Here is a 57,671-nt window from a genome sequence, read left to right as displayed (position 1 = left end):
ATCAATTTTAAGAAGGGACCTATGTTGTTGCTTCATGCCTTCAAAGCAATTCATGACGAGGATTCCCGTTACCAGCTTCATATCGCGGGTGTGCATCAGGAGATTCGTTTCCAGCTTTATTTCAATCAGATGATTGAAGTCCTGGAATTACAGGACAGTATACATTTTGACGGATGGCAGGGAGATCTGGATCACTATTTGGAGGATAAACAGTATGTACTGGTTACAAGCCCTCTGGAGAGTCAGCATATTTCAGTTATGGAGGCTATGGCTAAGGGGATTAAACCGCTGATTCACAATTTTTACGGCGCGGAAGAAGTATTTGATAAGGATTTTATCTGGAACTCTATAGGTGATCTTGTGCAGCTTGTAACGGAGGACCGCTATGACTCGGCCCGTTACCGCTCCTTCATTGAGGAGCGGTATGCCTTCCGGCAGCAGACCGGACAGATTCAGGAGCTGCTTGAAGAACTGCTGGCGGAATCGAGAGCATTGGTTCCGGAAAGCCTGGCGGCTGTACCGAAAATTACAGTAGGCATCATCAACTATAATTACAGCCAATATCTGGATGAATGTCTGCAGTCTGTTATCGGCCAGACCCATCCGAATATAGAAATACTCATTGTAGACGACGGTTCAACGGATAACTCCTTGACAGTGATTGAACGATATGTGGAGTGCTACGATAATATTAAGCTGATTAGCGACGGCGGGCACACAGGCCTTCCTGACAGAGCATTTCAGCAAATATACGCTGCTGCAGAAGGAGAATTTACTCTTCTTCTAAGTTCAGATGATTATCTCCCACATGACAGGGTTCTGGACTGTTACCTGCAAGCTTTTCAAGAGACGAATGGGCCGGATATTGATTATGTCTATGGTGATATTCAACTGGTGGGAACTTCCGGGGAGCCTGCAGGTCAATGGAATTACCGCGAATATAGCGATAATAATATTGTAAGGCTTGTTTTTGAAAGATGGGGTTCGGGTGTTGTTCCAATGATCGGAATGTTCAGAACATCCTTTTACCAAAAGAACGACTGGTATATTGATCCCTTGAAGAAGATTGCTGGTGATACACTGAACTGCATAATCAATTGCAAACGTGGCTGGGTCCGCAAGCATGTGAAGGCCCCCTTGCTCTGTTACCGCAGACATTCAAGCAGCATAAGCACTCATATAGACAAAAGGATTCAATCCCTGATTTATATCCTGGATTACATTATCCATCATTTTGATGAGAAATTGTATTTCCCTGCTTTTAATTGGGATCAGTACGGGGAGCAAGCCAGGCAAGCCGTCAAAAATTATGCTATAGGTAATCATTATGCCAAGATGGCACTGAATTATATGAGTAATTCATTTACCAGAAAGTATAATGCGGAGCAAAAGAAAGCCTATATCCAGCCCATTCTAGTCAAAATGGATGAATACTTCGAGCTTAGCCTGCAAGCTGGAGACGACTACAGTGAGGAAATTGCGAGCCGGAGCGATTCCTTCCGTGGGTGGCCTCGGTCATCCTCATAAATCCGGCATCCGGCTCCAATCTTGCTATGGGCACCGACCGTCACTCTGGCCAGTATGTTATTCCTATTACAGCGGTCTTAACCACCGAGATAATGAGCGAGTGTACGGTGAATGGCCTCTTCCCAGGGAGTGGATATCAGCTTGTCGTTCTGCTCCAGCAGCTTATCAATAGAGCCTGTCATCACCCTATCCTTCGCATGAGAATACTCTAAGATTGGCGTTTGCTTCAATGTCCGGCCCATCTGCTGTATAAGGTCCAGCATGGTAAGAGTATGACGGCCTGCAATATTGTACACTCCATGCAGATTATTGCGAATCAGCCAAACAGAGGCCTCTGCTGCATCTTCGATTTGGACTGGATTTATGGTTAGTCCATAGCGTTCACCATCGATACGAATTGTCTGATTGGCCATCAATTTATAGATGAGCTCGGGGAACAGCCGCGGCCTCTTTTGCTCGGCGCCGAATGGGAAATAGTAGCGTAAAATGAGGTGGTTGTGTGGCCAAAGACAGGCAATATTCTCTTCAATAGCCAGCTTATAGCGGGAATAGCTTACTTCCGGCTGGGGCGGGTCGTGCTCCTTCCTGTTGCCTGCATACCCATATACCCCTCCTGTAGAGGCATACACAACATCTGTAATCCGCATAATCCGGTAACGTTCAAGGAAATCTGCTTCTTTATCATACACGTCCTGATAATCAACAGCATCAGGACCTGGAAGCTGAGCGGCAAAATGAATCAGCAGATTGCGGCCGTTGTAGCCAACGCCGGCAGGCTGAGGAACATTCAGATCCCAATACTGCCATGAGGACGGCGTATGGAATTGGGGCTTGCGCCCAAGCAGGGTTATATGATTGGCAATCCCTGCATTCAGAAGGTATTTGAGTACATGGCTTCCGACAAAGCTGGAATAACCGGTCATAATAATCCGGTCAAATCGCGCATTGCTCAATCTTGAGGCCCCCTTTTACCCAGTTCCTGATTAATATGGGCTGCTGTAAGCCGTATTCCTTCTTCGAGGTCAACTTTAGCCTGGAAGCCAAGAATTTGCCGGGCCTTGTTCAATTCAGGAATTCGAAGCTCAACATCGACGTTGTTTTTCTCCTGGAAATGAATGGGGGAGAGAGAGCCTAATACGCGAACTATCGTGTTGGCAAGGCCATAGATCGTAATAATGGTAGATTCGTTGCCGAGATTAAAGGATTCTCCAATGGCTCCATCAATGGTCAGACAGCGCATAATGCCTTCTACCATATCATCAACATAACACCAGGCCCGAATCTGAGTACCGCTGCCGTGCACCTGAATCGTTCGGTTCTGCAGCGCAAGCTCAATCATTGTCTTGATGGCTCCTTCGCCGATTTGCCCGGGACCATAGATATTGAAGGGCCTGATAATGACGGTAGGCAGGCCGAATTCCTTATAGTGCGCATAGGTCAGATGTTCTTCGGCAAGCTTGCTGACCGCATACGTCCATCTTGCTTCACCAACGGCTCCCAGCACTGTAGCGTTAGATTCGTTGGCTCGAAAGGCGACCTGGCCGAAGACCTCGCTGGTGCTGAAGCAGAGGACGCGCTCACAGTGGTCCAGAGTAGCTGCTGCTTCAAGCAGGTTGGAGGAGCCGATCATGTTAACCTTCATGGTCAGCACCGGGTTACGGATCACGGTATCTATCCCTGCGATACCGGCAGCATGCACGACATGGGTAGCACCTTGGATAGCGGTCTTGAGTGCTGGAAGGTCCAGAATATCTCCATGAATGATGTTCAGATTAGGGTGGTTGCGGTAAGGCTTGAACTTCAGTGCATCTCTGGAGAAATTATCATACACGGTCACCTTGTTACGCTCGATAAGTGTGCCGATCAGTGAGGAGCCGATAAATCCGGCGCCTCCGGTAATAAAAACATGCTTCCCGTTGAAATCCGGGAAATCCACAAGGTTCATAATTCTCAGCCTCCTAGATCCGTATTTCTGCATGAATAACATATGCTTCTCCAGAAGAGGGAAGAACCTTGAATAACTAAGGAGCGTGAATTGAATGGTATCACTGATACAGATAGACAGACAATTCCAGTCCATGAAATCCGAAATTCTTAGCGCGGTTGAAGCTGTTCTGGACCGGGGACAATTCATTCTTGGCGAAGAGGTAAGACAATTCGAGCAAGAGACGGCAGCCTATCTGCAGGTCCCCTATGCCGTCTCCGTCGGAAATGGGACAGATGCGCTGGTTATGGCCTTGACGGCACTGGATATCGGTGCCGGGGATGAAGTCATTACTACACCATTTACTTTCTTCGCTACAGCCGAGGCGATCTCAAGAGTCGGGGCAACGCCTGTCTTCGCGGATATTGATCCGCAGACGTATAATCTGGACCCTGCATCCGTTGAAGCCAGAATTACCCCCCGGACCAAGGCCATTCTTCCAGTGCATATCTTCGGCCAATCCTGCGATATGCAGCAATTCACAGCAATGGCTGAACAATACGGTCTGGAGCTGGTTGAAGATGCCTGCCAGGCCTTCGGGGCAGAGGAGAAAGGGGTTAAGCTTGGAACAATCGGCCGGATCGGCTGCTACTCCTTCTTCCCGACCAAGAATCTGTCGACCATTGGAGACGGCGGAATGCTGGTCACGAAGGATGGGGAGCTGGCTAAGCGGCTGCGTAAGCTACGGCATCATGGCAGTGTGAAGAAATATTATCATGATGAAATAGGCTTCAACAGCAGGCTGGATGAGATTCATGCAGCAGTACTCCGCAGCGGACTCAAGCATATCGACGGCTGGAACGGAGTGCGCCGCGCTCTCGCACATGTATACGACAGCTTGAACGGGAAGAGCGGGTTAAGCACTCCGGTGAACCGGCATCAGGGCAATTCCCATATCTACCATTTGTATTGTGTAGAGCATGAGCAGAGGGATGACTTCATGGCTTACTTGCGGACGAACAACATTGCCAGTGGCTCCTATTATCCGCTTCCGCTGCATCTGCAGCAGGTCTATCGCCAGCTCGGCTATAAGCCGGGAGATCTGCCGGTTGCCGAGCGTAAATCGGAGCGGCTTCTTGCGCTTCCGCTACATCCGTTTCTGTCCGCTGAGGAACAGCAGGAGGTTATTGAGGTTGCTCTTAATTATACAGGGAAGGAATGAATAAGCTCATGAAGCTTGGCATCGGCATCATCGGCTGTGGACGGATAACAGAAAAGCATGCTGCATCGCTATTACGGCTGGGTTCGGCCAGGGTTGTGGCTATCAGTGACCTATCGGCAGAGCGTATGGAGATCATTCACCGGCAACTGGTTCAGGGAGGATACACTCCAGGCGAGGTGGCAATGTATCCTGACTATGCAGATCTGCTGATGCATCCTGAAGTGAAGGTGATTGTCATTGCCACCTCCAGCGGACGCCATGCCGATATGGCTGGAGATGCACTGATCGCAGGTAAGCACGTCATTATCGAGAAGCCGCTTGCCCTTACATTGGAAGATACACGGCTTCTTTCTGAACTGGCCAGTAAGCGTAATTTGAACCTTCTTGTCTGCCATCAGATGCGGTATCGTCTTCCAATGCTGCGAATCAAGAATTACATTGACAGCGGTCTGCTGGGCGAGTTGTACTATGGGGTAGCGTCCATTGAAATCAGCCGGTCTCCGGAGTATTTCCGTCAGGCTGCCTGGCGGGGGACCTGGGACCAGGATGGCGGCATGCTGCTCAATCAGGGTATTCATCTTATTGATCTGCTTCTATGGTTCCTCGGTGATGTAGAAGGAGCCTATGGTGAATTGCAGAAAGTTCAGGAAGGGAAGGAGATTGAGGATGTCGCGCTTGCTGTCCTCTCCTTTCAGAATGGGGCCAAGGGGCTGGTAGAAGCCAATACGATTACAAGACCCGGTAACTTCGGTTACTCTATCCGTGTATTCGCAGAGAAAGGCACACTGATTATTAGCGGAGCGCAGCTTGAGCATATTGAACGTTTTGAAGTAAACGGTGTTCAGGTGGCAGAGGAGGATCTCCGGCAGCTGGAGTCGGACAGGGATGAGCAACTGCGCATGTATGAAGCTTATCTGGATCGGATCAGCAACGGGGCTGAAGGTATGGTCGTTGACGCGACAGAGGCGGGCAGATCCATTGAAGCCATCTTTGCCATCTACCAGTCCGCTCTCGAAGGTCGCAGAGTAACCCTGCCTCTTGTGGAGTTCTCCTCAGAGGATATGAGGGAGGGGGAGCGGTACGGATGACGGAGAAAATAGAATTGATTGAGGCTGCCATGAAGGCAGGGCAATGGGATTCTGTGAACGCATTGCTGGACAGTTGGGAGATGGAGAAATTCCCTGCTTCAATCTATTATAAGTATCGTTCAGAACTCTCAATGCACTTCGGCAATGCCCCTAACAGCTGGCTATGGTTATGGAGAGGTCTGGAGAATTACCCTGATGACCAGGTATTGAAAGATTTGTACACGCAGGCTGACAACAAGTTTCCTGTCGCTCCATTACGTGTATTCCAGGGAACCATGGAAATTGCCAATCAGATGAATACCTTAAATCGCGGACTTCGGGCCCAAGGAATCACGGCACATTCTCTGGATTATTCTCCAAGCTATCTGGGGTATGGCTCAGATTACACCTATCCACTGCTTCCTGAACTGAATAGGAAGGGGATACTTGAGAAATTACGCAGGTTAACACTCGCTCTTCTTCCCAAATATGATCTTTTTCATTTTCATTTTGCCCAGAGCATCGCTCTTGATTATACGGATTACCCCTTGCTGAAGCAAGCAGGTAAGTCAGTCATTATGCAGCATTGGGGCAGCGATGTCAGGCTCTACTCCGTTGCGGTGAAGAGCAACCCGTATGTGCTTGTTAAACATCCTGAACGCATATTGAGGCAGCGGTTGTCTCTGCTCTCCCGCCATGTACAGCATTGTATTGTTGCTGATAGAGAGCTTGAACAATATGTGAAGGACTACTATCCCGAGGTATCGATTGTTCCTATGATGGTAGATCTGGCCCGCTATGCCGTGCAGGAAGAATGGAAGCCGAATGAGCGGCTGCTGATTGTTCATGCGCCAACTAGTCCTGAAATCAAAGGAACCGAGGTGATTCTAAAAGTTATTGAATCTCTAGGGCAGCAGTATGAATTCGACTTCATGCTGATTCAGGGAATGACTCACGAGGAAGCCAAGGCTCTCTACCAGAAAGCGGATCTGATTATTGATCAACTGCATATCGGCAGCTACGGCCTGTTGGCTGTGGAGAGTATGGCGCTTGGCAAGCCGGTGGTCTGCTGGATCAGCGATTACATGACGGAGCAATATCCGGCAGAGCTGCCGCTAATTCGTGCCAATCCTGATACGCTCCAGAAGGTTCTGGAGGATCTGCTGAAGAACCGTGATGCTCTGCCGGAGATTGGTCTGCGGGGGAGAGCTTATGCGGAACAGCATCATGATATGGTCAAGAATAGCCAGAGCGTGCTTGATATCTATCATCGTCTGCTATCAATCTAAATCAGATGTGAGGAGAATGCGTGTTGAGCATCCATGAGAGTGCAAGGATCGGGCAGGGGGTCCAGCTTGGTGAGTATGTGGTCGTAGAGGAAGGAGTCGTCATCGGCGATAAGGTATCCATCGGACATCATAGTATAATTAAGGCCGGAACTAAGATTGGAGATCGCACGGTGATTGGGGATCTGACGATACTGGGCAAGAAGCCCGGCGCTAACCGGAAAATGTCCAGAAAGCCGGCGTTAGAGCTCCCGGCTCTGTTCATAGAAGCCGATGTCAGGATCGGCAGTCACGTGAGCGTGTATGCCGGTTCAGTGATCGGCAGCGGTGTTCTAATTGCAGATCATGCGAGCATCCGGGAGCAGATTGTAGTCGGGAGGGATACCATCCTGGGACGGAATGTGATGGTTGAACCCAATACCAGCATCGGATCGGAGACTACCATTCAGACAGGTTCATATATAACCGCGGATACGGTTATTGAGGATCAAGTCTTCATCGGGCCCTGCTGCTCGATGTCCAACGATAAATATATGGCCAGCGGCAAAGGGCATCACCAAGGGCCGCGCATCCGCAGAGGTGCACGAATAGGCAATAATGCTTCATTGCTTCCCGTAGAGATCGGGGCGAATGCTGTTGTGGGAGCGGGAGCCGTTGTGACCAAGGATGTTGTACCCGGAGCGGTTGTTGTCGGTAATCCTGCCCGCTTACGGTAAAGCCTGGCTGCCAGCGAACTATAGATCCTTCATAGGCCCGAGTGTGCATTTGTTCCCGGCACCGCCCGGGCATTACATAATTTATCTGATAAATCATTTCTATGTGAATATTAACTGCATATATTATCCCAAGGCTGCTAAATCCGTTAAAACCGGAATTGAATGAAACCGTATGGGAGATGGTGCTTTGTACGCAAGCAAGCGAGACCAAATCATGGAACTGACGGCCACGTATTACAAGGAGCAACGGCCTGAGCATTCATTCAGACCGGGATTAGACATGATTCCGGCAAGCGGTAAAACATTTGATGAGCAGGAGCTTGTGAGTCTGATGAATGCATCGCTTGATTATTCCCTGTCTGAAGGAGATCAGGCCGCACGGTTTGAGCGGCAATTAGCCATAACGTTGGGAGCCCGTTTCTCCCTTCTGGTGAACTCGGGAACAAGTGCCAATATTCTGGCTCTCTCTGCGCTCACCTCCCCTTATCTGGGAGCAAGACAATTGCAACCGGGGGATGAAGTGATCACGATTGCCAATAAATTTCCAAGTACGATTATTCCTATCATGCAGCACGGACTGGTTCCGGTATTTACGGATGTAACGATTCCCTCCTACGCGATCGAGACAGAGCTTCTGGACCGGATGGTCACGCACAGGACAAAAGCGGTCATGGTTGCCCATACCATGGGGAACCCTTTCAATATTGCGTATATGAAGGAATTTGCTGACCGGCACGGGCTGTGGCTGATTGAGGATGCAAGCGATGCTCTGGGGTCCATGTATCAGGGACAGCCTGTTGGATCATTTGGAGATTTGGCGACGGTCAGCTTCTTTCCCGGACAACAGATCACCATGGAGGAAGGAGGAGCGGTGCTGACCTCCAGCTCTTTGCTGAAGCAGATTGTTGAATCCTTGCGCGACGCGGGCAAGGCTTCTCCTTATGCTAATCAGCAGACTGGTGTTAACCATTCAATGGGCTTCCAGCAGCTTGCGGCTAATCTCTACGGGGCTATCGGCCTCACGCAGCTTCGCAAGCTTGCCGGGTTCACCCGGAAGCGCAGGGAGAACTTCAAGCTCTTATATCAGGCGCTGGAGCCTTTGCAATATGCGCTGCATTTGCCGGAGGAGACCCCGGGCAGCGAGCCGAGCTGGCTCGGCTTTCCGGTTATTGTGAAGGAACATTCGCCGATTGGACGCAATGAGCTGATTCGGAGTCTTGAAGAGGGCGGTATTGGTACGCGTCTGGTGTTTCCGGGGCCATCCCTCAGACAATTTGGTTTGACGGCCGGTTCCTACAGGCTTGCGGGACCGCTGCACAATACGGAGACTATTAGAGAGCGTTCCTTCTGGATCGGGCTGCACCCTGGTCTGACGGAAGAGATGCTGTCCTATTCAGCCAGTGCGTTCCATAAGATATTTACCATGTAATCCAGTTGTGGAGGGAGCCGGTGAAATTGAATACAGCCAAGAAGCTGTCTCTGTGCATGATTGTTCACAACGAGGAGCAATGGCTCAGAAAGTGTCTCAGCAGCATCCGGGAAGCTGTTGATGAAATCATAATCGTCGATACGGGCTCAACGGACCGGACCAGAGAGATCGCAGAAGAATATGGCGCGGCAGTGTATGACTATTCCTGGCAGGATGATTTCTCTGCGGCCCGCAACTACAGCCTGGAGCAGGCTACCGGAGATTGGGTGCTCTGGCTGGATGCCGATGAAGAGGTAGAGAGCGGTGGTGCCATGAACGTCAGGCAGGTGCTGGAGACAGACTCTGAGACGACCCTGCTGGCCGGCATCCATCTGTTTAGCTATTTCGGCGAGGGTCCTCCTGACCGGCGGCGCGCGCACGGGATGAATCAGATCCGGATGTTCCGCAGAGAGAGAGGCTTCCGCTTCCGGGGCAATGTCCATGAGCAGCTCTATTTGCCTGATGAGAATATTGTGCAGTCCATGGTGATCCAACTCCCGGTAACGGTATACCACTATGGTTATATGGATGAAACCGTAAGCCTGCGGGATAAAGACAAGCGAAATATGCTGCTGCTGCAGCAGGAGAAGAATCAGGGCTCTCCGGATCCCTGGATTGATTATCATATGGCAAGTGTGCTGTACCGGAGAGAAGCCTTCGATGAAGCCTACCAATATGTGAATTCCTCGATTAGCCAGTTTGTACAGCAGGGTTATCTGCCGCCTTCTCTGCTTTATAAATTAAAATATTCGATCCTGCTGGTCACCTCGCCAACCCGGGAATCTGTATCCGGCATTGATCTCGCAATTCAATTGTATCCTGATTATATAGATCTCTACTACACTAAAGGGCTGATGCTGTTCCAGATGGGATTGTTCCAGGAGGCTGCAGAGGTGTTCCAGAAATGCATTGCCCTTGGGGAGGACTGTAACGAGCATCTGACCACCAAGGGAGCAGGCAGCTTCCTGGCTTGTTACTATCTGGGGCGATGCTACCTGGCCACCGGCAACGACAAGCTGGCACAGACTGCCTTGCAGGAGGCATTACTGCTCAATCCTGAATATACTGAGGCAGAGGAGCTGCTTAGGAAAATGGATGTCTGAATGGCGGTAAACGGTATTCATAATAAAGAAGCCTGCAACAGCTGGTTGGCAGCCGGGGCAGGCTTCTTTATTTTTGCTTTTTTCTCATGAATGGTGAACTTCGTGGATAGATTTAAGAATAGAACTTAATGGAAGGAGAAGGACGATGAGCAGAGCGTATAGTCAAATGGAACTGATTCAGATGGTGAAGCTGCCGGCTACCACCGTCAAGCGCTGGCTGACCTATTATTCTCTCTTTATGCCTACTGTGAGGAAGGGGGACATTATGATGTACAGATACGAAGCCATTCCTTTGCTGAAACGGATTGATGCCCTCAGGAAAGAGCGTTATCACCTGGGAACGATTGTAAGGATACTGATTGAAGAGGGATTCCCGGTATACCGGGAGAACGATGCTGATGACGGCAAGCCTTACCCCCAGGAATCTGCAGAAATACAGCCCAAGGAGAATATCAATCTTGAATTGGCCCAGTCCCTGGAGAAGCTGTCACAGCAAATTCAAGAGCTCGCCGGGCTGCTTCAACGATCCGGCGACTGAGGAATGGTTGTCCGGTTCTAGGGAATCAGATGAATAATAATCCTGGCCTTGTTATTTAACCAAGGCGCTGCCGGTGCTGTTGAAGTTCTGCGGTTGGTGGAGCAGCCTGGTGAGTTCAGATAATTCTCCAGATATTTAAGCTGATCCAGCAGAGTGCTCAGGGATTGCCGATATTGCGACGGTGCAGCATTCAGCCTGATGGTTAACCTGATGAGCTTCCAAAGGGCCTTATGCAGGCTTGCCAGACCTTGCTGGCCGGGAAGGATATTGTCCCGGAACGCAAAGAGATGCTCGTCTCCATGATCATCGCCGGGCAGAGTAGAGAACCAGAGGCTGCTGAGTATGATGTTACGCAGGATTTCTTCACATTGCTGAATCATTCTGGCACTGATCCGGAGCAACTGGTCTCTGCGGAAGCGATGCTCTGAGTCCGTAGCCTCCCGGACTGTTGAAGTGACCAGAGCTGACAGCAATTCAAGCACATGCTCCACACAGAATAACATGGAATTGTTAGTATCTGCTATTGCCTTCTGCAGAGAGCGTAGTCTGCGCTCAGTGCTTGTAGAAGCAAGAGTAGATCTGAGCCCTGCGGTGCGGGCATAGCTAAGCAGGGATACCGGACGGAACAGGAGCAGCATCTGGAAATTAATGAACATGCCGTTAATCATCCTGGTGAACCGTTCCGGTTCACCAAGGAGAGTGTCTTGCGCATGCTTCTGAGCCATGGATATGTAACGGGTCTGACCATACCACCACTGACGCAAGGCATGCTCCATGGCGATGGACGATTCCAGGCCATTCTTCCGTCTATTCTTCCTGTTGTTCATCGGGCGGGCCCTCATCCTTGGCAGCAAGATCGATGACATCCTCCAGCTTGAACTGCAGCATCATCTGATTCTTAAGGATGGTTCGGAGCATGCGCTCGACGCTGCGGTTCACCTGCAGGAGCTCAATCATGGTGATGCTATCGAACTTCAGCATACGCTGGATCTTCTCGCCCTCAGCATTCATGATATGGGAGAGGCCGATTTCCTCGAGTGCGATTGAAGACAACAGCATATTAATAACTTCATTTCGGGTTAGAGTAATCAAGGGCGTGATGTCAGGAATATTGGGCATTGACACGATCTATATCCTCCTCTAATCATCGATTAGCACACCGGGAATGGCTGTACGCATGTATTCTCATGAATGGAACTAAGGCTGGTTAGCCACCGAGTCCATAATTGCGAACTTCTGTATATTATATGTATGGCCGAAGTCTCCATAATATTAAGCATTAATCACATTTGTGGCGAGAATTATACGGACATAGCAGACTTGACGGTCTTGGCCGGGAAATGGCACCAATGGAGAAAAGCAGCCCCGGCGAATAGGGGCTGCTTTCAATTCGTGCTCTTTCCATTATGAGACTCTGACAATTGTAATTTGACAACCTAACTGGGGAGCTGCGGTGGTTAATGTAGTAGACGTTGCAGCTGCATTCACTAATGTGAAAACTTCATTAGCTCCGGTGACGTTAACCAGAAAAGTAGCGGATAACCCATAATTTTCGTTTGCTGCGGTATTGCTGTTGGTCGCTCTGCTTCCGGAAACCGCGGTGCCAGCCGCATTTCTTAACTCAAAAGCCAAGGTGTCGCCTGCATTTGCTGCTTGCCCGTATATGATCCAGGTAATTAAATATACCCCGGTCAATAAAGTAATATTATTGCCCGCTACCGCTATGTCCGGAGTGCCGTTATTTACAGGTATATCAGTAAATGGTACTGGACCTCCATTTGCAGCTATGACAGGAGCGGGGGTAGTATTTATAGCGATTACGTTACGTGTAGTGAAAACATCCGCCGAAGGGCCGGTAGGGCCAGTAGGGCCAGTGACACCTTGGGGACCGGTTACGCCAGTAGGCCCGGTGACGCCAGTGGGCCCGGTGACACCAGTAGGGCCGGTGACGCCAGCTCCGGTAGGACCAGTGGGACCGGTAGCGCCAGTGGGGCCGGTAGGGCCAGTGACACCAGTAGGGCCGGTGACGCCAGCTCCGGTAGGGCCAGTGGGACCGGTAGCGCCAGTGGGGCCGGTAGGGCCAGTGACACCAGTGGGACCAGTGACGCCAGCTCCGGTAGGGCCGGTAGCTCCAGTAGCGCCGGTAACACCAGTGGGCCCGGTAACACCAGTGGGACCGGTAGCACCTCTGGGCCCTCCTCCCGGACCAGTGGGGCCGGTAGCACCTCTGGGCCCTCCTGCCGGACCGGAAGGACCAGTAATACCACGAGGCCCGGTCACTCCAATGCCGGTAGGTCCTGTTGCTCCGCGAGGACCCGTTACGCCTTTTGGTCCTGTCATACCAGTTAGCCCGGTGATGCCTTGGGGGCCGGTGATACCTGGAGAACCGGTGATACCTTGGGGACCGGTAGCGCCTCTGGGCCCTCCTGCCGGACCAGTGGGGCCAGTAGCGCCTCTGGGTCCTCCTGCTGGACCAGTGGGTCCAGTGGTACCGCGTGGTCCGGTTGCTCCTGCACCAGCCGGACCAGTGGGTCCTGGCACTCCGGTAGGGCCTTGCTCTCCAGTTGGTCCTGCAGGTCCTGTCGCTCCCGGCACTCCGGTAGGGCCTTGCTCTCCAGTTGGTCCCGCAGGTCCTGTCGCTCCTGCCTGCCCGCCGTTATTCTCTCCAAGCAGTTCTTCAGACACCAGCCGGTGTGCGGTTACCAGTTGCCCTGCACTGTTCTTGCCCCATACCGACACCTGTACCGGATTACTCGCACCGGCTACATTACCGGGGGTACCAAAGGTAAATTCAAAACCATTAAAATCTGCATAATAGTTCTTCGTAATGACTTGATTCGCTGCAATGTGGAGCAGCTCGCTAACATACAAGGTTCTGGTTCCCGCATTTAGATAATAACCCTGTATAGATACTGAGGAAGCCGAGTCACCACTACGGTTATCAACCTTCACGGTAACCTGCTGCGTAGGCCTCGTTCCGTTAACCGGGTTATTCTCAATCGGTCCTGTTGACAAAAAGGCCATTCCTTCATCACTTCCAGTCCGCGTATTTGAATTTCATTAAAGTATACATGCCGGGCCTGCAGTACACTTAATGATTAATATATTAATATTCAAGCTTACCGGTTTGGTGTGGACATAGAGGCGGAGTCTGCTAAATCGGGCAGATAAATAAAGGAAGAAGCCCCCTCCTATAGAAAAGGCTGATGGACCGGAAACGCTTTGTTCTCCAAAGGGTTTTATTCCTTGATCATTGTTGCCGCCTAGTGCAACCAAAATTTCACAGGATCTAACCTCTGCTGTACCTGGACTTAGGGTTACTGGAAGTGAATTTGCTCATTTATTTGTAAAAATACTTTGGATGTTGCCTCTTGCCGGATTGTATGGGCATTCCAGATCATCGAAGTAAGCTTGAGAAGTGGATCGCCGGTGGACATTTGGGTTGCCAGTCATTAACCGCTCTTTCACCAGAATTTTAAACCGGCAAGTCCATTTACAGCAGCAACTCCGGGAAATGACAATTCGATCGCTACCCTAAGGTAGCGATCGAATATAAGTGTTATAGGTTGTCAGCTAGCTCGACGATTGTCATATTTGTATTTGCTCTGACAGTTACCTCTCTATTTAATGCCAAAGAGATAATATGGTCGTTTGCCCCATTGGCGTGCATAATAAACGATTTGGATACATTTACCCATTTTGCGGGGTCACCAGGCGGGAAACTGTTTATTGAACTGCCGGGATAAATATTAGTTGTCGCATTATGACGTATTGATACTATGACTTCTGCGGCAGTGTCGCTGGAATACTCCAAATAGTAATTAATCAGATATACTTTGTTGGTCAACAGATTAAATATATCCGGTGTATAACTTATATCTGTGCCACGAATTTCTCTTACATCAAATGCTATTCCCCTATTTGCAGGAGTAGTGGCAGTGGTAGTTCGGTAGGCAAACATACTATTTCGAGTATACTGAGAACCATCGGCTCCAGTGGGACCTGTGGCTCCAGTGGCCCCGGTGGCCCCAGGCGCCCCCGTGGCTCCAGTAGCTCCAGTGGCTCCCGTGGCTCCGGTAGCACCAGTGGCCCCGGTGGCCCCGGTGGCCCCAGGCGCCCCAGGCGCCCCAGTCGCCCCCGTGGCCCCGGTAGCCCCGGTAGCTCCAGTAGCTCCAGTGGCCCCGGTCGCCCCAGGCGCCCCAGGCGCCCCAGTCGCCCCCGTGGCCCCGGTCGCCCCGGTCGCCCCAGGCGCCCCGGTCGCCCCCGTGGCCCCGGTCGCCCCGGTCGCCCCAGTAGCTCCAGTGGCCCCGGTGGCCCCAGTCGCCCCGGTGGCCCCAGGCGCCCCAGGCGCCCCGGTCGCTCCAGTGGCCCCGGTCGCCCCAGTCACCCCAGTCGCCCCGGTCGCCCCAGTCACCCCAGTCGCCCCGGTCGCCCCGGTGGCCCCAGTCGCCCCCGTGGCCCCGGTCGCCCCGGTGGCCCCAGGCGCCCCAGTCGCCCCGGTCGCCCCGGTGGCCCCAGTTGCCCCAGTCGCCCCGGTGGCCCCGGTGGCCCCGGTCGCCCCAGGCGCCCCAGTAGCTCCAGTGGCTCCAGTGGCCCCAGTAGCTCCAGTGGCCCCAGTCGCCCCAGTAGCCCCCGTGGCTCCGGTAGCCCCCGTGGCTCCGGTGATTCCTGTAATTCCGGCTACGCCCGTAATCCCCCTAGATCCGGTAGGTCCGGTTGCTCCTGATCCGGTGGGTCCGGCAGGGCCGGTTACACCCCGCTGCCCGATTTCGATCCAGTTGCCCCAGGGAGCCCCGTTATTCTGGGAGCTGCGGTAGTAGAGGACAGGGTTAGAGATATAGAGCTGTTGTACATAATTGCCCACCTTGGAGACATATAAGGTCCAGACTGCCGGATGAGTAACCGGTGGACTGCCGTGAGGCCCAGTACCACCGGGATCATTGGAACTATAAACGCCCGCTTCAATCAAGCTGTCCAGGTCTGTGCCCGAGGGGAGCTGCTCATAGGAAAATGCGTCTATGTCTTCAGCGTCCAGGACGACGGCTCCAGCCTGACCGTTCACAGTTAAGACTCCGCCTGGCGCTCCTGTCGGCCCCGCCGGTCCGGTCGGTCCGATTAAGGTTGGAACGTTGGCGGCCGTTTTCAGCTTGGAATCGAGCATCATCTCCTGGCGGAAGATCGTATCCAGCATAGCTTGGGTACTGCTGTTGACTTCAAGCACCTGGGCAAGCGTGGCCGGAGGACCGCTGAGTCCCGGGAGAGTCCCGAGGGCAAACTGGATTTTCTCACCTTCTGCATTAATAATATGGGCTAGTCCAAGCTCCTCCATGGCGATGGAAGAGAACAGCAGATTGACAACATCATCTCTGGATAGTGCAATCGCCGGGGTGATATTGGGAATATTGGGATTGGACAATACCATAACCTCCTCAAGTTGGATTAATCCACAATATTCTCCAGATTACTTATGTGACATAGTCACAAGACTAAAAGTCATATTAAAATTATAAATAAGCAAAAACAGATACAGAAAAATCCCATATAGAATTTAGGCAATTTTTAAACGCTTGCAGACGGCCTGAAATGAAATCCCCTTTTGGGCGGATTCGTAGACTCTATCCCAATCAATGCTCCTTTGAATCAAGAACACGTCGGAACAACCGAGAACGGTGGCCTGTACCTGATGCCCCCAGACGACCCTGCCCGGCAAATGAGAATGATAAAACCCGGCTTGCTCGATGGCAGTCACTGTACTCTGCTACATCCACAACCTTCCCCCGAAATCCTTAAGCCGTTGCTGCGGTCATGTACGTTCCCACATGTGTTAAAACAGGCTTGGAAGAATATACTGGAAGTGAATTGCTCATTTATAGTTTGTATTTCATTCATGCATACCGGAGCTACAAACCGGACTGAGAACCGGACTGTATGATAGCCAAAAGAGCGGCCCCATTGCAGAAGCCGCTTCGAGAGGTAGTTAGGTATTAAGAAATTAATTAGTATTTATTCCGAGACTTTGACAACTGTAATCAGGGCAGCTAATCGCGAACCATCTGTGGTTAATATGGTAGGATTAGGCGCATCGTTCACCAGCGTTAATAGCGAGTTGGCCACAGTTACATCAACGAGCACAGTATTTAACAAGCCGATGGTTGAATTAGCAACAGGTGCAGTATTGGTTGCTCTGCCTCCCAGAACAGAATTGTTTTGGCCGTTTAATTTTAGTTCAAAGGTTATGACTTGGCCTTGCGTTGCTACACCGCCGCTTATCATCCAGGTAACTAAATAGGTTCCTATTGCTAATCGAATAGCGTTATTAATAACAACAATATCGGGACTGCCGTTATCGACAAGAATATAATTAAGGGGTACTACTCCGGTGCTGGCCGTTACAGTTAAGCTATCCGCTGTATTTCCGACTGTTAAATTAAGTGCAGTGGCACTGTGACCCGTCGGTCCGGTATGGCCGGTCGGTCCGGTAGGCCCGGTGGGTCCGGTATGGCCGGCCGGTCCGGTATGGCCAGTAGGCCCGGTAGGCCCGGTCGGTCCGGTAGGACCAGTTGGTCCGGTGGGTCCGGTGGGTCCGGTATGGCCGGTCGGTCCGGTATGGCCGGTCGGTCCGGTAGGCCCGGTGGGTCCGGTAGGCCCGGCGGGTCCGGTATGACCCGTCGGTCCGGTAGGCCCGGTGGGTCCGGTAGGCCCGGTGGGTCCGGAGGGTCCGGTAGGCCCGGTCGGTCCGGTAGGACCAGTTGGTCCGGTAGGCCCGGTGGGTCCGGTATGACCCGTAGGCCCGGTAGGCCCGGCGGGTCCGGTGTGCCCGGCGGGTCCGGTGTGCCCGGTGTGCCCGGTGGGTCCGGATGGCCCGGTCGGCCCGGTGTGCCCGGTCGGCCCCGTCGGTCCGGAGGGTCCGGTAGGCCCGGTCGGCCCGGATGGCCCGGTCGGCCCGGTGTGCCCGGTCGGCCCCGTCGGTCCGGAGGGGCCGGTCGGTCCGGAGGGTCCGGTGTGCCCGGTATGGCCTGTAGGACCGGTATGTCCGGTGGGTCCGGAGGGCCCGGTAGGCCCGGTGTGTCCGGTGTGCCCGGTCGGCCCGGTGTGCCCGGTAGGCCCGGTGTGCCCGGTAGGCCCGGTGTGTCCGGTCGGTCCGGTATGCCCGGTGGCCCCGGTGTGTCCGGTATGTCCGGAGGGTCCGGTCGGTCCTGTAGCACCGGTTCCGGTCGGTCCCGTCGGTCCTTGCTCACCGATGGGAATCCACTGCGTGTAGTTGTTGCCACCGTCCTGGCTGCTGCGGTAGTAGAGAGAAGGATTGGAGATATAGAGCTGCTGGACATAATCGCCCACACGGGAGACATAAATCGTCCAGACGGCAGGATGCTCTACCGGTGGACTGTTCGGTGGAGGCGGACCGTTCGGATCTGAGGAGCTATAGACGCCAGCATCGGTCAAATGTTCCAGCACCGCATCGGAAGGCTCGTCGTTGTGGATAGGGAAGACGCCGTTCTCAGCACTCAGTATAACGTTGCCCGTCTGTCTGTTGACGCTGGTGACGGCTCCGGCGGCGCCGGTCGGTCCCGGCGGACCGGTGGGGCCGGCCAGTGTCGGCACATTGGCGGCGGTCTTCAGCTTGGAGTCGAGCATCATCTCCTGGCGGAAGACGGTGTCGAGCATGTTCTGGGTGCTGCTGTTGATGTCGAGCACCTGGGCGAGCGTTGCGGGGGGGCCGCTGATTCCCGGCAGCGTACCAAGAGCGAACTGGATTTTCTCCCCTTCAGCGTTGATAATATGAGCCAGACCCAGTTCCTCCATAGCAATGGAGGAGAACAATAAGTTAACGACATCATCCCTTGTCAACGTTATTGCAGGGGTGATGTTGGGAAGGTTGGGAGTAGACAATAGGTTAGCCTCCTTGGAATAGTTTTTATTGAATGATCAGACTTTGACGATTACTACTTTAGCTCCGAATCGTTCACCGCCTCTGCTTATGCGGACATCTCCTGGGCCATAGTTTACTAAAGTGATGCTGACTGAGCCTGCCGTTACGTCTAGAAGGAAAGTGGCAGTAAGAGTTTGAGATTGACCACTTACAGCGGTGCTATCAGCTGCTCCGCTTCCAATAATGGGATTCGCGTTGCTGTCCCGTATTTCAAAATACAATCCGTCGCCGTTTGTTACCGGACCTGCACTGACGTTCCAGGAAATTAAATAGGTGCCGGTTAACAATGTTATGATCGAATTATTTATCGTAATATCCGGGTTACCATGATCAACTTGAAAGGTAAAAGGAATTGATGAACCGGGAGCTACAATATAGTTTGCCGCATCATTTCCGGCAGTGAAATTAATTACGGTAGCGAGAGATCCCGTAAATCCGGTGGGTCCGGTAGGTCCGATATGCCCGGTAGGTCCGGTATGGCCCGTAGGTCCAGTGTGGCCAGTGGGCCCGGTGTGCCCGGTGGGTCCGGAGTGCCCGGTGGGGCCAGTATGGGTGGGCCCGGTCGGTCCGGTCGGTCCGGTATATCCGGTGGGCCCGGTATGCCCTGTCGGCCCGGTCGGTCCGGTGGGTCCGGTATGACCCGTCGGTCCGGTATGAGTCGGCCCGGTGTGCCCGGAGTGACCGGTGGGTCCGGTGGGCCCGGTGGGTCCCGTCAGTCCAATGGGTCCGGTATGACCAGTGGGCCCGGTCGGCCCGGCGGGTCCGGTATGTCCGGTGGGTCCGGTCGGTCCGGTGGGTCCGGAGTGCCCGGTAGGTCCGGTCGGTCCGGTGTGCCCGGTAGGTCCGGTCGGTCCGTAGTGTCCGGTGGGCCCGTAGTGTCCGGTAGGCCCGTAGTGTCCGGTAGGCCCGGTGTGTCCGGTGTGCCCGGTGAGCCCTGTATGCCCGGTGGGTCCGGTGTGTCCGGAGTGCCCGGTAGGCCCGGTGGGGCCGATATGTCCGGTAGGCCCGCGATGCCCGGTGTGCCCGGTGTGTCCGGTCGGCCCGGCAGGCCCGGTATGTCCGGTCGGTCCGGTGTGCCCGGTGTGCCCGGTGTGCCCGGTCGGTCCGGTGTGTCCGGTGGGTCCGGTATACCCGGTGGCCCCGGTGTGTCCGGTGGGTCCAGTCGGTCCAGTCGGTCCTGTGGCACCGATTCCGGTCGGTCCGGTCGGTCCTTGTTCACCGATGGGAATCCACTGCGTGTAGTTGTTTCCGCCGTCCTGGCTGCTGCGGTAGTAGAGGGAAGGATTGGAGATGTAGAGCTGCTGGACATAATTGCCCACACTGGAGACATAAATAGTCCAGACGGCGGGATGGTCTACCGGCGGAGTGTCCTGGGGAGCCGTGCCGTTCGGGTCTGCTGAGCTATAGACGCCAGGAAGCTTGAAGCTTTTCAACTCGGTGTCGGATTCCTCGTTATTTTTGATAGGGAAGACGTTATCCTCCGTGCCGAGTACAACGGCCCCCGTCTGTCCATTGACACTTAAGACACCGCCGTTAGGTCCGGTCGGTCCGGTCGGTCCGCTGGGTCCTATGACAACCGGAAGATTAGCAGCGGTCTTCAGCTTGGAATCCAGCATCATTTCTTGCTTGAAGATGGTATCCAGCATGGATTGTACGTTATTATTCACCTGCAGTACCTCAGCCAGTGTAGCGGGAGGACCGCTCAATCCTGGCAGTGTGCCTAAGGCGAACTGGATCTTTTCGCCTTCGGCATTAAGGATATGGGCTAGCCCGAGTTCTTCCATGGCAATCGAAGAGAATATAAGGTTGACGACATCATCTCTAGTTAATGCAATCGTTGGAGTGATGTTGGGAATATTAGGATTGGACAAAACCTTAACCTCCTTCTGTTGGTTTTATCTATCATATTCCTAGGTACCTTGGGACGAAACGGATGAAAACCTATTTCCAAGCAGTTCTTCAGACATTAACCGGTGGATTTTTTTGTAGCCGAATCACGCTGCGGTTATCGATTTTCACTGTAACTGCTGCGTCTATCCTGTGCGGTAGAATTCCGCCCATTGCTGATGGTATAAGGCTTGAGCCTTATCTCCCAAGGTCTGATAGCACGGCATAGCTGTTGATGGGGAAGCCAGGTGTGGTACACCTTGCAGAAGAGGTGCCTACCTGATCAGGCGCACCTCTGGATATACAATTTGCAGACAATGTAATTAGAATGGTTCTCTCCAGCGGTGCATAGACCAGATTCGATTGAACGGTATTTCGCAGTAGCTCGAGTGCTGTTGTTCACATCAAGCATCTATGCAAGTGTTGCCGGAGGACCGCTTAGCCCGGGGCGTGTGCCAAGGACAAACTGGATTTTCTCACCTTCCGCATTAATAATATGGGCTAATCCAAGCGCCTCCATGGCAATGGAAGAGAATAGCAAGTTGACCACATCATCCCTGGATAAGGCAATCGCCGGGGTGATGTTCGGAATATTGGGATAGGACAAAACCATAACCTCCTTCAATCGGATTAATCCACAATATTCTCTGAATCTCCTGATGACCTGGATAAGCAACCAATGATGGGAAATATATCTCAAAATATGAAAAGCGTTGCTTAAGATAGTTTGATAATACTGATACTCGCATAATCTGGCGTTCTACTCCGTTCAGAACCGAATTGCATATCAACTGAACCATTGCCGGCGTTTATAACGGCTATTTTATCATTTGCGTTCAGGCGGAATATTCCGGCTAGCGTAACCGGACCTGAGGCATTAGCAAATCCGATGGATTCGGCTACGTCTGATGGTCCAGGTCCTGTCAGAATGTTAAATACGCCTGACTGACCACTGGCGACAGAAATAGAGCATGCTACAAAATATGTCCCGTCTGTGGTAACTGTAAAGTTAGGGTTAGTCCAGGTAATACCGCCAGAGGTGCTGCCTGATAAGTTGAAATTTATTTTGCTACCACTATTCAGAGTGAGGGTAGAACCACTATCTGCAAAATAGCTTATCCAACCTTTTAAATAGGTACTGGTCGCGCCTCTCAATCCTCTCTTACCTCTCTTGCCCTTGCCCTGGACACCGGAGACTCCCTTAACACCCGAAGTACCAATCTTGCCTCTCGGTCCATCTGCGCCCCGTATTAGTGCTCCCCCCCTAAGTCCAGTCATGCCTATGCTTCCAGTAGGGCCAGTGGCTCCTGTGGCACCCGTGACGCCTGTGTCTCCCGTTGTGCTGGCTCCGGTGAGGCCGATAGCTCCTCCGACGCCCGTGCCCCCGGTGGCTCCAGTTATACCTGTTGCCCCTGTGATGATGCCCTTGGCCCCGGTTACACCGGAGCCTCCGGTAACGCCCTTAGCCCCTGTAACTCCAGTAGCGCCCGTAGAGCCGGTGTCTCCAGTGATTCCTGTAGGTCCGATGGTACCCGTGACTCCAGTCGCACCGGTAACACCCGTTGCACCGCTTGGTCCACTGGTCCCCGTGGCCCCGGTGGCCCCAGTAACGCCAGTAGCCCCGGTAGTCCCTGTAACGCCGGTGGCCCCGGTAACACCGGTAACGCCGTTGGCGCCCGTGGCGCCCGTGACTCCGCTAACACCCGTCGCGCCCGTGGTACCGGCAGCGCCCGTCACCCCTGCGGGGCCTGTGGTACCGGTAGTGCCCGTGGCTCCTCTAGGCCCCATGGCTCCGTTAATTCCAGCGGTTCCGGAAGCACCTGTGGGGCCAGTAGCGCCTCTAGCTCCTATTGTTCCTTTAGTTCCTGTGGCGCCCGTGGGGCCTGTGGCTCCTGTAGTGCCTGTAGCGCCTGTGGCACCTGTGACTCCGGTTGGTCCGGTATTCCCTGTGGTCCCAGTAACTCCTGTTGCTCCGTCAGGACCTGTATGCCCGACTCCGATGGGACCCGTTGCTCCTTGTTCCCCGATGGGAATCCAGGGAGTGTAGGTGTTCCCGCAATTCTGGCTGCTGCGGTAGTAAAGGGACGGATTGGAGATATAGAGCTGTTGGACATAGTCACCGACACGGGAAACATAAATGGTCCAGACGTCCTTATGAAGTACGGGAGGACTGTCAAGGGGGTGTAGGTCATCTGCAAGTGCTGAACTGTACACGCCAGGCTGGTTGAAGCTTTTCAGTAAGCTGTCGGAAGATTCAGCATTATTAATAGGGAAGATGCCGCTCTCGGTATCCAGAACGACTGCCCCTGTCAGGCCGTTAAGGCTGACGACCGCTCTGGCAGCTCCGGTTGGACCTGCCGGACCGGTCGGTCCGGACAGAACCGGGATATTGGCTGCGGTCTTCAACCTGGAGTCGAGCATCATCTCCTGGCGGAAGATCGTATCCAGCATGGCCTGTATACTGCTATTGACATCAAGCACCTGTGCAAGTGTGGCTGGGGGACCGCTGATTCCCGGGAGCGTGCCGAGAGCGTACTGGATTTTCTCTCCTTGAGCGTTGAGAATATGAGCCAGTCCAAGCTCTTCCATAGCAATGGAAGAGAACAGCAGGTTGACCACTTCAGCTCTTGATAAAGCAATCGTCGGTGTAATGTTGGGAATATTAGGGGTGGACAATGTCATGACCTCCTTAAATGGGGTTTGAATAAGGAGTACAACGCGATTCCCATTATTGAGTGGTGATCGCGTTACACATTAGCTAATTTGGAGGAAGCTGCTGAGCAGGAAGGAGGTGCAGCTTCTGTTAATCTGTGATTTTGACAATGGCGATGCTGGCATAGTTTGGTTGTTGATTCTGGATGGTCCCGGTTAGCATAGTAATAGCTGCATTTCCGCCATTTCTGACCGCTATTTTATTGCCAGCGTTCAGTTGGAAAATATCAAGTGCTGTAACAGAACCAGAGGTGTTAATATATCTGATGGATCTATTTTCATTTGATGGTCCACTCCCAATCATAAACTCAATTACTCCATCTGACCCCGCAGCAACAGAAACAGAACATATGACGAGATACTGTCCAGCTGTAGGAACTGTAAAGTTGTTCGTAGAGCCTCCTGTCCATGTAATACCGGCCGCTTCACTTGGTGGGTTGAAAGCAATTTTTGCATCTGAAGCCAAAGTAACAGCCGTAGCGCTAGATGCAAAGCTAACAGCATATGCTCTGGAAAAAGTGCCAGTCACCCCCGTAGGCCCCGTCGGCCCTGTGGGCCCGGTGGGTCCGGTAGGCCCCGTGGGTCCCGTCGGTCCGGTAGGCCCCGTCGGCCCTGTGGGCCCCGTCGGCCCTGTGGGTCCGGTGGGTCCGGTAGGCCCCGTCGGCCCTGTGGGCCCCGTTGGTCCGGTGGGCCCCGTCGGTCCCGTCGGCCCTGTGGGCCCCGTCGGCCCTGTGGGTCCGGTGGGTCCGGTAACTCCGGTCGGTCCGGTAGCTCCGGTCGGTCCGGTAGCCCCCGTAGCTCCAGTAGCGCCCGTGGCTCCGGTGGCCCCAGTAATACCAGTAGCTCCAGTAGCTCCAGTAGCTCCGGTAGCTCCGGTAGCTCCGGTAGCCCCTGTGGGTCCGATTGGCCCAGTAATGCCAGTGGCTCCAGTAGCGCCAGTGGCTCCAGTAGCACCGGTAGCGCCTGTTGCCCCGGTAGCCCCCGTGGCTCCCGTAATACCAGTGGCTCCAGTAGCGCCAGTGGCTCCGGTGGCTCCGGTAGCCCCGGTAGCGCCGGTGACGCCTGTAGCGCCTGTGGGGCCAGTGGGTCCGGTGGGTCCGGTGGCCCCAGTAACGCCGGTGGCCCCGGTAGCGCCAGTGGCTCCAGTAGCGCCGGTGGCCCCAGTAACGCCAGTAGCGCCAGTAGCGCCAGTGGGTCCGGTGACACCAGTAGCCCCGGCGACTCCGGTAGCCCCGGTTACCCCTGTAGCTCCAACATCTCCTGTAACTCCGGCCCCGGTCGGTCCTGTCAGCCCTCGTTCACCGATGGGGATCCAGTCGGAGTAGTTGTTCCCGCCGTCAGTGCTGCTGCGGTAATAGAGGGAAGGATTGGAGATGTAGAGCTGCTGTACATAATCTTCGACACGGGAGACATAGATGGTCCATACGTCCTTATGGGGAACGTCCGGACTGTCAGGAGGGGCATGCCCATCAGCACGAGGCGATCTGTACACGCCAGGCTGCTTGAAGTCTCTAAGCCAGCTGTTGGAAGATTCGGCATTGGTGAAAGGGAATACCCCGTTCTCGGCATTAAGCACGATTGCACCGACCTGTTTGTTAACGCTGGTAACGAGTCCAACGGGCCCGGACGGCCCTGTCGGCCCTGTCGGTCCAATCAGCGTAGGTACATTGGCTGCCGTCTTGAGCTTTGAATCAAGCATCATTTCCTGTCGGAAGATTGTGTCCAGCATCATCTGGGTGCTGCTGTTGATGTCAAGCACCTGTGCAATTGTGGCAGAAGGGCCGCTAATTCCCGGTAATGTGCCGAGGGCGAACTGGATTTTCTCTCCTTCAGCATTAATAATATGGGCCAGTCCAAGCTCCTCCATAGCAACGGAAGAGAACAGCAGGTTGACGACATCATCTCTTGTTAACTCAATCGTAGGGGTGATATTAGGAAGATTGGGATTTGACAATACAATTACCTCCTTGATTTGGAATGATTTATATTATTATCTGAATCTCTTATCTGACACAGACAATAAACTATTATTATTAAATTGTGGTGTTCTCCTGGTAGAGAGTTTGTAACATGAAAAAAAGGAGTCCCTGCCAAATTCCCGAAGGTAAAGTTACCAAACTCACCTCGAGAAAGGAGGACTCCCATGTACAGCTTGAACTGAAATCAGCAGTCGTTCTGACTAATTGATCAATTGTGCAAGTGTGGAATCATTTTAAGCACATTCTGAAGCTTGGAGTTCAGCATCATTTCTTCCTTAAATACAGTCTCCAGCATATCTCTTACACTCTCGTTTACCTCCAGCAGCTCCTTAATGCTGGGTCCGGTTTGAGTATGAGGAGAACCTGTAAGTGTACCCAGAGCATATTGAATTTTCTCTCCGTCAGCATTGATGATATGGGCAAGACCCAGCTCCTCCATCGCTATGGAAGCAAGCAGCAAATTAATAGACTGTTCCCGGGTGAGAGAGATGGTCGGAGTAATATTGGGGATGTTGGGGTTGGACAAGATGTGCACCTCCGTTTGAATTGTCTTTATGTAAGTCTATGCATGGGCAGTTGTCCATGTACAATAATTCTTCATAACAAAGAGCCTGCGGCTCAACCATGAGGTCCACATCAGACCGATAAGCCTGAATATCATTGTTCTGTACATGGGGAGAGGGGATTGCTTAGATTGTTCTACAGGTAACCACAATAAAGCTGCCCCAAACAGCCATTTCATGACTTTGGGACAGCTTCATGCGTAGCGGACACCTTTATTCAACTTTTTTCGATGGTATATACCAATTTCAGCTATATTAAAGTAATAATCGTTAACTCGCATCTGGCTGAGGTTATAGTTACACTAGTACCAGTCACATTTTGGACAATTAGATTGGTATCTTGCCCTGTGCGAAGGTCAATAATAACATTGGCCGTGTGATTAATATTTGTGTTGTTTGAGGAGGAAAGGGATAATGTTCCTTGAACTAGATTGGTTGGAGCAGCCGGAGCATCCCCCATTGTAAGTTGGTAATTTTGCTTTACGCCACCTGCTACAGAAGAAATGATGAAATAAGCATGCCCTGCGATTAGAGTAAAGGTACCTGTTGGATTTGTCCCCACATTGAGTTTAACTGTGTCACTCAGTTCGCTAAGAGTGTCAAAGGGTATTGCACCTAAATTGGCAACTGGCGGATTTGTGGCTGCTATTGTGGCATACACAGCGTTAAGGGGTTGACCTGGTAATCCCGTGGGCCCTGTAGGTCCGCTGGCGCCAGTCGGCCCAGTAATGCCGGTTGGGCCGGTAATTCCCGTGGGTCCGGTGGCGCCCGTGGGCCCTGTAGGTCCGGTTGGCCCGGTTAGGCCCGTGGGTCCGGTGTGCCCCGTGGGTCCGGTGGATCCGGTGGGTCCGGTGGGTCCGGTGGGTCCGGTGATGCCCGTCGGCCCGGTAATCCCCGTGGGTCCGGTGATACCCGTTGGCCCCGTGGGTCCGGTGGGTCCGGTGGGTCCAGTCGGCCCCGTGGATCCGGTCGGTCCGGTGATGCCCGTCGGCCCAGTGATGCCCGTGGGTCCGGTCACGCCGGTCGGCCCCGTAACGCCGGTCGGCCCCGTAACCCCCGTAGGTCCGGTGATACCCGTCGGCCCTGTAATCCCCGTGGGTCCGGTGATACCCGTTGGCCCCGTGGGTCCGGTGGGTCCGGTGGGTCCAGTTGGCCCCGTGGGTCCGGTCGGTCCGGTGATGCCCGTCGGCCCAGTGATGCCCGTGGGTCCAGTAATGCCCGTGGGTCCGGTGATACCCGTTGGCCCGGTGGGCCCGGTGGGTCCGGTGGGTCCAGTCGGTCCCGTGGGTCCGGTCGGTCCGGTTGCCCCTAAAGGACCTGAAGCGCCAGAGGGCCCCGTAACTCCGGTCGGTCCGGTTGAACCCGTGGGCCCAAGATGTCCCCTGGGACCTCGTACACCTGTCGGTCCCGTTGGCCCCGTCATTCCTGGAAGACCCGTAGCCCCCGTGGCCCCGGTTGGACCAGTGCTGCCGGTCGGACCGGTATACCCGGTTGGCCCCGTGGCCCCCGAAGGTCCGGTCGGTCCGGTGATGCCCCTGCTTCCTAAGGGTCCTCTATGGCCCCTGGACCCGGTGGGTCCAGTAACCCCTTCACCTGTTGAACCTGCTGGACCGGTGGCTCCACGCTGCCCAATCTCAATCCAGTCAGTCCAGTCTGCTCCCCCATTCTGGCTGCTCCGGTAATAGAGGACAGGATTCGAGATATATAACTGCTGAATAAAGGTTCCAACCTGCGAGACATACACAGTCCAGACGGAAGGGTGATCTGCATCAGGAGGATTGAAAGGGGGCGGTGCTCCCGTAGGGGAATTCGAACTGTAGACGCCGGGCTCAGTCAATGACTCCAGTGGAGTTGAAGAGAGTTCCTCGGTATAGGGAAAAGCGCCAATGTCAGCCGGGTCCAGCACAACGGCTCCGAACTGGCCGTTGACACTGTTGACTGCCCCTGCGGGCCCTGTAGGCCCGGTGATCCCCGTGGGACCAACAACTGTCGGAATCGTTGACGCATTCCTGAGTTTCGAGTCCAGCATGATCTCCTGGCGGAAGATGGTGTCCAGCATTGCTTGCGTACTGCTGTTGATCTCCAGAACGTCGGCCAGTGTAGAGGGCGGGCCGCTAATTCCCGGGAGTGTGCCCAGGGCGAACTGAATTTTCTCCCCCTCTGCATTAATAATGTGAGCGAGGCCAAGCTCTTCCATGGCAATGGACGAGAACAGCAGGTTAACCACATCATCCCGTGTCAAGCTAATCGTGGGAGATATATTGGGAATATTCGGTGTGGACAATTAGACCCCTCCTTCATAATGGATACTTAAACAGCTCTATATTAAAGTAATAACTGTCGTCCCACATCTGCGCGCGTCAAGAGTGAGTGTTGCCCCTTGAGCATTCTGAACTTCTAAATAAGTGTTCACCGCGCCCGAGGCTCGAAGATCAATAATTGTGCTGGAACTGTGATTGACTCTTGTATTGTTGGAAGATTTGGAAAGAGTGCCTGGAACAAAGTTATTTATAGTATTAGGGGCAGTCCCCGTAGCGAATCGGAAAGCATTATCACCCGAGCCTCCCAAAGTGTAAAAAGCCAGGTAGGCGTGCCCTGCGCGTAAAGTAAAGGTTCCGGTGCCGTTAAGTTGTACATTAGCACTTGTACCAGTAGTATTATTAAATGGTACAGGTCCATTATTAGTAACAGTAAATGTACCGGTACCACCTACAGTAGCATAGAGAAAGTCACTTGCAGTGCCAGTTGCTCCAGTCGGTCCGGTGGCGCCTGTTGGTCCTGTAGCGCCCGTTGGCCCAGTAACACCAGTGGGTCCTGTCGCACCGGTCGGTCCGGTGGCGCCCGTTGGTCCAGTGACACCCGTAGGTCCGGTGGGTCCGGTCGGCCCGGTGGCACCGGTCGGTCCGGTGGGTCCGGTCGGCCCAGTGACACCCGTCGGCCCGGTGGGTCCGGTCGGCCCGGTGGTGCCCGTCGGCCCGGTGACGCCGGTGGGTCCGGTAACTCCCGTCGCACCGGTCGGTCCGGTGGGCCCGGTGACACCCGTCGGTCCAGTGACACCCGTTGGTCCAGTGGGTCCGGTGGGCCCGGTAGCGCCGGTGGGCCCGGTCGGTCCGGTCGGCCCGGTGGGTCCGGTCGGTCCGGTGGGTCCGGTCGGTCCGGTGGGTCCGGTCGGTCCGGTGACGCCGGTCGGTCCAGTGATGCCGGTCGGTCCGGTGCTACCCGTCGGCCCGGTGGGTCCGGTCGGTCCGGTGGCGCCCGTCGGTCCGGCGACGCCCGTGGGTCCGGTGACGCCCGTGGGTCCGGTGGCGCCGGTTGGTCCGGTGACGCCCGTGGGTCCGGTAATGCCCGTTGATCCAGTCGCCCCGGTCGGCCCGGTAACCCCCGTCGGACCCGTCGGACCCGTGGGTCCGGTGGCGCCCGTTGCTCCGGTAACACCAGTGGGTCCAGCAATGCCTGTCGGTCCCGTAACACCAGTTATTTGTTCACCTCTTATGCCTGTTGGTCCAGTGGGTCCCTTGTCTCCGGTAGACCCCTTATGGCCCGTGGGTCCGGTAACGCCTGTGAGACCTTTTATCCCTGTTGGTCCAGTGGCTCCGGTGGGTCCGGTGATACCTGTGGGCCCCGTGATACCAATTGCCCCGGTTGCTCCTGCCCCGGTCAGTCCGGGTGGCCCGGTGACGCCCCGAAGTCCGATTTCAATCCAGGGACCCCAGGGAACGCCGTTAGTCTGGGAGCTGCGGTAGTAGAGGACAGGGTTGGAGATATAGAGCTGCTGTACATAATTTCCCACCTTGGAGACGTACAAGGTCCAAACCGCCGGATGAGTAACAAATGGTGGACTGCCGTGAGGCCCAGTGCCACCGGGATTATTTGAACTATAGACACCCGCATCAATAATGCCGTCCAGGTCAGTGTCTGAAGGTAATTGACTATAGGGCAGTGCATTTACGTCTTCAGCGTCCAGCAAAACATCTCCAATCGCACCATTGACACTTAAGACGCCGCCATCAGCTCCTGTTGGTCCTGTCGGTCCAATAGGACCAATCACGACTGGAAGATTAGACGCTGTTTTTAACTTGGAATCCAGCATCATTTCTTGTCTGAAAATGGTATCCAGCATGGATTGTACATTGTTGTTTACCTGAATGACCTGGGCCAGAGTGGCAGGCGGGCCGCTCATTCCTGGCAGTGTCCCCAGTGCAAATTGAATCTTCTCTCCTTCGGCATTGATGATGTGGGCCAGACCTAGCTCTTCCATAGCAATGGATGAGAACAACAGATTGACGGCATCATCCCGGGACAATGTGATGGAAGGAGTTATATTCGGAATATTGGGTGTGGACAAATGAAACCCTCCTTTATAATTTGATGATTCAACATTACTTTAGAGTTAGGATTGTTACTTGACATCTTCTATAATAAGTTGTTGCAGTCAAAGGAGACGTGGTTGTAACATTTCTGACTTGCAGGGTTGTGTCTGGTTGTGTCCGAAGATCAATTATCGCTGATGAAGTGTGATTGGCATCAGAAGCATTTGTTCCTAGTGTAAGTGTTCCAGATATCAAATTAGGCGTTGCACCTGTGGCGAACTGAAACGACTTATCCCGGTCAGAGCCGATTGAATAAATGGCCAGATATAAATGACCGCCAGTCAGAGTGAATATTCCTGTTGCGGGGTCCAAGGTTATATTGTTACTTCCTGCTGCTGGAAGGGAAGTGCTGAAGGGAACAGGAGTATTTATAGCAATTGTAGGACCTGAAGCCCCTGTACCATTACCGATATAGGCATACAGGAAGTCACTAGATAATCCTGTAGGTCCGGTAACTCCGGGGATTCCGGTAGGTCCGGTGGCGCCAGTCGGCCCGGTAGCTCCAGTAGGTCCGGTAGCTCCAGTAGGTCCGGTAGCTCCAGTAGGTCCGATCCCAGTTGGTCCAGTAACGCCAGTCGGTCCGGTGGCACCCGTGGGTCCGGTAGCTCCAGTAGGTCCGGTAGCTCCAGTGGGTCCGGTAGCTCCAGTAGGACCTGAAGCTCCAGTAGGTCCGATTCCAGTTGGTCCAGTAACGCCAGTCGGTCCGGTGGCACCCGTGGGTCCGGTAACGCCGGTTGGCCCGGTTACACCGGTCGGCCCGGTAGCTCCAGCAGGTCCGGTAGCTCCAGTAGGCCCGATTCCAGTTGGCCCAGTAACGCCAGTCGGTCCGGTAGCGCCCGTGGTTCCAGTGGCGCCCGTGGGTCCGGTGGCACCCGTGGGCCCGGTAACGGTTGGTCCGGTGGCCCCTGTGGGTCCAGTGACGCCTGTGGGACCGGTAGTTCCCGTGGGTCCAGTAACGCCTCCCGTTGGTCCTCTAGCACCGGTCGGCCCGGTAGCGCCAGTCGGTCCAGTAGCGCCAGTCGGCCCGGTAGCGCCCGTGGGTCCAGTGGCACCCGTGGGTCCGGTAATCCCCGTCGGCCCGGTAGCGCCCGTAGGTCCGGTGCTGCCTGTGGGTCCTGTAGCGCCGGTCGGTCCGGTGCTGCCAGTCGGCCCCGTGACGCCTGTGGGTCCCGTCGGCCCTGTGGGTCCTGTTGGGCCTGTCGGTCCGGTGATCCCTGTCGGTCCAGTCATGCCAGTTGGCCCGGTGATCCCTGTCGGCCCTGTCTCGCCTGTCGGTCCTCTTAATCCTGTGGGCCCGGTGGGTCCTGTCAGTCCGGTGGGTCCGGTTACACCCCGTGGACCGCCTGTTGCTCCGGCACCGGTCGGCCCCGTCGGACCCGTAGCGCCGCGTTCACCAATTTCGATCCAGAGCGACCAACTAGCTCCGTTGTTCGGGCTGCTGCGATAGTAGAGAGCGGGATTCGAAATATAAATCTGTTGAACGTAGTCCCCTACCTTAGAGACATATAGGGTCCAAACGGATGGATGAGTGACGGGCGGGCTCTCTGTGAGGGGAGGAGGAGGACCATCCGGATTATTGGAGCTGTAGACACCCGGTTCAATAAAGGAGTTTAATGAGGAGTTAGAAGGCTGTTCATTATCGGGTAATGCTCCAACCTCCTCCGCTTCGAGTACAACGGCTCCAGCCTGTCCGTTGATGCTGGTGACCAGGCTTGGAGCGCCTGTCGGTCCGGCAGGACCGGTCGGACCAGCCAGGCTGGGAACACTGGTCGCTGTCTGCAATTTGGAGCCGAGCATCATTTCCTGCCGGAGGATTGTATCCAGCATCGTCTGCGTGCTGCTGTTCACCTGCAGAACCTGTGCCAAAGTGGCAGGGGGGCCGCTGATTCCTGGCAGTGTGCCCAGGGCGAATTGAATTTTCTCTCCTTCCGCATTAATGATATGCGCCAATCCAAGCTCTTCCATGGCGATGGAAGAGAAGAGTAGGTTAATCACGTCGTCTCTCGTCAATGATATGGACGGGGTAATGTTGGGGATATTCGGGTTAGACAAAAGAAACCCTCCTTCATAGTGTGATGGTTCAGTATATGTCGAAATCTAGCGGAGGAATGTAATTCAGCCTATTACAAATATAAATTTAGAATAAATAGACAATTACACATCTATTCATAAAGAATGATGCAGCAAAAGACCGCAATACTCTTCTTGGCGAAGAGCGCGGTCTTTTGCTGCATCCATTAGATAAATTATATTTAACTATTAAATCTAACCCATACTAATCAACTTATGCTTCAATAGTTCGCCCTGCTACAAAGTCCGAAATTGGATGATGTCATTTCCGGGCAATAAAAATTCATGAATCCCCGCCCTTAGGGAATGCTACAACCCTGAGAGACCTCTCTAATTCTGACAAGATAAGGACGGAGTTCATGAAGCAGACTTCTGGATCGAAGAGCAAAGACAAGAAACTGAAGTGGTGGCAGCTCAGTCTGCTGGGGATTGCGGGGACGATCGGGACCGGATATTTCCTCGGGTCGGGGCTGGCAATCTCGATTGGCGGGCCGGCGGTGCTGCTGGTGTACCTGCTGGCGGCGGCGGGAACGTATGCCGTCTTCGATGCGCTGGCCCGGATGACGGCGGCGCAGCCGGAGCAGGGCTCCTTCCGCTCCTATGCCAAGCAGGCGTTCGGGGACTGGGCCGGCTTCGGCAGCGGCTGGTTATATTGGTTCTCTGAGCTGCTGATTATGGGCAGCCAGCTTACGGCGCTGGCGATCTTCTCGCGGTTCTGGTTCCCGGCAGTGCCGATGTGGATTTTTGCAGCGGGGTATGCGGTGGTCGCGCTGGGGATTGTATTCTTCGGCAACAAGGGCTTCGACCGGGTGGAGAACGTGCTGGCCGTCATCAAGGTGGCGGCTATTCTTATGTTCCTGGTGATTGCGGCTGCGCTTCTGGCGGGCTGGATTGGCGGGGGCAAGTTCACGCCGAAGGTGCCGGTGAGCTACAAGGCGTTGTTCCCGTCGGGGGGGATCGGGTTGTGGTCCGCCTTCATCTTCGCCTTCTATGCCTATGGCGGGATTGAGGTGCTGGGGATTATGTCCTACCGGCTCCAGAAGCCGGAGGAAGCGCCGAAGGCGGGGAAGGTAATGCTGCTGGGGCTGGGAACGGTGTATATTTTGTCTATTGGACTGGCGGTGATTATGGTGCCGCTGAGCGCTTTTAACCCGAAGGAGAGTCCGTTTGTGCTGGCCCTTCGCAGCGACCATCTGGCCTTCGTGCCCCATCTGTTCAACGGGGTGCTGATCATTGCCGGGTTCTCCACGATGACGGCGTCGCTGTATGCGATTACCTCGATGATGATAACTCTGGCCCAGGAGGGGGATGCGCCCAAGGTGTTCTCCAGGAAGTGGAAGGACAAGTACCCGCTGCTGGCGCTGTGCCTGATTGCGGGCGGTCTGACAGGTACGGTGATTATGGCCTTGCTGCTGCCGGGAAAAGTGTACGAATACATCACCACCGCCGCCGGGCTGATGATTCTCTATAACTGGGCGTTCATCCTGCTCTCCTCGGGCAAGCTGTTGAAGCCGAGTGTGCTGAGCGCCGTGAAGCGCTGGAGCGGGCTGGTGCTGATTCTGGCTGCGGTCAGCGGAACCCTGTTCCATAAGCTCAGCCGCCCGGGCTTCTATATCAGCCTCTTGATCGTAGCCCTGATTGGGCTAAGTGACTGGATACTCCAGCATTACCGAAGCAAGCATGGGCAAGAGGCGGCAGAGCAGGAGCAGCGCCCGGAAGCGCATACTGGAAGCTTCCACTCGTTGCCGGGAGGACCGGGCTTCCGGATTAAGGGCATCCGGCTGCGGAAGAACAAGATCTAATGGAAGAACAGCAGCCGGGCGGCCTGAACTCCGAAATAAAAGCCGAAGCCGACCAACGACAGACCGGACAGGACGGAGATGGCCTTCAGAACCCGCGGAGTCAGGAACGAGCGGAACATGCTGGAGGCTGCCGCCATGGTTACATCCCAGAGCAGAATCCCAAGGACTATGGCTCCGCTGTAGATCAGGAGCTGCTGCATCGGGTATTCGTTGACTGCCTTAGCCAAGATCGAGCCGTAAATACCGAGCCAAAACAGGATGGAGAGGGGATTAAACAGCGACATCAGGAATCCCGACACGAAGGATTTGGACAGAGAGACCCCGCTGCCCCTAGTATCTGCCGCCGTAATCTCTCCCGAATGCATGATACTTTCGATACCGGTATAGACCAGCACGAAGAAGCCGAACAGCCACAGGAAGGCCTTGACGAACGGGGCATCCAGCAGATGAATCATCCCCAGATAGACCAGCAGCATGTAGATAATGTCGGCGCTGATGGCCCCGAGGCCCACCACCCAGGCGGGCATAAAGCCTCCGCGCAGCCCCTTGTCCAATTGGGCAGCATTAATCGGGCCGATGGGCGCTGACAGGGATAACCCGAGAACCATATAACCTATGAAAATGTTAATGTTGTCCTCCTCCTTTATTCTATATAAATAGCTTATTCCGCAGGAGGGAAGAATAGGACAACCAGAGCTGAAGAAGGCCCGCGAAGGATCGCGGGCCCCTTGCTGTATGGATGCGGGAACGGGATGCGTTACGCGTGGACCGGCTCCGGTCTCTTGACTAGCAGCGGCGGAGGAATCAGCCAGCCTTTTTTCTTGAGCAGATGCAGGTTCTTCACGCCGATAGCTGCCTTGGTCAGGTGGTATTTGGCGAACAATGCGCCAATGTCCTCACGGATGGACTGCCCCATGGCCTGGCTGCACGCCACCATTCCAACTGCCAAATTGGCTGCGATCATCGCTGCAATCTCAGGGTCTGTGAACCGTGCGCCGACCGGGATATCCTCCAGCTTAGCCTCAGGCCGGTTCGGGAGCGCCGGAGCAGCGGCGATGCCCTGCTCCGCCAGCAACTCGTCGCATTCGCTGATCTCCAGCTCTGCCTGGTCGATCATCGCGGCAATGATTTTCTTCAGATCGCTGTCTCCGGTGTGATACATATAAGCTCTGTAGCTGGATAGTGCTCCCTTTGCTGCCATTGAGGTCTCCCACAGGGTGAAGATTTCTCCATTATGCATCGGCTCATCTTTGGGGTTGCCGCCTAGAATTCCTGTCATAAGTAAGCAAGCTCCTTTACGGTTGGATTTGAACAAGGAGTAGCATACCCGCAGGAAACGGAGATATTACCGGGCGCCACCTGAATTTGTTTACACGGATAAAGGGCTGCTGTTTAAGCCATAATAGGCAGATGTGAAGCCGGATGGAGGCATCGGAGCAAATGCTTATGAATGTAATCATCGGATGGATTATTCCTTGGAGTATCGGCAGTTTTTTTCTCCGCAAAGATAGCGCAGTCGTCCTTCATATCGCCCCTGTTGCGAGTGTAATTGCCTTTACCTTCAATGAGGCCGGGTATTATATGAAGTGGTGGAGTGTTACACCAACCGGCTTGGGGGTCTTAGCTTTTCTTCCCTATAATCTGGGGATATTTGCGGTGATCCCTTGTCTGTTCATCTATACCGTGAGGAAGTCATCCCTGAACCCGCTGCTCCTTCTCCTGATCTCTTCGCTCTGCAAAACCTTGTTAGAGCTCTGCGTAGTGCTTGGCGGGAAGGTAAGCTATGCTCATGGCTGGAACCTGGGCTGGACCTTCGTGTCTTATTTGCTGGCCTGTTCCTTGTGCTACGGCTGGTATCTAATTGTAAAAGGCGAAGGGTATAAATACAGCAGTTAGACCGACAATAAGCAGGATGCAAAAATAAATGAAGGTGGTTCGTCCATGAATGCGTCTCAAGCGTCCAAAGGGGAAAAAGGCTCAAAAGCAGCGTTAATTGCGCTGGCATCCATCCCGCTCATTATGACACTGGGCAACTCCATGCTGCTGCCGATTCTGCCGCAGATCTCGAAGCAGCTTGGCGTGAGCGCCTTTCAAGTCAGTATGATCATCACAGTCTATGGCCTGATTGCCATCCTGATGATCCCCATCGCCGGCTATTTGTCAGACCGCTTCGGCCGCAAAATGGTGATTCTCCCCAGCCTGATCCTGGCCGCTCTGGGCGGAGCCGGGTGTGTGGCCGCCGCCTGGTTCTTCAGCGGAACCACGGCTTATTGGATTATCCTGGCCGGACGTTTCGTCCAGGGCATTGGAGCAGCAGGGGCCTTCCCGATTGTCATTCCGTTCGTAGGCGATCTGTTCCGGGATGAGAAGGAGGTGAGCAAGGGGCTGGGCATCATCGAGACCTCCAATACCTTCGGGAAAGTGCTGAGTCCCATCCTGGGGGCTTATCTGGGGACTTTGCTGTGGTACGCGCCCTTTATTGCGATTCCTGTGCTGTGCCTGATCTCCTGTGCGCTGGTGATTTTTCTTGTCCGCACACCAAAGCCGGATGAAGAACCTGATAAGCAGAGCCTGCGGGAATTCCTCAGCGGCATCAAGGAAGTCCTTCATGAACGGGGCCGGTGGCTGTATGCCATCTTCGCCATCGGCGGCATCTGCATGTATGCAACCTTCGGCGTGTTGTTCTACTTATCGGAAATTCTGGAGTCCAGATATGATCTGCATGGAGCTTCCAAGGGCTTCGTGCTGGCCATCCCGCTGGCTCTGCTCTGTCTGGCTTCTTACGGGAGCGGTAAGATTATCGGCAAAAATAAACCGCTCATGAAATGGCTCGGCTTCGGCGGTATGGCCGTGCTGACGGCTGCCATGCTGGTTACCGGCTTCAGCCAGAACATTTATTTCATGGTCGGTCTCCTAAGCCTTGCAGGCATCGGGATCGGCGTTGTACTGCCGTGTATGGATGCCCTGATTACCGAAGGTATCAAAAAGGAGAGCCGGGGCACCATCACCTCCTTATACAGCAGTATGAGGTTCATCGGGGTCGCTCTGGGCCCGCCGGTGGTCTCCCTGCTGATGAACCGGGGGCACTGGACGTTGTTCTTCACCATGGCCGGTGTCGGTGCTGTGGGCGGATTGTTGAGCTTCTTCGCGGTCACGCCCAGCAAGAAGGATGCTGAGGGCGGGGGACAGCCGGAACGGAGTGCGTTCAAGGCGAAAAAGGGTGGTGCGTTGCGGCAGCGTGCGCGGTAGGGTTGAAAGAAGGGGCGTCCCATATGGGGCGCCCCTTCTTAGTGCGGAAAAACCGAATACACTTTACTGTCACAAGCCCCACGCTTCACAGCCAGTAACAGTTGAGAAGAAATCCTGCAACAAATGCAACAATCCTCCCCCCATAGAAGCGGCCTATGCTGAAATCCTGCACAAATTGCAACAAATCCAGCGCTTACTTGCTCTAACCACCAGAAATCCTGCAAATGATGCAACATTGCTCCCCAGCCAGTAACCTGTATAGGGAAATCCTGCAAAATGTGCAACAATGCTCTGCAGACAACAGCGGCCGGAAGTCCAAATGTTCACCGCAGTGACGATTACGCTTCGTTATAAAAAAGTATTGTTTCTTATCTCACTCACACCTCAATTATAATCGGCAGGATCATCGGGCGGCGTTTCGTCCGCTCATACAAAAATTTGCTGAGCGTGTCCTTCAGCGTCTGCTTGATCAGATTCCACTGGCCCAGATCAGCCTTGCTCATCTTTTGCAGAGTGGTCTTGACAAGCTGGTTGATCTCATCCATCAGGGTGTCCGAATTGCGGACATAGATGAACCCGCGGGAGATGGTATCCGGCTCACTGAGCAGCCGCCCGTCCGCCTGGCTTAAGGTGATGACCGTAATCAGCACCCCATCGGCCGACAACTGGCGGCGGTCCCGCAGCACCACATTGCCGATATCGCCGATCCCCAGCCCGTCCACGAAGATCTGCCCAGCGGTAATCCGGCCCGACTGGCGGACCACGCCGCCTGCTGATTCTACCAGCTCGCCGTTCTTCAGCAGAAAAATATGGTCGCCCCGCACCCCGACCCCTTCAGCCAGCAGCCGGTGATGATGCAGCATCCGGTATTCGCCGTGAATCGGAATGAAGTACTCCGGCTTCATCAGGGTCAGCATCAGCTTCAGTTCCTCCTGGCTGCCGTGGCCGGAGACATGCAGCTCGCTGCGTGAGCCGTAGATGACCTTGGCCCCGAGGATATAGAGATTATCGACGATCCGCGATACATTGCGTTCGTTACCCGGAATCGGATTCGCTGCCAGCAGCACGGTATCGCCGGCCTGAATCTCCATCTGGCGGTTGCTGGCATTCGCCAGCCGTGATAAAGCAGCCATTGGCTCTCCCTGGCTGCCGGTGCACAGCACAGCAACCTCCTCCGGTGGCAGCTTGGCAGCTTCCGCAGGCTCGACCAGCATTCCCTCTGGGATGTCCAGATAGCCCAGCTCCCTGGAGACATTAACCACGTTGACCATGCTCCGCCCCAAGAGGGCCAGCTTGCGTCCGGTAAGTCCGGCAGCATCGACAATCTGCTGGAGCCGGTGGACATTGGAGGCGAAGGTCGAGACGAAGATCCGTCGCTCGGCCTGCTTGAAGGCCTCCTCCATATGTGCGCCGACCAGCTGCTCGGAGGGAGTGAAGCCGGGCCGTTCCGCATTCGTGCTCTCGGAGAGCAGGAAGCGGACACCTCGGGTGCCGATCGCAGCCATTTTGTGAATATCCGGGTATTGCTTGTTGACCGGCGTCATATCAAATTTGAAATCTCCCGTGTGGACAACCGTCCCTTCAGGGGTATCGAACACTACTCCCAGACAGTCCGGGATACTGTGATTAGTCCGGAAGAAGGTGGCCTTCACCGCACCGAAGGTCAGTACCGAATCGGCATCAATGCGGTGAAGCTGGGCATCCCTTAGCAGCCCGTGCTCCTTCAGCTTGGTCTCGATCAGGCCGAGAGTCAGGCGGGACGCATACAGCGGGATGTTCATCTGCTTGAGCAGATAAGGAATGCCCCCGATATGGTCTTCATGCCCGTGGGTGACAATTAGCGCCCGCACCTTGTCCTTATTGTCCAGCAGGTAAGCGATATCGGGAATGATCAGGTCAATCCCCAGCAGGCTCTCATCCGGGAATTTCGACCCGCAGTCGATGGCGATAATATCGTCCCCGTATTGCAGGATATACATATTCTTCCCAATCTCATGGACACCGCCCAGGGCGGCTATCCATAAACGATCTTTTGCCATAGTAACAAACCTCCTCGTAGCGTTCTCCTTATTATGTTTGGAGGAGGGGCCAACTATCCGGGGCGTGGGAAGTTTCTTGTTCCTTCACAATCCTAATATAACATGGTATATTAGGTTATGTCTTTCCGAGAGAAAGCGGTAATGGAGGTGCTTGACCATGGCGGGCGACTCAGGCTCGATGCCGATGTACGAGAAGATTTTTCAGACGCTGCGCGAGCGGATCAACAAGAATGAATATAAAGCCGGGGAACGGGTGCCCTCAGAGAAAGAGCTCTGCAGTGAGTTCGGGGTGAGCCGGATTACCTCCAAAAAAGCATTGAAAATGCTGGCGGATGAAAATCTGATTGTCCGCCAGCCGGGCAGGGGATCATTCGTAGCGGATGCGAATTCCTTAATCATGAAACCGTTTGAACTTCCGCAGACGGTACGGACAACGGGCAAGAAACGGATTATCGGGCTGGTGATTACCCACTTTAGTGATATGTACGGCACAGAGCTGATATACGGGATGGAAGAAGCTTCGCGGGAGAATGACGCATTTCTGATCGTCCGGCGGTCGTTCGGGATTCCCGAGCTGGAGGAGCAGGCGATTCAACAGCTCTTGGGGCTTGGGGTGGACGGGCTGATAATCTTCCCAGCGCAAGGTGAATATTTCAGTGCCGAGATTCTGAAGCTGGTCATCCAGAAGTTCCCGTTCGTGATGATTGACCGGTATCTGAAGGGGATTCCCGCTTCATCTGTCAGTACCGATAATATACAGGCGGCCAAGGAGGCCACGCACTATCTCTTCGGGCTGGGGCACCGGCATATCGGCTTTCTTGCCCCGCCGCCAGCGAATACGACTGCAATAGAGGAACGGATCGATGGTATTCTCGAAGCGCATATGGAGCATAATCTGCTGGTAAACCGTGAACTATGGATGGAGACGATCACGTCGACCATGCCGAATGTATTTGACCCGGAGGCCCGGATTGGCGATGTGGACAAGCTGGCCCGGCATTTGCTGAAATATCCTCAGATCACGGCGCTGTTCGCAGCCGAATATAATATCGCCTTGCTGGTCGAAGAGGCGGCGGGCAAGCTGGGGCTGCGGATTCCCGAAGACTTGTCCCTGATTTGCTTCGACAGCCCGGACCCGCATGAGGGCTGCCGGATCACGCATATGCGCCAGAATCAGTTCAGCATCGGCAAGCAGGCGTATGAGAACGTGTTCAACATGCAAGGGAACGAGCAGTCCATTTCCCGGATTCTTTTACCCGCTGAATTGATTAAGGGCCAATCAACAGCACCGGTCCGCAAGGACTGATCCGGCTGAGCAGCGAAAAGTGGTCTATTAGCACGGCTGTATTTTTGTTAGCCGCCCTTTTTGTGTCTCCACAGGACATATGGCTTGAACAGACCCGAGGACTCGGACATAACGTATAGCAGACAACCTGACACGGCATGGAGTCAGAACTCGTACTCATGCCTGTCCGGTTGTCTGTCCGCCGGGCCCGGCAAGTCCATCATCCTGAACCGCAAGAAAGGGGATTTCATCCATGAATGAATTTCAGGCCAAATCCAGCAGGAATATACGCTCCCTCAATACCTATCCTTACGTCTATGCATCTTATGTAACCGACAGTGGAACCGGAGCTGTCGCTGTGATTGATCCGTTACAAGATAAGATTATCTATCGGATTCCGACAGGCTACAGTCCAAGCGCGATGTGCACGGATTACTATTCGGAAAATCTTTTTGTGACGGATGACCGCTCGAATTTCTTAACCGTCTATAGCCTGGATGACTATAAACCGGTTTTGAATCGCAGGGTTGGCACTTCTAGTGCTCCGAAGCCCGTAGCTGTCACCGTGGAACCCACCAGTAAAAAAGCCTATGTAGCCAACTACGGAGATCACTGCGTGACGATTATTGATCTCAATACGAAAAGAATCAAAAATGTACCTATTGTCACCTTGCAACCGGGGGTTCAAGGCAGACCCTTCGCCTTTACGGTCACTGAGAACAGTCCTTTTGTCTATGTTGCCTGCAAGAATGACCACGGAAGTGATTTTGTCGCCGCCATCGGCGTAGAAGATGACAAGGTATATAGTCTTGACTTTGAAGATGACATTACCATCACCTTTGACGGGACGCGCAACCCCTTGACTATTCACCCGGATACGCACACGCTGGTCTCCCTCGGAAACGTCGGCATACTGAACTATATTCGAGAGGATCGGCCCGTTGGTGAAGTGTATGACACGATCAGCTTGCTGGATAATACAGTATCCGGCTTCTATCTGCACCACAACAAAATGTTGTTCTGTACCACACGAAGAGATAAGGATTATCTGAAAGTATTCAAGAATCTGGAGATTGATGCGGATAGAAACATCACCTATGAAAATTTCTTCGAAGTCCCCAGCTATAAAGGCCAGGATAAAATCCGTTTAGCAACATCAGAAAAGGCGATCGCCGTCACCATTCAACCCACAGATCTCCCATCGGGCGGTCTGCAAATCATCTATACAGGCAATATGCAATCCCAGTTTTACCCGCTGTATGCTGTCGGTGACATGACCTTCTGGGAAGATCAAAAGGCTTATGTGGCGGCGAACAACTCGGTACGTCCGATCGATCTGGGAACGGGTCAAATGAAACCCGCGATCCCAATTGGAGGAACTAACATCACGGTGCGTAACCTGATCAGCGATTATAGCTATCAATCCTCCTAATTCCACATTCCTCTAATACTCCCTGGCTTAATTGGAACAACGGTATAATCTATAACGAGCCTCCCTAATAGGAATTATTGGGGGGGCTTTTTTTGTTGTTCATTATTTATTTTGAATATATTATATATACCAATTGGTCATTTGACTATGTAAATATACCAATAATATATTGACATATTATCATTAATTGTTTACTATGATGAAAGCGTTTAAAATCCTGATATATACCATTTGGAGGTGTAGTATACACTCTTGAAGCTGAAGAATGAAATTCCCAAGTCAGTATATGATTTGATCGACAAAGTAAAGGGGCAGCTGCCAGAGTCTTCCAAGCTGTCAAAGATGTTCGAGGACTGCATTATCAATACTATTGGCACCACTATTTCGCACAAAGCGGATGGCACCACCTTCGTTATAACAGGTGATATACCAGCTATGTGGCTCCGTGATTCCGCCGCCCAGGTTCGCCCGTATCTGCTGCTTGCCGCAGAGGACCCGAATATAGAAGCGATGATTGCGGGTCTGGTGAAGCGGCAGATTAACTACGTTCTGCTCGATCCGTATGCCAATGCCTTCAATGAAGAGGCGAACGGCCACGGACACCAAGCGGATATTACCAACATGAATCCGTGGATCTGGGAACGCAAGTATGAGATTGATTCGCTGGCGTATCCGATTCAGCTTAGCTATCTGCTCTGGAAGAACAGCGGCTGCGTTACGCAGTTCGACGAGACCTTCCGCAAGGCCGCGCTTGAAATCCTCAAGCTGTGGAGGGTGGAGCTGCATCATGAGACAGAGTCGCCCTATACGTTCCAGCGGCTCGATGCACCACTCACCGATACCTTGACCCGGGAGGGCAAGGGCAGTGAAACGGCTTACACCGGGATGACCTGGTCCGGCTTCCGGCCAAGCGATGATTGCTGTGAGTATGGATATCTGGTGCCGTCCAATATGTTCGCTGTGGTGGTCCTGCGCTATCTGGAAGAGATCGCTCAAGAGATCTACGGGGATCAGGAGCTTGCGGCGGCCGCACAGAAGCTGGGCCAGGAGATTAATCAGGGGATTCAGGAGCATGGCATCTATAATCATCCGGTCTACGGGAGAATCTATGCTTATGAGACGGATGGGCTGGGCCACTATAATCTTATGGATGATGCCAATGTGCCAAGCCTGCTGTCCTTGCCTTACCTCGGCTACACTGATGAGAATGACGAGGTGTACCGCAACACCCGGAGATTTATCCTCAGCGAAGACAATCCTTATTACTATAAAGGACAAATCGCTGAAGGCATCGGCAGTCCGCATACCCCGAGGGGGTATATCTGGCACATCGCCTTGTCGATGCAAGGACTTACGTCGCCGGAGCGCAGTGAGAAGGAACGCTTGCTCCAGCTTATTCAGGACACGGACGGCGGCACAGGCCTGACGCATGAAGGCTTCTCCGTTGATGATGCTACAGCATTTACCCGTCCATGGTTCTCCTGGTCGAATATGCTGTTCAGTGAGCTGATTATGGATTACTGCGGATTGCGGATCGTGAAGTAGAATTCTCGCTGAAACGGTGCCGTCCTTCCAAGGACGGCAAAGCCGTTTCCGCTTGAAGCTTTTATGAAAGCGTTATGAAACTATACTAAAGGGGCACAGACCTAATGAAAGCAAATAAACTCAAAGTTTCAATGACTGCGGCAATGGCTTCGCTTCTTCTGTTGACAACAGCCTGTTCAAGCGGCAATTCGGATTCCGGTTCGGGTGCAGCTGAAGGCAAGCAGGAGGTCACGATTACCTTCCGTTCGTCGGGCTCAGAGGATACATTGACCAAATATTTTGAATCCGGCCTGATTGAGAAGTTTGAAACGGACAACCCGGATATCAAAATCAAGATCGCTCCGGTGCTGGCCAGTGAAGGGGATTACACCTCCAAGATCGTCCTGCAGATGAAGTCGCCCGATACCGCGCCGGATATTGTAGCCGAGGATACCTCCATTATTAAATCGGATGCCGCCGCCGGATATCTGGAGCCGCTCGATACACAGGTGGCGGGCTGGAGTGACTGGAAGGACAAGTTCATTGAGAATCTTAAGGCTGGTGTGACCGGTGAGGACGGCAAAATCTACGGTATTCCTGCCACCTCGGATACACGCGGCATCTGGTACAACAAGGAGCTGTTAGCACAAGCGGGATTACCGGTACCGTTTAAGCCTGCTACCTGGGATGAGGTGCTGGAAGCAGCGCGCACGATCAAGGATAAGCTGCCGGGCGTAACCCCGCTGAATATGATCGTGGGCAAATCGAGCGGTGAAGGCGTAACGATGCAGACGCTGGAGATGCTTCTGTACGGCACGAACGACACGCTCTACAACGATGAGACCAAGAAATGGGTCGTCAGCAGTCCCGGACTATTAGATTCCTTCAAATTCATTGATCAGCTATTCAATGTAGATAAGACAGGACCGACGATGCAGGTAGCGCTGAACGGACAAGCCGGCAGTATTGCCTTCCAGCAGCTATTCCCGCAAGGTAAGCTGGCGATGGCCGTAGACGGAAGCTGGGCCGGTTCGACCTGGTTCGAGAACGGTGCAGCACCGATTGAGAATGTAGCAGACAAGATGGGCTTCGCGCCATTCCCGACGCAGAACGGTCAAGAGCCTGGAGCGATCACCATGTCCGGCGGCTGGGCTTGGTCGATTCCGGCACAATCGCAGAACAAGGAAGCCGCGTGGAAATTCATGGAGTTCCTGATGAATCAGGAGAACGCAACCGGACGCGTAATGGCCGAGGGGAACCTGAGCCCGCGTAATGATTCTGTGGACGTAGCAGGCTATACCGACCGTACGTATACCGCCGAGGCGCAAGCCTTGCTGGAGGTGGCGAAATTCCGCCCGGCCAATGACGAGTACGCTACCGTATCCGCCCAGCTTCAGAGCATTGTCGAGAGCATTGCTTCCGGCAAGCTGACACCGGAGGATGCTGTGAAGCAGCTCAAGGATAATGTAGTCCGCGCCCTTGGCGAAGATAAAGTAGAAGTCAAATAGAGGAATTGAGAATTCGAGCGCAGAGGAGAAGCGATTCTCCTCTTTCGGATTTGGAGGGGGAGTGACCTATGAAAAGGAAGTCACGGGGCGCATTTTTATTTTTGACGCCTTCTGTCTTGCTGCTGCTGATATTCTTTATCGTACCGATTATTCTGACCATTTGCTTCGCCTTCACCAATATGGCTCTGACGGGCAGTGCCGCCCGTAATTTGCAATTCATCGGCTTCCAGAACTTCACCAATATGTTCCAGGACCCGGATTTCCGGATCAGCGTCTGGAGAACGCTGGTGTTCCTGATTTTCTCAGCGGTCATCGGGCAGGTTGTGCTCGGCTTCATTCTGGCCTTATTAATGAAAGAGAAGAATGTTACCTTCCGCCGGATCATCGGCATTATCGTCATTGCGGGCTGGGTGACACCGGAGATCGTTGTCGCCTTCTGTATGGTAGCATTCTTCAGTGATAACGGGACCTTGAATCAGATCATCGGCTGGTTCGGCATTAGCCCGGTCTCCTGGCTGTTCAGCTTCCCGATGGTGAGTGTCATCATTGCCAACATCTGGCACGGCACCGCGTTCTCGATGATGGTCTATCAATCTGCACTGGATGAGATTCCTAAGGATATTGAGGAGGCCGCCACGATTGACGGGGCAAGCAACTTCAAGATTCTGAGTTACATTACTATTCCTATGGTAAAAGGCTCGATCGTCACCAACATGATGCTCGTCACGCTGCAAACCCTGGGCGTGTTCACTCTGATCTATACCATGACCGGAGGGGGCCCGGGAACGGCCACTCAGACCTTGCCGGTATTTATGTACAATCAGGCCTTCGTCAATTATCAGTTCGGATACGGCACCGCGATCTCACTCGTGCTGCTGGTGATCGGGATTGTTGCAAGCTTGTTCTATATGAAATCCATGAAAGTCAAGGTCTAACCCTGAAGGAGGTGCATCACTGTGGTCAAGCATAGGCTTCAACGTAATATCCAATACGGGATTCTGGCCGTTCTGGGACTCTGCTTCCTGCTGCCGTTATTCTGGATTCTGCTCGCTTCGTTTGATACAAATGCCCAGCAGGGTATTAAATTCCCCAATTTCACGCTGGATAACTTCTCGGCAGTGCTCGGAGACAGCGGCAATCTGCGCTCGTTCGGCGTAGGGATCATCCTCTCCGGAGGTCAGGCAACCCTTGTTGTGCTTGCCTCCGTACTGGCTGCGTACCCGTTATCCCGTTATGAGATGCGCTTCAAAAAAAGCTTCCTGCTCAGCATCCTCTTCATGACGGCTCTGCCGATTACGGCGGTTATGGTTCCGGTATTCCAGATGTTCCTGTTCTTCAAATTGCAGAACTCAATCTTCGCAACCATGCTCTTCCTCACTTCCTCCTCCCTGCCCTACGGGATCTGGATGATGAAGAGCTTCATGGACTCCGTGCCGATTGACCTGGAGGAAGCGGCCTGGATTGACGGCGCCTCCGTCTGGGGCGGCTTGCGGAGAATCGTGGCTCCGCTGATGCTGCCGGGGATCGCGACGATTGCAATTTTCACCTTCTCAGGAAGCTGGGGCAACTTCTTCGTGCCGTATATCCTGCTCCAGACACCGGAGAAGCTGCCGGCATCCGTTACCATCTATCAATTCTTCGGCAGCCACGGCATGGTCGAATATGGCAGACTCGCTGCCTTCTCACTACTCTACACGATGCCTTCCGTAGTGCTGTATATGTTCTCCCAGCGGTATATGTCCAAGGGATTCAGCATGGGCGGAGCGACAAAAGGATAATGGAGGGTTACCTACATGGCTAAGCGCACAACCGCACATATCATCTCGCACACCCACTGGGACCGTGAATGGTATATGCCTTATGAACATCATCATCTCTTATTAATTGAACTGATGGATAAGCTGCTCGACACACTGGACCAAGATCCGGATTACCGCTATTTCCACCTGGACGGACAGACCATCATCCGCGAGGATTATCTCCAGGTCCGCCCGGAGCAGAGAGAGCGGCTGGACCGCTATATCCGGGAAGGGCGCATTCATTTCGGTCCGTGGTACGTGCTCCAGGACGAGTTCCTGACCAGCGGGGAGGCGAATCTGCGCAACCTGCTGATCGGGCATATGGATGCCAGACCCTTCGGGATCATCTCCAAAACCGGCTATTTCCCCGATTCCTTCGGCAATATGGGGCAGGCACCGCAGATACTTCAGCAGGCCGGAATTACGAATGCTATCTTCGGACGCGGCGTGAAGCCGACAGGCTTCAATAATGAAGTCAGCGAGAACGATACCTACGAGTCTCCTTATTCCGAGATGATCTGGCGTTCCCCGGACGGCTCGGAGGTACTGGGTGTGCTGTTCGCCAACTGGTACTGCAACGGTATGGAGGTTCCGGCAGATCCAATTGCCGCCAAGGCATACTGGGACAAGAATCTTGCGGATGCCGAGAAATTCGCTTCTACTCCGCATCTGCTGTTCATGAACGGCTGCGATCACCAGCCGATTCAGACCGATCTGTCCGAGGCGATCCGCACAGCCTCTGATTTGTATCCCGATGTGGAGTTCGTGCACTCCAATTTCGATGATTACTTGAAGGCACTGGAAGGTAGTCTTCCCGGTGATCTGGTGACGGTGGAAGGGGAGCTGCGCAGCCAGCATACGGATGGATGGGGCACACTGGTCAACACGGCCTCCTCGCGGGTGTATCTGAAGCAATTGAACCAATCCGGCCAGACCTTGCTGGAAAAGGTGGCTGAGCCACTGGCGGCGTTCGCTGCGCTGGCCGGAGTGCAGACCTATCCGCATGCTCTGCTGACCTATGCGTGGAAGACCTTAATGCAGAATCATCCGCATGACAGCATCTGCGGCTGCAGCGTGGATGAGGTGCACCGCGAGATGGTGACCCGGTTCGCCAAGAGCAGCCAGATGGCTGAGGCGATTGCCGCCCAGAGTGCTTCTGCACTTACGGAAGCCATAGATGTGGCCGCAGTAGCGGCGTGGGGACCGGAAGCAGTTCCGTTCACCGTATTTAACACCAGCGGCTGGTCCAGAACCGGAACGGTTACGGTGGAGCTGATTAAGGTCAAGAAATACTTCCCTGAGGGACCTAATCCGCAGACTCTGGCCAGAGCACTTGCGCAGGAGCCGCTGGGCGAATGGCAGGTTATGGACGAAGCGGGCAAGCTGTACCCGGCCCGTCTTGAGGATCTTGGGGTTCACTTCGGATATGAGCTGCCCAAGGACCGCTTCCGCCAGCCTTATATGGCGCGCAAGGTCCGCGTAACCTTCCCGGCAGCGGATGTGGCTGCGCTAGGTTACCGTACGTATGCATTGGTTCCCGCGGCCGCTGCCGCCGGTGCGGAAGCAGCCGTGCTGGATAGTGTAAGTGTACAAGGCAATACGATGGAGAATGCCAAGCTGATCGTGGCCGTTGCGGACAACGGTACCGTGACCGTTACAGATAAGCAGTCAGGTGCGGTCTATGCCGGACTGAATGCCTACGAGAATACCGGTGACATCGGGAATGAGTATGTGTACCGCCAGCCCGAAGGCAGCGGGGTATTGACCACCGAAGGCTTGACGGCGGAGATTACAGTCAAGGAGCAGTCCCCGGCGCGTGTGGTGATGGAGACGGTGCTGCGCTGGGAGGTTCCGGCCAGTGCAGATGAGACCTTCCTCACCGAGAAGCGGCAGATGGTTCCGTTCACGGAGCGGACAGCGCAGCGTTCGGCTCAGATGGTGCCGCTTGTGTTGACCACGCAATATACCCTGGAAGCTGGAAGCGGAATGGTACAGGTAAGCACCAGCTTCAACAATCAGGCCAAGGATCAGCGGCTCAGAGCCTTGTTCCCTACAGGTCTTGAAGCAGATCACCACTATGCTGATTCTGTGTTCGAGGTGGCCAGACGCAATAACCGGCCTGCGGCGGAATGGGTCAATCCAAGCAACGCCCAGCATCAGCAGGTCTTCGTCAGCGTAGCGGACGGAGTCCATGGACTTGCCGTTGCGAACAAGGGATTGAATGAGTATGAAGTGCTGCTGGACGGCAAAAACACCATTGCCGTAACCCTGCTGCGCTCATCCTCTGAGCTGGGGGATTGGGGCGTGTTCGAGACGCCGGAGGCACAGTGCCTGGGAGAGCAAACGGTAGAATATGCGATCATCCCTTATACGGGTGACGGTGCGGTATCCGGTGCCTATGCACAGGCCTACCAGTACCAGATTCCGTGGACGGTCCTCCAGACGCAAGGCCCGGCAACTCGCGTTCCGGCCGTGAATGGACGTCCGCATTCAGGCGGAGTGAGCCTGCCGGTATCCGGGCAATGGTTAAGCTGGAACTCTGATGCTTCTCCGCTGGCCTTCTCGACCTTGAAGATGGCTGAGGAGACAGGCGACCTCGTGACCCGCTGGTACAATCTGGGCGGGGAGCCGGCAAAGCTGAAGGTTGAGCCTGCCTTCAGCGCAGAGGCTGTCTATGAGAGCGATGTGCTGGAGCGCCGTGTCTCGAAGCTTGCGGCAGCGGAGCAGAATGTGGAAGGCTACAAGATCGTCACACAGGTGTACCAGTTGGAGAAGTAGGAGTCCGACCTAATTAAGCCATCTCCGGGGGCAGCCGTTTGATTCCGTCTCTACACGGGTAAAATAAAGTCAAACAACCCAGAGGAGAAAGGTGGTACATCTTATGCTGTGGGGACTCATTGGACTCGTAGTGGCAATCTGGCTGTTCGGCGTCATCTTTAACTTCATGGGCAACCTGATCCATCTGCTGCTGTTCGTGGCAGCGGTGCTGTTCGTGGTTAACCTGTTTAAAGGCAGATCTCGAAGATCATAACGATTTTAATTTACTTTGATTCAAGCGTATAGAAAAAGCACGCGCTCTCCCGCAAAGGATGAGGCGTGCTTTTTCAAGGTGTTTAAATGCTTTGCCTGCAAAAATTAGAATTTATCAGCATGTTTATCCCTGTGCAGAAACACAAAATTGGTTTGCCTTGTATGATCCTCTATTTTTTCAATAGGAGTAATTTGTCCAGAATCCACCGCGAAGCAGCGGTAATCAAGCTTTTCCAGAATTTGCAGAACATCATTAGGGTGATAGTTGAATTTGGCGGCCCACTTGCGCAGCAGCTCAAACAGCAGGATCGGCTTGTGCTTACTGATTATGTCAAGTCCACCCTCCAGAACGAGCAGCTCGGCGCCTTCCACATCGCATTTAATGAAATCAATCTGCTCCGGTATTTGTTCGATATAAGAATCCAAAGTACGGAATTCGCAATCAACTTGCACGACCTCCTCACCGTTGGATAAATTTTGCAATGAACTGTTGCCTGACCCTTGTTTATAGAAATAGACAGGAAGTGTACCTGCCTTGTCGGAGAGTCCTATATTATAAGCTGTCACATTGGAAACATGGTTTAATTCCAGATTCTTCTGCAAATTCTCGAAGGTGGCAGGGATAGGTTCGAAGGAATACACCTTGCTGAGCGGGTAATGCCGTGCCAGATGCAGTGAGTAATATCCACAATTAGCTCCTATATCCAGGATGACTGAGGCCGAAGTTAAAAGGTTGAAGATACATTCCAGTTCTTCCTGCTCGTATGCGCCAAAATTAAGGATTTCAATGGGGACGGTTCTCTGATCTTGGGGATTGCATAATAGCTTGAAGCCATGCTGTCTGGTGACCATAATGACACTGTCGTCTATGATTTCAATTCTGGCAATATCGGTCTCCTTTAGGTAATGGCTATAGGCAAATAAGAGCTGGTGATATCTCTCATGCATGGTAGTAATAAATTCGGGCTTGGCGAAACTTCCTTGGAGAAATGCTTGTTTTTCTGAGAATAGCGGTGTTGGCATATCGTACCTTCCTTTCTTTAATTAACAGAATAACTTCTAATTGTTCTTGAGAAACCAGCCGTTATTCCTGTCGAAGGACGCCAGCCGAGCTTCATCGCCTTGGTGATATCCGGAATATTCTTATCGATCTTACTGGGAACGTACTGGCCAGAGGGAGTCGATCTTACTACCTTCAGTCCATACTCAGGGAATAGGCTTACCAGGGTCGAGGCAAGCTCAGAGATGCTGACTGCCCCGTCGGGATTTCCAATATTATAGGCTTCGCCGCTCTCGCCATTCAGAAGCACGGTGAAAAAACCTGCAGTGGCATCGGCGAGGTAACAAAAGGCGCGTATTGCAGTCCCTTCACTAGTCATTACAATGTCTTGGCGGTTCAGAATATTGCCGACGAAGTCCGCGAAGACCCGCCCGTCATCCAGTTTCATTCCCGGCCCGTAAGTATGATAAGGACGCACAACCTTCACAGGAACGCCATATTGATGATGCCAGGATATGCACATGGTTTCAGCCATTCGCTTGCTCTCCGCATAGCAGGAGCGGACGCTCATGGGGTTGACATGACCCCAATCCTCCTCTTTGGTGGGAATAAAGGCATCCGGTACCTGTCCGTATATTTCACCCGAGCTTAAGAAAAGCATCGATTGCACCTGCTTCTCCACTGCAAGCTTAAGCAAATTAAGGGTTCCCATCACATTGGCAGATAAGGTGCCTACCGGATCGGTGCTGTAGTATTTAGGACTTGCCTGGCTGGCAGCATGGATAATAAAATCCACTTGCCCGGGCCAGCTTAACGGTTCACAGACATCCTGAACCAGAAATTCCAGATGGGGGTTATTCCGATACAGGGCAAACCTGCCTCTGGCTGCCGCTTCATTTCTTACCAGCACAAGGACATGCACCGGAGAGTCCAGCAGCCGTCGCCTGTTCAAGGCCATGCAGGTGTCCACCATATAGGAGGGAATCAGGCCGCTTGCCCCAGTAATAAGTACTGTGCAGCCCGAGAGTTCTTGCCAGGGTAATTTGCTGTCAAGAATTGCTTCGAGATCCTCCTCGATGACAGAATGATTCATTAGGCTGGATTACCTCCTTTTCGTGCTGCCAGCGATAAAACCGGTACCATCTTTCTTTCAGTAATAGTATATGAATGGTTTAGCGGAATATGAAAAGGTGGACTTCGCGGATTTGGTGCAGCAAGCAGTTGAAGCAAAGCTCATATTGCCCCACAGTCTGGACACCCATCCCGCAGATGCCTATAATGGATGAAAATGCATTTTGGAGGACAAGCAATGCGTAAACCGATCATCGCCGTGGATATGGACGATACCATCTGCCATCTCGTCAAACGGGCGATCTACCACAATAATATTGATTTTCCTACGCATCCGCTTCGGTACGAGGATATGACGGACTGGAACACAGACCACCTGCGGCACCCGGACAGCACGATGGAGCTCTTTTTCGGGAGACCGGGATTGTATGAAGAACTAGAGCTGTTTGATGAATATGTAGTAGAGGAGATGGAGAAGCTTCACCATGCGTATGATGTGATTATTGTGACGGCGGCTTCACCGAAGTCGGTGGGGGAGAAATGGAACTGGCTGCAAAAGCATATGCCCTATATCCCGCCTGAGAATTTCTTCACCGCGCGGCGCAAGCATCTGATCGCTTACGATCTGCTGATTGATGACGGTCCGCATAACCTGCTGCCCGCCGTGCAGGCCGGAAGGAAGGTGCTGTGCATTCCGCATCCCTGGAACCTGCGGGCACGGGAGGAGTATGCTTTTCCGCTGATGACTTCCTGGCAGGGAGCCAAGGAACGGGTGGATGAGATGCTGCAGGTCTAGCACCTTCTGCGGTACATCCGGTGTCGAACATTATCACTATTTGCTGTATGATTAAGGCATTATGCTTACGGGGCACCAAGGAGGACCGCAGTATTGTACAGACTGTTAAAAAGAGCGTTTCGTCATAGCCGGAAGCTGAGCCTGACCACGCTGCTGACCGGCATGGTAACTTTGGTGATTCTGTTAACTTCAAGTATTCTCCTGCTTGGCTCGTATGAGTCAAAGAAGGAGTCCTTGACAGAGACCACGCTCCGTCTCAATTATGTGAACGCCGACCGGATGTCGAGGACGATGGATTCTTTATTTGTGTCCATGCGCAGCAGCTTGAAGTACAATGCCGGGCGGTTGGCGGATATTGAAGCCATGGCGCCGGAGGAAGTGAATGAATCACTGGATCTGATGCGCAGCAGCAGCAACTTCTTCAATTCAATTACCATCGTTGAGTCCAGCGGGCTGGTCCGCAATGTATCTCCTGCCAGCCTGGGCACGACCGGTAAGCATGTCACTTCCAGTAACAGCAAGGAAGCGCTGGCACTCCGCAAGCCGTATATTTCCTCCCCTTACCTCACTGCAAATACCAAGCGGTTAATCGTGTTTTTGAGCCAGCCGATCCTAAGCTCTGCGGGTACATATCTTGGCATGTTGAGCGGTACGATTTATCTTCAAGAGAATAATATCCTCTCCAAGATTTTTGATAACGGCCAGGTGGCGGATACCGGGGCTTATTATTACATTGTGGATTCGGCAGGGCATCTGGTGTATCACCCCGACAAGCAGCTGATCGGCAAGGATGTCAGCAGCAATAAGGCGGTACAGCAGCTGATACAGAAGCAAAGCGGGAATATGCCCGTCCGCAATACCCGGGGAATTGATATGCTTGCAGGCTACTCCAGCGTGCCGGCCAACGGCTGGGGAGTCGTAGTAGTCTCGCCGGTCAGCCAGATTCATCATGAGCTGATCGGCCATATCCGTATTCTGGTCGGGTATTCCTCGCTGCCTTTTGCCGTCCTGCTGCTCGGTGTTATTCTGCTGGTCCGCAAATTCACGCGGCCCTTCGTCTATCTGGCGGATGTGGTCAGCCGGATGGGCAAGGAGAAGATTGAAATGCAGGATTCGCAGAAATATTGGAGCCGGGAGGCTTATCTGCTGACGGACGGGGTGAAGCTGGCCCTCTCGAATATTCAGCAGCAGACCGACCAGTTAACCCACGAAGCCTCGACGGATGTGCTGACCGGGCTGATGAACCGCCGCTCCCTTGAGCATACGATTCATCAGTGGATGGACTCGGGAGTCCCGTTCTCAGTCGTGATGCTGGATGTTGACAAGTTCAAGCTGGTGAACGATACCTACGGCCATAATGCCGGGGATGAGGTCCTGAAGCATGTGGTCCGGGTCGTCGTCGCTTCACTGCGCCCGGAGGATGTCTGTTACCGCTACGGCGGCGAGGAATTCGTTATTCTTCTGGCCAGAACGATGCCTGCAGAAGCCCTGAGTGTAGGCGAGAGAATCCGCCGTGCGGTCGAGCACAGCCACGCTCCCTCTGCGGGCACGCTGACCGTGTCCCAGGGAATTGCCCATTACCCTACCCATGCCAATGATCTGGAAGGATTGCTGGAGAAGGCGGATCAGGCGCTGTATCTGGCGAAGAGCAGCGGCCGGAACAAGACGGTTGTTGCAGAATAGATGGGGAGGATTTGTGGCATTGAGGCGGGAGGTATCGCGCTTTGGCAGCTTTTACGTTATAATCTAGAAAATTTCTTGAAGGTGGAGCATTGTGAGAATTGGCCATAAAAGATTGCGCCTTCAGACCACCATCACGCTGATGATCTGCCTGATCGTTGTCCTGGTGCTGGTCATTGTGTATGTGATGTTCGGCATGAGGTTCTCCCGTGAAGCGCAGGCCTCGCTGGAGAATAAGGCGATTACGATTGCCCGCACCGTCTCACGGACGCCAATGGTGGTGGACGGGCTGCGGGAACCTGCGGATTTCGGCAGCATTCAGCGGTATGCGATGGATATCAGTGCGATTAATGACGTCCAGTTCGTGGTGGTGATGGACATGCAGGGGATTCGCCGCTCCCACCCTGATCCGGGGCTGATCGGCAAGCATTTCATGGGCGGGGATGAGACGGAGGCGCTGCATGGTAAAGAGACCGTGTCTGTGGCCGAGGGCTCGCTCGGATATTCTGTGAGAGCGTTCTCACCGATCTTCGCCCCGGACGGTGCGCAGGTCGGCGCAGTCGCTGTAGGCATCTCGCTCAGCAGTGTCCGTTCCGCGGTGCAGCAGAACCGGTGGATCATCTACTCGGGCATCCTCATGGGCGGACTGATGGGGACCTTGGGAGCGGTATTGCTGGCCCGCAAATTCAAGCGGATGATGTTCGGTATGGAGCCGGGCGAAATCGCCAAGCTGCTGGAGGAGCGCAGTGCGATGCTGCAATCCACCAAGGAGGGCATCCTGGCCATAGACCGGGAATCCCGGGTGACGCTGGTCAACGCCGAGGCCCGAAGGCTGATGGGCAGTGTAGGCTTATGCCAGGACCCGCTGGGCAAGCCGGTGGGACAGCTCTGGCCTCTGCTGCGGATGGAGAAGGTGCTGGAGAACGGGGAAGCCTTGCAGGACAAGGAAGTGGAGCAGAGCGGGATTACGCTGCTGGTCAATGTGGTGCCTTTGCGGGTGAACGGGATTATCGAAGGTGCCATTGCCACGTTCCGCGACAAGACCGAGATTACCATTCTGATGGAGCGTCTCTCCGGCATCTCGCTGTATGCAGAGGCGCTGCGTGCCCAGACCCATGAATTCATGAACAAGCTGCATGTGATTATGGGGCTGAACACGATGCGCAGCTACGACCGGCTGGAGGAATATCTGACCGATACGCTCCAGAGCATACGGACGGAAGCCGACTCTGTTGTCCGGCAGGTCAAGGACCCGGTGATGGTCGGCTTCCTGCTCGGCAAGCTCAGCAGAATCCGGGAGGCGGATGTGCGGCTGGTCATTCGTGAGGAAGGCGTGCTGCCGGAATGTGCGGATCACGAGGTCTCGCGGGAGCTGGTCACGATCGCGGGCAATCTGCTGGATAATGCACTGGAGGCGCTGCAAGGGGCGGAGAATAAGCAGATCGGGCTGGGATTCTGTTATGAGGATAACCGGCTGACCTTCCAGGTCAGCGATAACGGTCCAGGGATCTCTGCGGAGGACGGAGCGCACCTGTATGAGCAGGGCTATTCGACCAAAGGCGGCGACCGTGGCGTTGGGCTGTATCTGGTGCAACGTAGTGTCGCCAAGCTGGGCGGAACGATTACGTATGACAGCCGGGAAGGGGAAGGCACCGAATTCACGGTGCAGCTTCCTTATCGGGCGAAGAGTTAAGATAATTCATGAAGCATGTGAGAATGATGACTATATCGATTGAACTTGAAAGTTGGAAAGGGAAAAGTGGCGGAGGGGAATTTTGGAACTGTAGGAGCGGTAGCGTCCGCCTTTGTCACCGGATTTCATCCGCGAACAGCGGTTTAAATCGAGAAATCTGGGGACAACAGCGGCCGAAAGTCCAAACATTCTCTGGAGTCACGGCTAAACCTTAACAGAAAGCATACAAGTCAATCTACATAGTAAGGATAATCAATGAAAAGGGTGGAGAGCCCATGAAGAGTGATGATAAGCCAATATGATCAAAGTACTTATTGTTGAAGATGATCCCATGGTGTCGGAGATGAACAAATTCTACCTTCAGCAGGTGGAGGGCTTCCGGGCGGATGGCTGGGCCAGCTCTGCGGAGGAAGTGCTGGAGATGCTGGAGGAGCAGGCGTATGACCTGATTCTGCTGGACATCTACATGAAAGAGAGCAACGGCCTGGAGCTGCTGTCCGAGATCCGGCGGCGGGGCATCAAGATTGATGTCATTGTGATCTCGGCGGCGAGCGACAAGGAGAGCATCCAGGAAGCGCTCCAGAACGGGGCGGTGGACTACCTGATCAAGCCGTTCGAGTTCCCGAGGTTCCGCGCTGCACTAAACGGCTACCGAGAGCAGAACCGGCTGTTCCGCACCCAGGAGCGGCTAAAACAGTCTGAGCTGGACAAGCTGGCGCGATTCAAGCAGGAGCGGACTGCTGTGCCCGAGCTGGCGAAGGGCTTCACCCGCCAGACGCTGCAGACGATCTGGCGGGCTGTGGAGGCCTGCGGCAGCGAGCTGTTCTCCGCCGAGGACATCTCGGCCGTCTCCGGCATCTCCCGCGTCTCGGCCGGCAAGTATCTGGTCGGACTGACCGAGATGGGCGCACTGGAGATGGACCTCGTCTACGGCAGCATCGGCCGCCCGGTGCAGAAATACCGCATCGCCCCCAACGGCAAAGGGCTGATCAGTAAGTATCTGTAGCGGCTGCTGGCGGGTGAGGAAGAGTGAAGGGAACTCTGGGCGAGGCTGTACCATATGTGAACCAGAATGGATCAGGGTTGAACAGGCCTGAATAGGCCTGGACAATCCGAGGCCAAGCTCCACTGCGAATGTTGCGGTGGGCTTTTTTGCGTTGCGGAGAATGGCGAAATCCTCAACCTGTGTTCATAGCTCGAATTAGACAAACTGGCTTTGAATGGCTGGAGATGGGCTAATGTGTGGGAGGAGAGGGAGAAGTCCTTTTGGTTTGGCAGGGAAATAGGATAAGTGGTGGGAGGAGAGGGATAAATCCCTTTGATTTGGCTGGAAGTGAGCTAAGTGGCTAAATGAGAGGGAGAAGTCCCTTTGCTGGGGCTGGAAATGAGCTAAGTGGTGTA

Annotated in this window: 42 protein-coding genes and 2 pseudogenes (1 of these 44 cut by a window edge); 23 read left to right on the top strand and 21 right to left on the bottom strand. The window is 53.9% G+C overall.

Annotated features, from left to right (window positions below; genetic code table 11):
• Nucleotides 1-1,527 carry the 3' portion of a glycosyltransferase gene (locus tag K1558_RS05780; protein ID WP_238650433.1) on the top strand. Its footprint begins 480 nt before the window's first position, so only the last 1,527 of its 2,007 coding nucleotides appear in the window; the start codon falls outside the window, past its left edge; the stop codon is at nucleotides 1,525-1,527.
• A 77-nt stretch (nucleotides 1,528-1,604) separates the two neighbouring features.
• Here the strand turns inward: K1558_RS05780 and K1558_RS05775 are convergent, their stop codons facing one another.
• Both K1558_RS05775 and K1558_RS05770 read right to left on the bottom strand, forming a co-directional pair.
• Complete coding sequence (locus K1558_RS05775) at nucleotides 1,605-2,480, bottom strand: NAD-dependent epimerase/dehydratase family protein (RefSeq protein WP_238650432.1); 876 nt, start codon at nucleotides 2,478-2,480, stop codon at nucleotides 1,605-1,607.
• On the bottom strand, nucleotides 2,477-3,472 hold the full coding sequence (locus K1558_RS05770) for an NAD-dependent epimerase/dehydratase family protein (protein WP_238650431.1): 996 nt from the start codon (nucleotides 3,470-3,472) through the stop codon (nucleotides 2,477-2,479). The genes K1558_RS05775 and K1558_RS05770 overlap by 4 nt, the downstream gene beginning before the upstream one ends.
• Nucleotides 3,473-3,566: 94 nt before the next feature.
• Here K1558_RS05770 and K1558_RS05765 point away from each other — a divergent pair, with 94 nt between their 5' ends.
• From K1558_RS05765 to K1558_RS05735, 7 genes are all read left to right on the top strand, one after another.
• Nucleotides 3,567-4,673 carry a DegT/DnrJ/EryC1/StrS family aminotransferase gene (locus K1558_RS05765; RefSeq protein WP_238650430.1) on the top strand — a complete coding sequence of 369 codons (1,107 nt, stop codon included), beginning with the start codon at nucleotides 3,567-3,569 and terminating at the stop codon, nucleotides 4,671-4,673.
• The gene (locus tag K1558_RS05760) at nucleotides 4,670-5,761 is read left to right on the top strand and encodes a Gfo/Idh/MocA family protein (protein ID WP_238650429.1); all 1,092 of its coding nucleotides are present in this window, start codon (nucleotides 4,670-4,672) and stop codon (nucleotides 5,759-5,761) included. Before K1558_RS05765 ends, K1558_RS05760 begins: the two co-directional genes overlap by 4 nt.
• The gene (locus tag K1558_RS05755) at nucleotides 5,758-7,029 is read left to right on the top strand and encodes a glycosyltransferase family protein (protein ID WP_238650428.1); all 1,272 of its coding nucleotides are present in this window, start codon (nucleotides 5,758-5,760) and stop codon (nucleotides 7,027-7,029) included. Before K1558_RS05760 ends, K1558_RS05755 begins: the two co-directional genes overlap by 4 nt.
• Before the next feature lie 23 nt (nucleotides 7,030-7,052).
• Complete coding sequence (locus tag K1558_RS05750; protein ID WP_238650427.1) at nucleotides 7,053-7,742, top strand: acyltransferase; 690 nt, start codon at nucleotides 7,053-7,055, stop codon at nucleotides 7,740-7,742.
• Between the two features lie 187 nt (nucleotides 7,743-7,929).
• Nucleotides 7,930-9,171, top strand: coding sequence for a DegT/DnrJ/EryC1/StrS family aminotransferase (locus K1558_RS05745; protein ID WP_238650426.1), 1,242 nt, complete (start codon nucleotides 7,930-7,932; stop codon nucleotides 9,169-9,171).
• A gap of 20 nt (nucleotides 9,172-9,191) precedes the next feature.
• Nucleotides 9,192-10,313, top strand: coding sequence for a glycosyltransferase (locus K1558_RS05740; RefSeq protein WP_238650425.1), 1,122 nt, complete (start codon nucleotides 9,192-9,194; stop codon nucleotides 10,311-10,313).
• Between the two features lie 145 nt (nucleotides 10,314-10,458).
• Complete coding sequence (locus tag K1558_RS05735; protein WP_238650424.1) at nucleotides 10,459-10,851, top strand: MerR family transcriptional regulator; 393 nt, start codon at nucleotides 10,459-10,461, stop codon at nucleotides 10,849-10,851.
• Between the two features lie 17 nt (nucleotides 10,852-10,868).
• On the opposite strand, the gene K1558_RS05730 is transcribed toward K1558_RS05735, so the two are convergent.
• From K1558_RS05730 to K1558_RS05670, 14 genes and pseudogenes are all read right to left on the bottom strand, one after another.
• A complete protein-coding gene (locus K1558_RS05730; protein ID WP_238650423.1) occupies nucleotides 10,869-11,678 on the bottom strand; it encodes a hypothetical protein in 810 nt (269 codons plus the stop codon).
• Nucleotides 11,659-11,976 (bottom strand): alpha-helical endospore appendage domain-containing protein, encoded by a 318-nt coding sequence (locus K1558_RS05725; protein WP_238650422.1) that lies wholly within the window; start codon nucleotides 11,974-11,976, stop codon nucleotides 11,659-11,661. The genes K1558_RS05730 and K1558_RS05725 overlap by 20 nt, the downstream gene beginning before the upstream one ends.
• Nucleotides 11,977-12,255: 279 nt before the next feature.
• Entirely contained in the window at nucleotides 12,256-13,875 is a 1,620-nt protein-coding gene (locus K1558_RS32685; RefSeq protein WP_274528396.1) for a collagen-like domain-containing protein, read from the bottom strand.
• A gap of 535 nt (nucleotides 13,876-14,410) precedes the next feature.
• The gene (locus tag K1558_RS32680) at nucleotides 14,411-16,267 is read right to left on the bottom strand and encodes a pyocin knob domain-containing protein (RefSeq protein ID WP_274528395.1); all 1,857 of its coding nucleotides are present in this window, start codon (nucleotides 16,265-16,267) and stop codon (nucleotides 14,411-14,413) included.
• Between the two features lie 192 nt (nucleotides 16,268-16,459).
• Nucleotides 16,460-16,718 (bottom strand): annotated as a pseudogene (locus K1558_RS33160) (hypothetical protein); the annotation flags it as partial.
• A gap of 136 nt (nucleotides 16,719-16,854) precedes the next feature.
• Complete coding sequence (locus K1558_RS05710; RefSeq protein ID WP_274528394.1) at nucleotides 16,855-18,741, bottom strand: alpha-helical endospore appendage domain-containing protein; 1,887 nt, start codon at nucleotides 18,739-18,741, stop codon at nucleotides 16,855-16,857.
• Between the two features lie 36 nt (nucleotides 18,742-18,777).
• The gene (locus tag K1558_RS05705) at nucleotides 18,778-20,652 is read right to left on the bottom strand and encodes an alpha-helical endospore appendage domain-containing protein (RefSeq protein WP_274528393.1); all 1,875 of its coding nucleotides are present in this window, start codon (nucleotides 20,650-20,652) and stop codon (nucleotides 18,778-18,780) included.
• Between the two features lie 434 nt (nucleotides 20,653-21,086).
• A pseudogene (locus K1558_RS05700) lies at nucleotides 21,087-21,275 on the bottom strand (alpha-helical endospore appendage domain-containing protein); the annotation flags it as partial.
• Between the two features lie 110 nt (nucleotides 21,276-21,385).
• The gene (locus K1558_RS05695) at nucleotides 21,386-23,344 is read right to left on the bottom strand and encodes an alpha-helical endospore appendage domain-containing protein (RefSeq protein WP_238650421.1); all 1,959 of its coding nucleotides are present in this window, start codon (nucleotides 23,342-23,344) and stop codon (nucleotides 21,386-21,388) included.
• A gap of 127 nt (nucleotides 23,345-23,471) precedes the next feature.
• A complete protein-coding gene (locus tag K1558_RS05690; RefSeq protein WP_238650420.1) occupies nucleotides 23,472-25,334 on the bottom strand; it encodes an alpha-helical endospore appendage domain-containing protein in 1,863 nt (620 codons plus the stop codon).
• A 233-nt stretch (nucleotides 25,335-25,567) separates the two neighbouring features.
• Nucleotides 25,568-25,885, bottom strand: a complete 318-nt coding sequence (locus tag K1558_RS05685; protein WP_238650419.1) for an alpha-helical endospore appendage domain-containing protein — start codon at nucleotides 25,883-25,885, stop codon at nucleotides 25,568-25,570.
• 287 nt (nucleotides 25,886-26,172) lie between these two features.
• Nucleotides 26,173-28,206 carry an alpha-helical endospore appendage domain-containing protein gene (locus K1558_RS32675; RefSeq protein ID WP_274528392.1) on the bottom strand — a complete coding sequence of 678 codons (2,034 nt, stop codon included), beginning with the start codon at nucleotides 28,204-28,206 and terminating at the stop codon, nucleotides 26,173-26,175.
• A gap of 36 nt (nucleotides 28,207-28,242) precedes the next feature.
• A complete protein-coding gene (locus K1558_RS05675; protein ID WP_238650418.1) occupies nucleotides 28,243-30,267 on the bottom strand; it encodes an alpha-helical endospore appendage domain-containing protein in 2,025 nt (674 codons plus the stop codon).
• Between the two features lie 34 nt (nucleotides 30,268-30,301).
• Entirely contained in the window at nucleotides 30,302-32,344 is a 2,043-nt protein-coding gene (locus K1558_RS05670) for a collagen-like protein (protein WP_238650417.1), read from the bottom strand.
• A 377-nt stretch (nucleotides 32,345-32,721) separates the two neighbouring features.
• Between K1558_RS05670 and K1558_RS05665 the strand changes: the two genes are divergently transcribed.
• Complete coding sequence (locus K1558_RS05665) at nucleotides 32,722-34,164, top strand: amino acid permease (RefSeq protein ID WP_238650416.1); 1,443 nt, start codon at nucleotides 32,722-32,724, stop codon at nucleotides 34,162-34,164.
• Here K1558_RS05665 and K1558_RS05660 read toward each other — a convergent pair.
• Complete coding sequence (locus K1558_RS05660) at nucleotides 34,161-34,772, bottom strand: LysE family transporter (RefSeq protein ID WP_238650415.1); 612 nt, start codon at nucleotides 34,770-34,772, stop codon at nucleotides 34,161-34,163. The two genes, K1558_RS05665 and K1558_RS05660, sit on opposite strands and share 4 nt — an antisense overlap.
• A gap of 149 nt (nucleotides 34,773-34,921) precedes the next feature.
• Nucleotides 34,922-35,443, bottom strand: coding sequence for a DUF3231 family protein (locus K1558_RS05655; RefSeq protein WP_238650414.1), 522 nt, complete (start codon nucleotides 35,441-35,443; stop codon nucleotides 34,922-34,924).
• A gap of 161 nt (nucleotides 35,444-35,604) precedes the next feature.
• Between K1558_RS05655 and K1558_RS05650 the strand changes: the two genes are divergently transcribed.
• Both K1558_RS05650 and K1558_RS05645 read left to right on the top strand, forming a co-directional pair.
• Nucleotides 35,605-36,060 (top strand): hypothetical protein, encoded by a 456-nt coding sequence (locus tag K1558_RS05650; protein WP_238650413.1) that lies wholly within the window; start codon nucleotides 35,605-35,607, stop codon nucleotides 36,058-36,060.
• A gap of 45 nt (nucleotides 36,061-36,105) precedes the next feature.
• Entirely contained in the window at nucleotides 36,106-37,413 is a 1,308-nt protein-coding gene (locus K1558_RS05645; RefSeq protein WP_238650412.1) for a bacillibactin exporter BcbE, read from the top strand.
• A 377-nt stretch (nucleotides 37,414-37,790) separates the two neighbouring features.
• Here the strand turns inward: K1558_RS05645 and K1558_RS05640 are convergent, their stop codons facing one another.
• Nucleotides 37,791-39,452 carry a ribonuclease J gene (locus K1558_RS05640; protein ID WP_238650411.1) on the bottom strand — a complete coding sequence of 554 codons (1,662 nt, stop codon included), beginning with the start codon at nucleotides 39,450-39,452 and terminating at the stop codon, nucleotides 37,791-37,793.
• 157 nt (nucleotides 39,453-39,609) lie between these two features.
• On the opposite strand from K1558_RS05640, the gene K1558_RS05635 reads away from it, so the two are divergent.
• The 8 genes from K1558_RS05635 to K1558_RS05600 all read left to right on the top strand — a co-directional run bounded on the left by K1558_RS05635 (nucleotide 39,610) and on the right by K1558_RS05600 (nucleotide 50,031).
• A complete protein-coding gene (locus K1558_RS05635) occupies nucleotides 39,610-40,758 on the top strand; it encodes a GntR family transcriptional regulator (RefSeq protein WP_238650410.1) in 1,149 nt (382 codons plus the stop codon).
• A gap of 232 nt (nucleotides 40,759-40,990) precedes the next feature.
• A complete protein-coding gene (locus K1558_RS05630) occupies nucleotides 40,991-42,169 on the top strand; it encodes a YncE family protein (RefSeq protein WP_238650409.1) in 1,179 nt (392 codons plus the stop codon).
• A gap of 252 nt (nucleotides 42,170-42,421) precedes the next feature.
• Nucleotides 42,422-43,714: a glycoside hydrolase family 125 protein gene (locus tag K1558_RS05625; protein ID WP_420800407.1), complete on the top strand. Its 1,293-nt coding sequence runs from the start codon at nucleotides 42,422-42,424 to the stop codon at nucleotides 43,712-43,714.
• A gap of 104 nt (nucleotides 43,715-43,818) precedes the next feature.
• Nucleotides 43,819-45,201 carry an extracellular solute-binding protein gene (locus K1558_RS05620; RefSeq protein ID WP_238650408.1) on the top strand — a complete coding sequence of 461 codons (1,383 nt, stop codon included), beginning with the start codon at nucleotides 43,819-43,821 and terminating at the stop codon, nucleotides 45,199-45,201.
• Between the two features lie 68 nt (nucleotides 45,202-45,269).
• Complete coding sequence (locus K1558_RS05615) at nucleotides 45,270-46,136, top strand: carbohydrate ABC transporter permease (RefSeq protein ID WP_238650407.1); 867 nt, start codon at nucleotides 45,270-45,272, stop codon at nucleotides 46,134-46,136.
• Between the two features lie 21 nt (nucleotides 46,137-46,157).
• Nucleotides 46,158-46,979, top strand: coding sequence for a carbohydrate ABC transporter permease (locus tag K1558_RS05610; RefSeq protein WP_238650406.1), 822 nt, complete (start codon nucleotides 46,158-46,160; stop codon nucleotides 46,977-46,979).
• A 15-nt stretch (nucleotides 46,980-46,994) separates the two neighbouring features.
• Nucleotides 46,995-49,778: an alpha-mannosidase gene (locus K1558_RS05605; RefSeq protein ID WP_238650405.1), complete on the top strand. Its 2,784-nt coding sequence runs from the start codon at nucleotides 46,995-46,997 to the stop codon at nucleotides 49,776-49,778.
• A 103-nt stretch (nucleotides 49,779-49,881) separates the two neighbouring features.
• Nucleotides 49,882-50,031 (top strand): lmo0937 family membrane protein, encoded by a 150-nt coding sequence (locus K1558_RS05600; RefSeq protein ID WP_238650404.1) that lies wholly within the window; start codon nucleotides 49,882-49,884, stop codon nucleotides 50,029-50,031.
• 104 nt (nucleotides 50,032-50,135) lie between these two features.
• On the opposite strand, the gene K1558_RS05595 is transcribed toward K1558_RS05600, so the two are convergent.
• Both K1558_RS05595 and K1558_RS05590 read right to left on the bottom strand, forming a co-directional pair.
• Nucleotides 50,136-51,053, bottom strand: a complete 918-nt coding sequence (locus K1558_RS05595; RefSeq protein WP_238650403.1) for an FkbM family methyltransferase — start codon at nucleotides 51,051-51,053, stop codon at nucleotides 50,136-50,138.
• Nucleotides 51,054-51,070: 17 nt separating this feature from the next.
• A complete protein-coding gene (locus K1558_RS05590) occupies nucleotides 51,071-52,123 on the bottom strand; it encodes an NAD-dependent epimerase/dehydratase family protein (RefSeq protein ID WP_238650402.1) in 1,053 nt (350 codons plus the stop codon).
• A 216-nt stretch (nucleotides 52,124-52,339) separates the two neighbouring features.
• On the opposite strand from K1558_RS05590, the gene K1558_RS05585 reads away from it, so the two are divergent.
• The 4 genes from K1558_RS05585 (at nucleotide 52,340) to K1558_RS05570 (ending at nucleotide 57,276) form a co-directional block, all read left to right on the top strand.
• On the top strand, nucleotides 52,340-52,897 hold the full coding sequence (locus K1558_RS05585; RefSeq protein ID WP_238650401.1) for a 5' nucleotidase, NT5C type: 558 nt from the start codon (nucleotides 52,340-52,342) through the stop codon (nucleotides 52,895-52,897).
• Nucleotides 52,898-52,990: 93 nt separating this feature from the next.
• Nucleotides 52,991-54,580 (top strand): sensor domain-containing diguanylate cyclase, encoded by a 1,590-nt coding sequence (locus K1558_RS05580; protein ID WP_238650400.1) that lies wholly within the window; start codon nucleotides 52,991-52,993, stop codon nucleotides 54,578-54,580.
• Between the two features lie 91 nt (nucleotides 54,581-54,671).
• Nucleotides 54,672-56,270 carry a DcuS/MalK family sensor histidine kinase gene (gene dcuS, locus K1558_RS05575; protein WP_238650399.1) on the top strand — a complete coding sequence of 533 codons (1,599 nt, stop codon included), beginning with the start codon at nucleotides 54,672-54,674 and terminating at the stop codon, nucleotides 56,268-56,270.
• Between the two features lie 298 nt (nucleotides 56,271-56,568).
• Nucleotides 56,569-57,276, top strand: coding sequence for a response regulator (locus K1558_RS05570; protein WP_238650398.1), 708 nt, complete (start codon nucleotides 56,569-56,571; stop codon nucleotides 57,274-57,276).
• Nucleotides 57,277-57,671 lie beyond the last annotated feature (395 nt).

Origin of the sequence: Paenibacillus piscarius (genome assembly GCF_022234545.1) — a bacterium.
Classification (GTDB): domain Bacteria; phylum Bacillota; class Bacilli; order Paenibacillales; family Paenibacillaceae; genus Paenibacillus_AQ; species Paenibacillus_AQ piscarius.
This window is presented reverse-complemented; position numbering and strand designations above follow the sequence as displayed.

Excerpts from the sequence above, each read along its gene's own strand:
- K1558_RS05765 (WP_238650430.1), top strand. The coding sequence starts at position 3,567 with ATGGTATCACTGATACAGATAGACAGACAATTCCAGTCCATGAAATCC.
- K1558_RS05650 (WP_238650413.1), top strand. The coding sequence starts at position 35,605 with ATGCTTATGAATGTAATCATCGGATGGATTATTCCTTGGAGTATCGGC.
- K1558_RS05590 (WP_238650402.1), bottom strand. The coding sequence starts at position 52,123 with ATGAATCATTCTGTCATCGAGGAGGATCTCGAAGCAATTCTTGACAGC.
- K1558_RS05585 (WP_238650401.1), top strand. The coding sequence starts at position 52,340 with ATGCGTAAACCGATCATCGCCGTGGATATGGACGATACCATCTGCCAT.
- K1558_RS05665 (WP_238650416.1), top strand. The coding sequence starts at position 32,722 with ATGAAGCAGACTTCTGGATCGAAGAGCAAAGACAAGAAACTGAAGTGG.
- K1558_RS05620 (WP_238650408.1), top strand. The coding sequence starts at position 43,819 with ATGAAAGCAAATAAACTCAAAGTTTCAATGACTGCGGCAATGGCTTCG.
- K1558_RS05755 (WP_238650428.1), top strand. The coding sequence starts at position 5,758 with ATGACGGAGAAAATAGAATTGATTGAGGCTGCCATGAAGGCAGGGCAA.
- K1558_RS05660 (WP_238650415.1), bottom strand. The coding sequence starts at position 34,772 with ATGGTTCTCGGGTTATCCCTGTCAGCGCCCATCGGCCCGATTAATGCT.
- K1558_RS05655 (WP_238650414.1), bottom strand. The coding sequence starts at position 35,443 with ATGACAGGAATTCTAGGCGGCAACCCCAAAGATGAGCCGATGCATAAT.
- K1558_RS05735 (WP_238650424.1), top strand. The coding sequence starts at position 10,459 with ATGAGCAGAGCGTATAGTCAAATGGAACTGATTCAGATGGTGAAGCTG.
- K1558_RS05730 (WP_238650423.1), bottom strand. The coding sequence starts at position 11,678 with ATGAACAACAGGAAGAATAGACGGAAGAATGGCCTGGAATCGTCCATC.
- K1558_RS32685 (WP_274528396.1), bottom strand. The coding sequence starts at position 13,875 with ATGGCCTTTTTGTCAACAGGACCGATTGAGAATAACCCGGTTAACGGA.
- K1558_RS05770 (WP_238650431.1), bottom strand. The coding sequence starts at position 3,472 with ATGAACCTTGTGGATTTCCCGGATTTCAACGGGAAGCATGTTTTTATT.
- K1558_RS05600 (WP_238650404.1), top strand. The coding sequence starts at position 49,882 with ATGCTGTGGGGACTCATTGGACTCGTAGTGGCAATCTGGCTGTTCGGC.
- K1558_RS05760 (WP_238650429.1), top strand. The coding sequence starts at position 4,670 with ATGAATAAGCTCATGAAGCTTGGCATCGGCATCATCGGCTGTGGACGG.
- K1558_RS05640 (WP_238650411.1), bottom strand. The coding sequence starts at position 39,452 with ATGGCAAAAGATCGTTTATGGATAGCCGCCCTGGGCGGTGTCCATGAG.
- K1558_RS05615 (WP_238650407.1), top strand. The coding sequence starts at position 45,270 with ATGAAAAGGAAGTCACGGGGCGCATTTTTATTTTTGACGCCTTCTGTC.
- K1558_RS05630 (WP_238650409.1), top strand. The coding sequence starts at position 40,991 with ATGAATGAATTTCAGGCCAAATCCAGCAGGAATATACGCTCCCTCAAT.
- K1558_RS05570 (WP_238650398.1), top strand. The coding sequence starts at position 56,569 with ATGATCAAAGTACTTATTGTTGAAGATGATCCCATGGTGTCGGAGATG.
- K1558_RS05605 (WP_238650405.1), top strand. The coding sequence starts at position 46,995 with ATGGCTAAGCGCACAACCGCACATATCATCTCGCACACCCACTGGGAC.
- K1558_RS05645 (WP_238650412.1), top strand. The coding sequence starts at position 36,106 with ATGAATGCGTCTCAAGCGTCCAAAGGGGAAAAAGGCTCAAAAGCAGCG.
- K1558_RS05595 (WP_238650403.1), bottom strand. The coding sequence starts at position 51,053 with ATGCCAACACCGCTATTCTCAGAAAAACAAGCATTTCTCCAAGGAAGT.
- K1558_RS05635 (WP_238650410.1), top strand. The coding sequence starts at position 39,610 with ATGGCGGGCGACTCAGGCTCGATGCCGATGTACGAGAAGATTTTTCAG.